The organism is Methanoculleus methanifontis (genome assembly GCF_030464365.1).
Taxonomy (GTDB): Archaea; Halobacteriota; Methanomicrobia; order Methanomicrobiales; family Methanoculleaceae; genus Methanoculleus; species Methanoculleus methanifontis.
This window is the reverse complement of the sequence record NZ_VCYI01000003.1, coordinates 110,158-165,603: the sequence shown is the minus strand read 5'-3', so window position 1 is coordinate 165,603 and position 55,446 is coordinate 110,158. Positions and strand designations below refer to the sequence as shown.

The 55,446-nt window shown below is 63.4% G+C and carries 56 protein-coding genes and 2 pseudogenes (1 of these 58 only partly in view); 23 read left to right on the top strand and 35 right to left on the bottom strand.

All coding sequences use genetic code 11. From position 1 onward, the window contains the following. Positions 1-6 precede the first annotated feature (6 nt). A pseudogene (locus tag FGW20_RS03535) lies at positions 7-417 on the top strand (C-GCAxxG-C-C family protein); the annotation flags it as partial. Here the strand turns inward: FGW20_RS03535 and FGW20_RS03530 are convergent. Further along, positions 389-1,495, bottom strand: a complete 1,107-nt coding sequence (locus tag FGW20_RS03530; RefSeq protein ID WP_301676708.1) for an acyltransferase family protein — start codon at positions 1,493-1,495, stop codon at positions 389-391. The pseudogene FGW20_RS03535 and the gene FGW20_RS03530 overlap by 29 nt on opposite strands. Positions 1,496-1,564: 69 nt before the next feature. Between FGW20_RS03530 and FGW20_RS03525 the strand changes: the two genes are divergently transcribed. Beyond that, the gene (locus FGW20_RS03525; RefSeq protein WP_301676707.1) at positions 1,565-2,350 is read left to right on the top strand and encodes a YhfC family intramembrane metalloprotease; all 786 of its coding nucleotides are present in this window, start codon (positions 1,565-1,567) and stop codon (positions 2,348-2,350) included. Here FGW20_RS03525 and thiL read toward each other — a convergent pair. From thiL to FGW20_RS03510, 3 genes are read right to left on the bottom strand one after another with little or no spacing between them, the layout of a single operon-like run. Further along, a complete protein-coding gene (gene thiL, locus FGW20_RS03520; RefSeq protein ID WP_301676706.1) occupies positions 2,347-3,213 on the bottom strand; it encodes a thiamine-phosphate kinase in 867 nt (288 codons plus the stop codon). The two genes, FGW20_RS03525 and thiL, sit on opposite strands and share 4 nt — an antisense overlap. Further along, a complete protein-coding gene (locus tag FGW20_RS03515; RefSeq protein WP_301676705.1) occupies positions 3,206-5,158 on the bottom strand; it encodes a DUF460 domain-containing protein in 1,953 nt (650 codons plus the stop codon). Before FGW20_RS03515 ends, thiL begins: the two co-directional genes overlap by 8 nt. Continuing rightward, positions 5,155-6,012 (bottom strand): RIO1 family regulatory kinase/ATPase domain-containing protein, encoded by an 858-nt coding sequence (locus FGW20_RS03510; protein WP_301676704.1) that lies wholly within the window; start codon positions 6,010-6,012, stop codon positions 5,155-5,157. Before FGW20_RS03510 ends, FGW20_RS03515 begins: the two co-directional genes overlap by 4 nt. Positions 6,013-6,061: 49 nt before the next feature. Here FGW20_RS03510 and FGW20_RS03505 point away from each other — a divergent pair, with 49 nt between their 5' ends. Beyond that, positions 6,062-6,952 carry a TIGR00269 family protein gene (locus tag FGW20_RS03505; RefSeq protein ID WP_301676703.1) on the top strand — a complete coding sequence of 297 codons (891 nt, stop codon included), beginning with the start codon at positions 6,062-6,064 and terminating at the stop codon, positions 6,950-6,952. A gap of 444 nt (positions 6,953-7,396) precedes the next feature. Here the strand turns inward: FGW20_RS03505 and FGW20_RS03500 are convergent, their stop codons facing one another. Beyond that, a complete protein-coding gene (locus FGW20_RS03500) occupies positions 7,397-8,119 on the bottom strand; it encodes a glucose-6-phosphate isomerase family protein (RefSeq protein ID WP_301676702.1) in 723 nt (240 codons plus the stop codon). Further along, the gene (locus FGW20_RS03495) at positions 8,116-9,375 is read right to left on the bottom strand and encodes a COG1361 S-layer family protein (protein ID WP_301676701.1); all 1,260 of its coding nucleotides are present in this window, start codon (positions 9,373-9,375) and stop codon (positions 8,116-8,118) included. Before FGW20_RS03495 ends, FGW20_RS03500 begins: the two co-directional genes overlap by 4 nt. 91 nt (positions 9,376-9,466) lie before the next feature. Between FGW20_RS03495 and FGW20_RS03490 the strand changes: the two genes are divergently transcribed. Further along, positions 9,467-10,258 (top strand): TrmB family transcriptional regulator, encoded by a 792-nt coding sequence (locus FGW20_RS03490; RefSeq protein WP_301676700.1) that lies wholly within the window; start codon positions 9,467-9,469, stop codon positions 10,256-10,258. On the opposite strand, the gene FGW20_RS03485 is transcribed toward FGW20_RS03490, so the two are convergent. The 3 genes from FGW20_RS03485 to FGW20_RS03475 form a co-directional block, all read right to left on the bottom strand. Next, positions 10,252-10,998: a DUF128 domain-containing protein gene (locus FGW20_RS03485; RefSeq protein WP_301676699.1), complete on the bottom strand. Its 747-nt coding sequence runs from the start codon at positions 10,996-10,998 to the stop codon at positions 10,252-10,254. The two genes, FGW20_RS03490 and FGW20_RS03485, sit on opposite strands and share 7 nt — an antisense overlap. Before the next feature lie 251 nt (positions 10,999-11,249). Further along, complete coding sequence (nrdD, locus tag FGW20_RS03480; RefSeq protein WP_437178570.1) at positions 11,250-14,618, bottom strand: anaerobic ribonucleoside-triphosphate reductase; 3,369 nt, start codon at positions 14,616-14,618, stop codon at positions 11,250-11,252. A gap of 221 nt (positions 14,619-14,839) precedes the next feature. Beyond that, positions 14,840-15,001 carry a hypothetical protein gene (locus FGW20_RS03475; protein ID WP_496197193.1) on the bottom strand — a complete coding sequence of 54 codons (162 nt, stop codon included), beginning with the start codon at positions 14,999-15,001 and terminating at the stop codon, positions 14,840-14,842. A 343-nt stretch (positions 15,002-15,344) separates the two neighbouring features. Here FGW20_RS03475 and thpR point away from each other — a divergent pair, with 343 nt between their 5' ends. The 4 genes from thpR to FGW20_RS03455 all read left to right on the top strand — a co-directional run bounded on the left by thpR (position 15,345) and on the right by FGW20_RS03455 (position 17,844). Beyond that, positions 15,345-15,884, top strand: coding sequence for an RNA 2',3'-cyclic phosphodiesterase (thpR, locus tag FGW20_RS03470; protein WP_301676697.1), 540 nt, complete (start codon positions 15,345-15,347; stop codon positions 15,882-15,884). Then, positions 15,881-17,254 carry a CCA tRNA nucleotidyltransferase gene (gene cca, locus FGW20_RS03465; protein ID WP_301676696.1) on the top strand — a complete coding sequence of 458 codons (1,374 nt, stop codon included), beginning with the start codon at positions 15,881-15,883 and terminating at the stop codon, positions 17,252-17,254. The genes thpR and cca overlap by 4 nt, the downstream gene beginning before the upstream one ends. 186 nt (positions 17,255-17,440) lie before the next feature. Then, positions 17,441-17,683, top strand: a complete 243-nt coding sequence (locus FGW20_RS03460; RefSeq protein ID WP_301676695.1) for a hypothetical protein — start codon at positions 17,441-17,443, stop codon at positions 17,681-17,683. Next, on the top strand, positions 17,629-17,844 hold the full coding sequence (locus tag FGW20_RS03455; RefSeq protein WP_301676694.1) for a hypothetical protein: 216 nt from the start codon (positions 17,629-17,631) through the stop codon (positions 17,842-17,844). The genes FGW20_RS03460 and FGW20_RS03455 overlap by 55 nt, the downstream gene beginning before the upstream one ends. 57 nt (positions 17,845-17,901) lie before the next feature. On the opposite strand, the gene FGW20_RS03450 is transcribed toward FGW20_RS03455, so the two are convergent. From FGW20_RS03450 to FGW20_RS03415, 8 genes are all read right to left on the bottom strand, one after another. After that, positions 17,902-18,651, bottom strand: coding sequence for an ABC transporter permease (locus FGW20_RS03450; RefSeq protein ID WP_301676693.1), 750 nt, complete (start codon positions 18,649-18,651; stop codon positions 17,902-17,904). A gap of 2 nt (positions 18,652-18,653) precedes the next feature. After that, the gene (locus tag FGW20_RS03445; protein WP_301676692.1) at positions 18,654-19,637 is read right to left on the bottom strand and encodes an ATP-binding cassette domain-containing protein; all 984 of its coding nucleotides are present in this window, start codon (positions 19,635-19,637) and stop codon (positions 18,654-18,656) included. A gap of 37 nt (positions 19,638-19,674) precedes the next feature. Continuing rightward, on the bottom strand, positions 19,675-19,935 hold the full coding sequence (locus FGW20_RS03440; RefSeq protein WP_301676691.1) for an AbrB/MazE/SpoVT family DNA-binding domain-containing protein: 261 nt from the start codon (positions 19,933-19,935) through the stop codon (positions 19,675-19,677). An 8-nt stretch (positions 19,936-19,943) separates the two neighbouring features. Then, the gene (locus FGW20_RS03435) at positions 19,944-20,525 is read right to left on the bottom strand and encodes a class I SAM-dependent methyltransferase (RefSeq protein ID WP_301676690.1); all 582 of its coding nucleotides are present in this window, start codon (positions 20,523-20,525) and stop codon (positions 19,944-19,946) included. 269 nt (positions 20,526-20,794) lie between these two features. Further along, positions 20,795-21,814: a Coenzyme F420 hydrogenase/dehydrogenase, beta subunit C-terminal domain gene (locus FGW20_RS03430; protein WP_301676688.1), complete on the bottom strand. Its 1,020-nt coding sequence runs from the start codon at positions 21,812-21,814 to the stop codon at positions 20,795-20,797. Positions 21,815-21,819: 5 nt separating this feature from the next. Further along, on the bottom strand, positions 21,820-22,557 hold the full coding sequence (locus FGW20_RS03425; protein WP_301676687.1) for a GltB/FmdC/FwdC-like GXGXG domain-containing protein: 738 nt from the start codon (positions 22,555-22,557) through the stop codon (positions 21,820-21,822). Between the two features lie 5 nt (positions 22,558-22,562). Continuing rightward, positions 22,563-24,080 (bottom strand): glutamate synthase-related protein, encoded by a 1,518-nt coding sequence (locus tag FGW20_RS03420; RefSeq protein ID WP_301676686.1) that lies wholly within the window; start codon positions 24,078-24,080, stop codon positions 22,563-22,565. After that, positions 24,077-25,129: a class II glutamine amidotransferase gene (locus FGW20_RS03415; protein ID WP_301676685.1), complete on the bottom strand. Its 1,053-nt coding sequence runs from the start codon at positions 25,127-25,129 to the stop codon at positions 24,077-24,079. The genes FGW20_RS03420 and FGW20_RS03415 overlap by 4 nt, the downstream gene beginning before the upstream one ends. 102 nt (positions 25,130-25,231) lie before the next feature. On the opposite strand from FGW20_RS03415, the gene glnA reads away from it, so the two are divergent. Next, complete coding sequence (glnA, locus tag FGW20_RS03410; RefSeq protein WP_301676684.1) at positions 25,232-26,560, top strand: type I glutamate--ammonia ligase; 1,329 nt, start codon at positions 25,232-25,234, stop codon at positions 26,558-26,560. Between the two features lie 83 nt (positions 26,561-26,643). On the opposite strand, the gene FGW20_RS03405 is transcribed toward glnA, so the two are convergent. The 4 genes from FGW20_RS03405 to FGW20_RS03390 form a co-directional block, all read right to left on the bottom strand. Further along, a complete protein-coding gene (locus FGW20_RS03405) occupies positions 26,644-26,961 on the bottom strand; it encodes a hypothetical protein (RefSeq protein WP_301676683.1) in 318 nt (105 codons plus the stop codon). Position 26,962: 1 nt separating this feature from the next. Continuing rightward, positions 26,963-27,865: an Mrp/NBP35 family ATP-binding protein gene (locus tag FGW20_RS03400; protein WP_301676682.1), complete on the bottom strand. Its 903-nt coding sequence runs from the start codon at positions 27,863-27,865 to the stop codon at positions 26,963-26,965. A 375-nt stretch (positions 27,866-28,240) separates the two neighbouring features. Beyond that, positions 28,241-28,678: a tRNA (N6-threonylcarbamoyladenosine(37)-N6)-methyltransferase TrmO gene (tsaA, locus tag FGW20_RS03395; protein WP_301676681.1), complete on the bottom strand. Its 438-nt coding sequence runs from the start codon at positions 28,676-28,678 to the stop codon at positions 28,241-28,243. Between the two features lie 4 nt (positions 28,679-28,682). Then, a complete protein-coding gene (locus FGW20_RS03390; RefSeq protein WP_301676680.1) occupies positions 28,683-29,111 on the bottom strand; it encodes a ribonuclease HI family protein in 429 nt (142 codons plus the stop codon). A gap of 141 nt (positions 29,112-29,252) precedes the next feature. Here FGW20_RS03390 and FGW20_RS03385 point away from each other — a divergent pair, with 141 nt between their 5' ends. From FGW20_RS03385 to FGW20_RS03365, 5 genes are all read left to right on the top strand, one after another. After that, positions 29,253-29,957: a phosphoribosyltransferase gene (locus tag FGW20_RS03385; RefSeq protein ID WP_301676679.1), complete on the top strand. Its 705-nt coding sequence runs from the start codon at positions 29,253-29,255 to the stop codon at positions 29,955-29,957. Between the two features lie 18 nt (positions 29,958-29,975). Continuing rightward, the gene (locus FGW20_RS03380; RefSeq protein WP_301676678.1) at positions 29,976-30,452 is read left to right on the top strand and encodes a YbhB/YbcL family Raf kinase inhibitor-like protein; all 477 of its coding nucleotides are present in this window, start codon (positions 29,976-29,978) and stop codon (positions 30,450-30,452) included. 76 nt (positions 30,453-30,528) lie between these two features. Next, positions 30,529-31,020 carry a YbhB/YbcL family Raf kinase inhibitor-like protein gene (locus tag FGW20_RS03375; protein WP_301676677.1) on the top strand — a complete coding sequence of 164 codons (492 nt, stop codon included), beginning with the start codon at positions 30,529-30,531 and terminating at the stop codon, positions 31,018-31,020. 50 nt (positions 31,021-31,070) lie between these two features. Beyond that, entirely contained in the window at positions 31,071-31,538 is a 468-nt protein-coding gene (locus tag FGW20_RS03370) for a YbhB/YbcL family Raf kinase inhibitor-like protein (RefSeq protein WP_301676676.1), read from the top strand. A 57-nt stretch (positions 31,539-31,595) separates the two neighbouring features. Then, complete coding sequence (locus tag FGW20_RS03365; RefSeq protein ID WP_301676675.1) at positions 31,596-32,054, top strand: YbhB/YbcL family Raf kinase inhibitor-like protein; 459 nt, start codon at positions 31,596-31,598, stop codon at positions 32,052-32,054. A 49-nt stretch (positions 32,055-32,103) separates the two neighbouring features. Here FGW20_RS03365 and FGW20_RS03360 read toward each other — a convergent pair whose 3' ends face one another. After that, on the bottom strand, positions 32,104-32,556 hold the full coding sequence (locus tag FGW20_RS03360; RefSeq protein WP_301676674.1) for a CBS domain-containing protein: 453 nt from the start codon (positions 32,554-32,556) through the stop codon (positions 32,104-32,106). Positions 32,557-32,674: 118 nt separating this feature from the next. Here FGW20_RS03360 and FGW20_RS03355 point away from each other — a divergent pair. Beyond that, a pseudogene (locus FGW20_RS03355) lies at positions 32,675-32,895 on the top strand (DUF475 domain-containing protein); the annotation flags it as partial. Positions 32,896-32,934: 39 nt separating this feature from the next. Then, positions 32,935-33,531, top strand: coding sequence for a flavin reductase family protein (locus tag FGW20_RS03350; protein ID WP_301676770.1), 597 nt, complete (start codon positions 32,935-32,937; stop codon positions 33,529-33,531). Positions 33,532-33,551: 20 nt separating this feature from the next. Here FGW20_RS03350 and FGW20_RS03345 read toward each other — a convergent pair whose 3' ends face one another. The 4 genes from FGW20_RS03345 to FGW20_RS03330 form a co-directional block, all read right to left on the bottom strand. Then, a complete protein-coding gene (locus FGW20_RS03345) occupies positions 33,552-33,716 on the bottom strand; it encodes a hypothetical protein (RefSeq protein WP_301676673.1) in 165 nt (54 codons plus the stop codon). 67 nt (positions 33,717-33,783) lie between these two features. Continuing rightward, positions 33,784-34,902: a TIGR04084 family radical SAM/SPASM domain-containing protein gene (locus FGW20_RS03340; protein WP_301676672.1), complete on the bottom strand. Its 1,119-nt coding sequence runs from the start codon at positions 34,900-34,902 to the stop codon at positions 33,784-33,786. Between the two features lie 93 nt (positions 34,903-34,995). Further along, on the bottom strand, positions 34,996-35,229 hold the full coding sequence (locus FGW20_RS03335; RefSeq protein WP_301676671.1) for a type II toxin-antitoxin system HicA family toxin: 234 nt from the start codon (positions 35,227-35,229) through the stop codon (positions 34,996-34,998). Further along, positions 35,226-35,453 (bottom strand): type II toxin-antitoxin system HicB family antitoxin, encoded by a 228-nt coding sequence (locus FGW20_RS03330; RefSeq protein WP_231476498.1) that lies wholly within the window; start codon positions 35,451-35,453, stop codon positions 35,226-35,228. The genes FGW20_RS03335 and FGW20_RS03330 overlap by 4 nt, the downstream gene beginning before the upstream one ends. 194 nt (positions 35,454-35,647) lie before the next feature. Between FGW20_RS03330 and FGW20_RS03325 the strand changes: the two genes are divergently transcribed. From FGW20_RS03325 to FGW20_RS03315, 3 genes are all read left to right on the top strand, one after another. Continuing rightward, positions 35,648-35,983: a cupin domain-containing protein gene (locus FGW20_RS03325; RefSeq protein ID WP_301676670.1), complete on the top strand. Its 336-nt coding sequence runs from the start codon at positions 35,648-35,650 to the stop codon at positions 35,981-35,983. A 59-nt stretch (positions 35,984-36,042) separates the two neighbouring features. Further along, the gene (locus FGW20_RS03320; protein ID WP_301676669.1) at positions 36,043-37,959 is read left to right on the top strand and encodes a glycoside hydrolase family 15 protein; all 1,917 of its coding nucleotides are present in this window, start codon (positions 36,043-36,045) and stop codon (positions 37,957-37,959) included. A gap of 164 nt (positions 37,960-38,123) precedes the next feature. Then, positions 38,124-40,868 (top strand): cation-translocating P-type ATPase, encoded by a 2,745-nt coding sequence (locus FGW20_RS03315; RefSeq protein WP_301676668.1) that lies wholly within the window; start codon positions 38,124-38,126, stop codon positions 40,866-40,868. On the opposite strand, the gene FGW20_RS03310 is transcribed toward FGW20_RS03315, so the two are convergent. Both FGW20_RS03310 and FGW20_RS03305 read right to left on the bottom strand, forming a co-directional pair. Continuing rightward, entirely contained in the window at positions 40,841-42,742 is a 1,902-nt protein-coding gene (locus FGW20_RS03310; protein WP_301676667.1) for a beta-propeller domain-containing protein, read from the bottom strand. The genes FGW20_RS03315 and FGW20_RS03310 overlap by 28 nt on opposite strands. A 469-nt stretch (positions 42,743-43,211) precedes the next feature. Next, positions 43,212-44,141 (bottom strand): calcium/sodium antiporter, encoded by a 930-nt coding sequence (locus tag FGW20_RS03305; protein ID WP_301676666.1) that lies wholly within the window; start codon positions 44,139-44,141, stop codon positions 43,212-43,214. A gap of 118 nt (positions 44,142-44,259) precedes the next feature. Here FGW20_RS03305 and FGW20_RS03300 point away from each other — a divergent pair, with 118 nt between their 5' ends. The 4 genes from FGW20_RS03300 (at position 44,260) to FGW20_RS03285 (ending at position 49,107) form a co-directional block, all read left to right on the top strand. Further along, the gene (locus FGW20_RS03300) at positions 44,260-45,021 is read left to right on the top strand and encodes a SagB/ThcOx family dehydrogenase (protein ID WP_301676665.1); all 762 of its coding nucleotides are present in this window, start codon (positions 44,260-44,262) and stop codon (positions 45,019-45,021) included. A gap of 86 nt (positions 45,022-45,107) precedes the next feature. Next, on the top strand, positions 45,108-45,821 hold the full coding sequence (locus tag FGW20_RS03295; RefSeq protein WP_301676664.1) for a YkgJ family cysteine cluster protein: 714 nt from the start codon (positions 45,108-45,110) through the stop codon (positions 45,819-45,821). A gap of 67 nt (positions 45,822-45,888) precedes the next feature. Further along, on the top strand, positions 45,889-47,676 hold the full coding sequence (locus FGW20_RS03290) for an SLC13 family permease (protein WP_301676663.1): 1,788 nt from the start codon (positions 45,889-45,891) through the stop codon (positions 47,674-47,676). Positions 47,677-47,736: 60 nt separating this feature from the next. Beyond that, the gene (locus FGW20_RS03285) at positions 47,737-49,107 is read left to right on the top strand and encodes a dihydrolipoyl dehydrogenase family protein (RefSeq protein ID WP_301676662.1); all 1,371 of its coding nucleotides are present in this window, start codon (positions 47,737-47,739) and stop codon (positions 49,105-49,107) included. 551 nt (positions 49,108-49,658) lie between these two features. Here the strand turns inward: FGW20_RS03285 and FGW20_RS03280 are convergent. The 7 genes from FGW20_RS03280 to FGW20_RS03250 form a co-directional block, all read right to left on the bottom strand. Further along, on the bottom strand, positions 49,659-50,057 hold the full coding sequence (locus FGW20_RS03280) for a 4Fe-4S binding protein (protein ID WP_367617920.1): 399 nt from the start codon (positions 50,055-50,057) through the stop codon (positions 49,659-49,661). A 22-nt stretch (positions 50,058-50,079) separates the two neighbouring features. Beyond that, a complete protein-coding gene (locus FGW20_RS03275; protein WP_301676660.1) occupies positions 50,080-51,159 on the bottom strand; it encodes a hydrogenase large subunit in 1,080 nt (359 codons plus the stop codon). Next, entirely contained in the window at positions 51,144-51,524 is a 381-nt protein-coding gene (locus FGW20_RS03270; RefSeq protein ID WP_301676659.1) for an NADH-quinone oxidoreductase subunit C, read from the bottom strand. Before FGW20_RS03270 ends, FGW20_RS03275 begins: the two co-directional genes overlap by 16 nt. Further along, positions 51,521-52,003: an NADH-quinone oxidoreductase subunit B family protein gene (locus FGW20_RS03265; protein ID WP_301676658.1), complete on the bottom strand. Its 483-nt coding sequence runs from the start codon at positions 52,001-52,003 to the stop codon at positions 51,521-51,523. The genes FGW20_RS03270 and FGW20_RS03265 overlap by 4 nt, the downstream gene beginning before the upstream one ends. Positions 52,004-52,008: 5 nt before the next feature. Beyond that, on the bottom strand, positions 52,009-52,887 hold the full coding sequence (locus FGW20_RS03260; RefSeq protein ID WP_301676657.1) for a respiratory chain complex I subunit 1 family protein: 879 nt from the start codon (positions 52,885-52,887) through the stop codon (positions 52,009-52,011). Beyond that, positions 52,884-54,788, bottom strand: coding sequence for an NADH-quinone oxidoreductase subunit 5 family protein (locus tag FGW20_RS03255; protein ID WP_301676656.1), 1,905 nt, complete (start codon positions 54,786-54,788; stop codon positions 52,884-52,886). Before FGW20_RS03255 ends, FGW20_RS03260 begins: the two co-directional genes overlap by 4 nt. A gap of 340 nt (positions 54,789-55,128) precedes the next feature. Then, on the bottom strand, positions 55,129-55,446 hold the 3' portion of the coding sequence (locus FGW20_RS03250) for an HIT family protein (RefSeq protein WP_301676655.1). Its footprint extends 51 nt past the window's final position; 318 of the gene's 369 nt are visible here — the last part of the coding sequence; the start codon falls outside the window, past its right edge; its stop codon occupies positions 55,129-55,131.

The following is a 55,446-nucleotide window of genomic DNA, read 5'->3' as shown; positions in this document are numbered from 1 at the left end:
GCACAGCCAGTCGGCTCGGTTTTTGCGGGCGACGCCGGGGTTCCCAAAGAGGTCATCCTCCGTGCGGCCACGGGGTTCGGCGCCGGGGTGGCGAATACCAACGGCATGTGCGGAGCGGTCTCGGGGGTGATCCTCGTCATCGGGCTCCTGTTCGGGAGCACCGGCCCCGAAGAGAAAGAGGCGAAAGACCTGACCTATGACATCACCCGGGAGTTCGTCACCCGTTTTGTCGAGAAGAACGGCACCATCTCCTGCACCGGACTCCTCGGGTGCGATCTCTCGACCGGCGAAGGGCTTGCCCGGGCACGCGAACAGAACCTCACCCGGACGATCTGCCCCCGCTGCGTCAGAGATGTGGTCGAGATCCTCGAAGAGGTTTTCGCGTCCGTCACTTTCGGGCAATCCACCAGGCAGTGAGGAACGCCGGAAGGGACGGAACCCTGAGTCTCCGCCGCAGGTCGTCGGCGCCGAGGTTCTTTGCCGCGAGAGCCGGCTTCTCGATGACGTGCCAGGAGAGGAACGCGAGAGCAAACGTCACCGCAAACGAGAGCCCGAAGAGCGCCGGGAGGAGGAGCGCGTTTGCCGTGACCTGGATCAGCGCCTGCTGAACCGGGTAGTGGTAGATGTAGATGCCGTAGGAGAAGTCGCCCGGTCTCCCGAAGGTGCTCAGGAACGGGATCGGGATGTGTGCGGCGTAGATGGTGAGGTACGGGATGGCAATCATCCCGGCGACGGTCACATAGGGGGTCAGCACCGAGAACCCGAGCAGCAGGAGCAGCGCCCCGGCGACGACCGGCTGGTAGGCGATGCGGTGGCGGTGAAGGTAGAGGAAGGCCCCGGCGAGGAAGTAGAGGGTGAACCGGACCTTCGCCATCCGGGGATCGTCGAACCAGTACATCCAGACCAGGATGTTTACTGCGGCAAGGGCAGCGAAGGCGCCCCACCGGCGCAGGAGCCCGGCGATCCCGAGTGCCGCGACGACCCCGTACATCAGAACCTCGACGGGTATCGTCCAGAGCGACCCGTTGACGTAAGTCCACGGGTTGTCCTGGAAGAGGCCTATCGCCGATCCGTCTTCGAAGAACGGCGCGGTAGCGAGGCCCGCCGGAGAGAAGAGGGCGGCGAAGTATTCTCCCGGGGGAAGGGACGTCATCAGCGGGCCGATGACGAAGAGCGTGATGAAGATCGCGATGGCGAGACCCGGAACCACCCGGAGAAACCGTTTCCAGGCGAACCGGAGCGGCGATGCGGTCGACTCCCAGCTCATCGCGATCAGGTAGCCGCTGGTGACGAGGAGGGCGGCGAGCCCTGCCTGCGCCACGAGTGTGACCGGGTCATACATCCCCATCCCGACATAACCGAGCCTGAGAGAGTAGGCGTGCGCAAAGACGATCATCGCCGCCGCCGCGAACCGCAGGAAATCGAAGTTGTTGGAGAACCGGCCTCCCGGAACGCTCCCGCCTTCGGTGACCGCCCCCGGGCGCTCTGTTTTCATGGCTATCGGGATCCTTTCCTCACTATACAGTGACAATCGTTAAATATTTAGTCAAAATATTCTGCCCCTATGGATCCGCTCGTTGTCGCCACGTTCGCCGGCGTCGCCCTGCTTGAGATCGCCGTCCCGCTCGCGCTCGGATACTGGATTGCCAGGAGGTTCGGCGCCCCATGGCGGATTTTCGTGCTCGGCGCCCTCTTCTTCATCGCCGTACAGATCGTCCACGCGCCGCTCGTCCTCGTTACACAGAATCCGCTCTATTTCGCACTGCTGCCGTCCGGGATAACAGTGGCCCTTGCCGGCCTCGCTGTCTACCTCGGCCTCATGGCCGGGCTTTTCGAGGAGATCGGGCGCTATCTCGTCTACCGCTACTACTTCGGGCGACGTGAGATCGCGCTCACCCGGGAGAATGCCCTCCAATTCGGGGCCGGGTGGGGCGGCATCGAGAGCATCTTCGTCGCGCTCCTGGTGCTCACGAGCATGGTCTCCTACATCCTTCTCACAGGCGACGGGGGAGCGATCCCCCTGCCCGACGATCCTGCCATCCAGGCAGAGATCGAGGCCGTCCAGGCCCTCACGCCGCTCGACATCCTGCCCGGTCTCGCCGAGCGGATGATGACGATCACGTTGCATATCGCCTGGTCGCTTATGGTGCTTGCCGCCGTTGTCTACGGCAGAAAGGCCCTCCTCGCGCTTGCCGTCCTCTGGCACGCCGCCGTGGACGCCGCCGCCGTTTATCTCGCGCAGACGCAGGGGATCCTGGTGACCGAGGCGGTGATCTTCGTCTTTGCGGTGCTCGCCCTCGCGTATATCCTCTGGGAGTGGCGGCGGATGGGGGTAAGGGCGGCGACCTAGCCCTTCCACTCGTGCAGGTAGCCCCGGCGTTCGAGCGGCTCTCCGTCCGCGAGGACCGTCCGCTCCGGTATGACCTCGCCGATGACGTGCGCCTCGACCCCCGGAACCGGAAGGATGTCGGGAGGAGCGGTAAAGAGGAGTTCGAAGTCCCCCCCGCCGTAGAGGGCAAGCTCCCGCCCCTCGTCCTCCGGGACGCCTGCCGGGAGCGGGAGGCGGGCGGTATCGACGGCAAACCCGCAGTCGTTCACCGCCAGGAGATCGTGGAGGGAGAGCGCAAGGCCGTCGGAGATGTCCATCATCCCCGAGACCCCAGCACGGCCGAGCGCCTGCCCCTCTCGAACCCGGGGCTGCGGTTCGAGGAGTTCCTTTACGTGCCGGTCGTAGCCGGCGAGAGCGGCCTCGGCCTCCCCGAGCGGGCCGGTGACCGCGATGACGTCGCCCGGCCGCGCCCCCCGCCTCCGGACGAGATGTTCCGGGGCGACGAGCCCGAGCCCCGTGCTCACGATCGTCAGTTCCTGGTGAGCGTCGAGGTCGCCGCCCACGAGTTCGGCGCCGAACCTCGTACAGCAGTCCCGGGCGCCCTCCATGATCCCGCGGAGCCGTTCCGGCGTATCAAGGCCGACCGCGAGGAGCACCTCGCCCGGCGCCGCGCCCATGCTCGCGACGTCCGAGAGCGTGACCGCCGTCGCCATCCAGCCCATCTGCCACCCGGTCATCCCGATGGGGAAATCGGTCGTCTCATGGAGCATATCAGTGCTCGCGACCATCAGACGGTCACCACAGGGGATGACGGCGCAGTCGTCCTCGAGTCGCTCCGGGTCGATGATCGTCCCGATCAGTTGGTGCAGGCCTCGTTCATCCACCGCGGCGCACCTCCTTCTCCCGCTCGCTCCGGTACTCCTTGAAGAGATACTCGACCCGCTCGGCTTCCTGCTCGCGCCGGAATTCCTTTTGCTCCTCCTCCCATTCCGCGATCGCCTCATCGAGGGCACCGGTCAGTGCCGCCCCGGTCCTGCCGCGGATCTCCGGCCTGACGGTCTCCGCGGGGAGGAGGGGCAGATCGGACTCCCGGGCGGCCCGGATCAGGTGCGGGTCGGGCGGTTCCCCGCCGACGACCAGCGCCCGCACGCCCGTTCCCGCGAGGTCCTTCACCACGCCGCGGCCCCAGCCGTGAGTCCGGGGGACGTAGAGGACGTCTTCTCCGGCGATGCCAATCTCCTCCTGGAGGGCCCGCACCGCTTCGCGGGTGAGGGAGTCGAGCACCTTGAGCGGGGTGTAATCTTCCGAGACCTCGAGTTTCGCGACCTTCTGCATCCGCTCCAGGCGTTTCTTCAGCCGCCGGGATCGCCGCCGCTCGCCCCGGAGCTGTTCGCGCAGGCTCTCGATGGCCGCGTCCTTCGCCGCCAGTTCCGCGTCCCGACGGATCTTTCGCTCGGCCGCGGAACGGGCCCGGCGCACGTCCTGCCGCAGTTGCTCCGCCTCCCGGTCGCGTTCGCGGAGGTCGTCCTGCAGTTCCTGCACGTAACTGCGCAGCCTTTTCACCATCCCGTCGAGCGCCATCACCCGCTCGTCCTCGACCGGCCGCTCCGGCTCGGTCTCCGCCGCCGGTTTCGCCTCCTTCTTCGCCGCCGGAACCCCCTGCAGGTCTGCAAGAACGGTGTCGAGCGGCTGGCCGCGGAGCACCCGCGCCCGCACCTCGTCGAGATCGTAGCCCGCCCCCACTCTCTTCGCGATGTTCCTGAACTTGTTCTGGAGGCTCCGGTAGGCGTCCAGCGCCGCCGAGAGGGCGTCGCGCTCGTGGTCGTTCGTGTAAGAGAACGGGGCGGTCAGGTCGTACTTCGCCTCCACCGAGAGCGACTGCTTCGGGGTGTAGGGGATGGCGTTGAACGCCCGCCGGATCTTCTCGACCGAGTAGGGCATCTGCTGGACATCGGAGGCAACGATGAGCGGTTTTCCCGCACGATAGAGTTCCTCGACGATATCGGACATCGTCATCTGCCGGGAACTCGTGAGGAGGACCAGGTTCCCGTCAAGGTCCACGGCAGCGATGCCGGTGGTCGTCCCCGGGTCGAGCCCGACGATCAGGTAGCGGGGGCGGCCGGAGAGGGGTTCGAACCGTATCCGGTCGAGCTGCCTTCCTGCCACCCGCACCTGGACGTCGGCGCCGCGGGAGGAGTGGACTGGAACCATCTCCCGGGGAGCCTTGACCCGGAAGGCGACCCTTGAGAACCCGCCGAAGGCCTTCGTCTCCTTCTTCTCGTAGTCGAGCCCGGCACCGCGGAGCCGCCCCTCGATCTCCCGGGCCTTCTGCAGCACAGCGCCGTGGATCTTCCGGACATAGCGGTTCTGGCTCCACCCGCCCCGGCCGGGCGAGCGGTGCCTGCTCACCACGATGTCGGTGGTGTTCTCAAACGCGATCACCTCGACGCCGGCCCCGAGCGCGGCCACCCGGGCGGTGGTCCGGGCCTCGGCGTAGGGGTCGAACTTGTTGAAACTGATGTTGTAGCGGGCGGCGACCTTCCCGAGACTCTCCTTCTTCTCGCCGCCGGTCACCTGGACGAGTTTTGTTGCGGGCGGGAGCGACTGGAGGAATACGTGGAGTTCGCGCTGGTCGGCGGCGACCTCCTGGAGGCTGTCCACCGCGAGGATGTCGGGCTCTTCGGTGGCGAGGAGGCGCTGGAGCCGGAACCCGGTCACCTCCTCGACACCCTGGACCTCGCCGTCCTCCACCCGGGCGAGCGCGTAGACAGGCCGCCGGGTACGGGAACGAACCGAACCTTTGATGATGTCGATCCCGAAGACCTTCACTCCACCACCCTTGCCAGTGCTTCGTCGAACGCGTACTCGAGGCCGTATTTCCGTTTGAAGTACTGGAGGATGTTCTCGATGTCCCGGTTGAGGATCTCGCCGGCGTTCGGGTGGGCGGTCTCCACCCACTGCGGCCAGTCGATCAGCCAGCACTGCCCTTCGTCGACCATGACGTTGAACTCGCTCAAATCACCGTGGACGATCCCGAGGCGGTAGGCCTCCCGCACGTTGTCGAGGATCTCGTCGAGAACCGATTCGGGCTCTTCGAGGGTCGCCCGCGAGAGGTTGACGCCCGGCACGAACGACATCGCCACGATATGCCGGTTCAGGTCGATCGGGAGCGGCACCGAGACGGCGGGATGGAGGGTCTTTAGAGCGTCGTACTCCATCTTCGCCGAGTTGCTGGAGGCGAATATCCAGGGGCAGTGCCCGGCCTCCGGCATGTAGCCGCGCTTTACGCGGGCGGACTGAAACGACCGCTGCCCGACCCGGTGGAACTTCAGCACCACGACTCCAAGGCCCATCGCCTCGTAGACCTCCGACTCCTTCCCGACCCCGATCAGCGTCCCGAGCGCCTGGACGGTGCCCCGGCGGGTGAGGGTGTGGAGGGCCAGAGTGTCGTAGCCGTTGAAGACGAGCGCGTAACTCTCGTAGGGGGTCTTCTCGTACCGGACCATATCCATGGCCATCAGCCTGCCCAGGCGGTAGGAGAGCTCGGACTCCGAGAACCTGGTGGCCGACTTGAGCACCTCGAGCGGCACCCACCGGTACCGGCGCATGAGGCGTTCGAGAGCGAGCAGGATCCGGAGTTCGTAGGTATGCAGGGATCGCACGTATTCTGCAGGAACAGGCATCTTCTACACCATTTATGTGGCGCGGCGATAAAAGGATGATCGAGAACGCATGCAGTGCAGCAAGTGCCGCCGCGACGCGGTCATTTTCCAGCGATACTCGGGGCTGCACCTCTGCGAGCATCACTTCAACCGGGATTTCGAGGCGAAGGCGAAGCGGGCGATCCGGGAGCACCGCTGGATCGAGTCGGGGGACACGGTGGCGGTGGCGCTCTCGGGGGGCAAGGACTCGAGCGCTGTCCTCTTCTTCCTCCGCCGGCTCCTCGGTGAGCGCCGGGACGTGCGGCTGATGGCGATCACGGTGGACGAGGGGATCTCCGGCTACCGCGACCCGAACCAGGCCAGGAAGATTGCCGAGAGCATGGGCGTCCCCTGGGTGACGGCAACGTTTGCCGACGAATACAGGATCACGCTCGACGAGATCGTGGCGCGGAAAGGGACGGGGCTCTCCTGCTCCTACTGCGGTGTGCTCCGGCGGGCGCTGATGAACCGGATTGCCCGCGAACACGACGTCACGAAGTTCGCTTATGGGTTCAACCTGGACGACGAAGCCCAGTCGGTGCTGATGAACGCCCTCCGGGGGGATGCGGAACGGCTCACCCGTCCTATGCGGGAGGCGGAGGGGATGGTTCCCCGGATCAAGCCGTTCATGTACATCCCGGAGCGCGAGGTGGCGCTTTACGCCTTCCTCCACGTCGAGGGCTTCGACCTCGCGGGCTGCCCCTACGCGGGCGACGCTCTCCGGGGCGACGTCCGCGGCATCCTCGACGACTACACCTACCGTCACCCGGCGACGAAGTACTCGCTCGTGAACCTCGGCGAGGCCCTCCGGGGGGCGGAGAGACCCGAGGGGGAGGGGCTTCGGATCTGCGAGCGGTGCGGGGAGCCGTGCGGGAAGATCTGCCGGACGTGCCAGGTGCTTGATGAGGTTCGGCGATCCTGAGTAGGAGGAGCCTGATAGCGGATAGGTGTGTCTACCAACTGCGAGGGTGAAGCGTCAGAAAGGACGTTTTCGGAAGTAATCTGTTTTTAGAGTGAATTCCGAGGGAATTCTGTTCTACTTGCGTAACCCCGTCAACCGATATGTCCTGGATATCGCCACGTGGGGAGGGGCTGACGGGGAGGGGGGTTCGCCCCCCTCCCCTGTCTCTGTAACATAAGGTGACACTGTAACCCCCACCCCACCCGGCCTTCGGCCTCCTCATTCGCACCTGCGGTGCTCATGCTCCGCTCCTTCGGAGCATCGCACCCCGCCCCAAGGGGCAGGGGCAGTGCGTGGCGATATCCACTGAAAATCCGTTTACAGGATGTGCGATGTTCTAAAGAATGGCTGGTGGTAGAGGTGAACGGCGCTTGACCCTCTCTGCAACGCCGCCCCCTTCTCTCTTCACCGCATCACGAGACATCCACCCGTAACGTCGGTGAAGATCTCCATAAACTGCTCGGGGTGGTTCAGGAACGCGACCGATCGCGGCCGCCCGACGAGATCGTAGAGCCCGACCTCTTTCTCGATCCCGAGTTCCGGAACCTCCACCGGGTTGCAGTAGCGCACCGGCGGGGCGTCGGGGTAGCGCGGGTTCTTCACGAGCGCCCCGCCCTCCATCTCGTAGTAGGCGGCTCCCTTCAGGTCTGTGTAGGGGCCGTAGTTGCTCGAGAACTCCGACGAGACGAGGTTCGCCATCACGAGATCCTCCCTTCCGGGGTTGATCGTCACGTGACCGTATCCCGGCGGGATCAGGATCTTGTCGCCGGCGGTTCCCTCGATCATCACCACGTCGTCGGCATTGCGGGTCTGGAGAAGGTAGTGCCCCGTCCCCTCAAGCACCTCGTAGATCTCCGGGTAGAGTTCTCCTGCCGGGTTCTCGGTGTGGTAATGCCCCTTCGTCTTGACGTACTCCCCGCAGAGCGTCCGGGCAGGAATGACGGTGATATCGTAGCGGATGCGGTGCTCCCGGAGCCACTCCCGGTCGCTCTCGCTCTTCGCGAGATCCCGGTACATAAAATAGAGAGGCTGGTCGGAGGTGCAGCCGGGATCTGCGAGAACCTCCCGCATCTCCTCGATTGTCCTTACCTGCGGCTCCGGTTTGGGTCCGTCCCAGTACCCGTTCATCTCTGTTTCTTACGGTACACGAATATATAATACCCTGCACCGATGATGACGGCCAGAACAGCGATGAGGAAGACCGGATTGGTGAAGAGCGTGCCCTGCCTCTGCTCAAGTGCGACCCGCACCTTCATGCTGTCCGATATCTTGCTGTTGTCGAGGTCGTCGCGGTAGCGGATCTCAGAGTCGATCCCGTATTCTTTTTCGGTTCCATCGTTGTCGACGTTCACCTCGAACCGTGCTGTCGCGGTCTGGCCCGGGGCGAGGTCGCCGAGGAAGGCAGTGTCGTCGCTGCTGGTGAAGGGGTCGACGGCACTGATCCGGGCCTGGGCATTGTAGACCGTCGCCGCCCCGGAGTTCTTGTACACGACTTCAAGGATGCTCTTCTGCCCCAGGTAGAGTGTCGACGGAGGCGAGACGACCTCGAAGGCGATCTTGCCACCTATGGGAAGGCCGATCGTCACCGGCCGGGAGGTCACCGTCTTCCCTTCGTAGTCCTCGTAGGTGACCGCGACGTCCAGCGGGTACGACTGCGGCTCGGCGGTATCGGCGACCGAGACCTTGAACTTCACGTCAACCGTCTCTCCCGGCTGGAACGATCCGACGTAGGCGTTCCCGTCGGTGGGGATGAGCGGGCTCGCGCCGCTTCTCGTGACCATCGCGACCGCCTTGTTCGCCGTGTCGTGTCCGGCGTTCTTCAAGGTCATGTAGACGTAGCCTTCCGTACCGACGTTCAGTGACTCAGAGCGAACATCAAGAACCTCGACCTGGAGGTCGGGCGTGACCTGCACTTCGAGCGGCAGGGTCTCGGTCTTCTGCTGGTAGTTGTAGCGGAGGAGATCGCTCCCGTACTCTTCCGCATCCGCGAGGTAGGTATAGGTCACCTCGAGCGGCAGCACGTAGGTGCCCGGTTCCGCGGAATCCGCGATCTTCACATCGAACGTGGCGGTCGCGGAGGCCCCGCCCATGATGTCGCTCAGGAACTGGGGATCCGTCTTGACGGTGAACGGTGTATCGGTGCCTTTGAGCCCCACACTGACCAGTTTTGCGGTGTTCGGCTGGTCTTCGGGGGTGAGAAGCGTCGAGCCGACGATCTTGTGGGTATTCAGGCCGCTGTTGGATATGATAACCGCAAGCGGGGTCTCAGCACCCGGTGCGAACTGATTGGTGCCGGAAATCGTTGCCGACAGCTCAGGACTTCCATAAAGGTACTTGACGCCCTGCGCCGCTCCCGGGACAACCAGGAGTGCCAGCAGGAGCATTAGTACGGGTAGGTATTGCCAACGCATCTCTTCACCTTGTTGTTATATTAGCAACAACATTTATTGCTAAACAGTATATATACATGATGGTATGAAGGCTCCCCGGGACGTTCCGAACGCTCTCCTCGAATCTCTTAAATCGCTGGGACTTACGAAGTACGAAGCCCTCGTGTATATCGGGCTTCTCAGAACAGCGGGCGCGACTGCAACGGAAGTTCACGAGATCTCCGGCGTGCCGCGCGCATCCGTCTACCCGGTTCTCGATCGGCTCGTCCAGAAGGAACTGGTCAGCGTCTCGCACACGACGCCCAAACGCTTCGACGCGGTTCCCCCCGACCAGGGCGTCGAGAACCTGATGCGCCGGATCGAGAGCGATGCCCGGAGCGCCCGGGAGGCCCTCGACGTCTTTTACCGCGAGAAGGAACTGGAAGGCCGGGGCGACCGGGAACTGGTCTGGACGATCTACGGCGAAGAGAACATCAGAACCCGCCTCGCCGGCATGTTCGGGAGCGCGGAGCGGAGCGTGGAGGTGCTGGCGACGTGGGATATTCTCAAGGGGAGCGTGCTCCCGCTGCTTGAATCCGCTCCCGACCCCGTGCCGGTCGATATCGTCACCGAGCGCTGGGAAGGCGAGCAGCCTTCCCGGTTCCGGCTCCACATCCTTCCCCTTGCCGGGCTGCGCGAGACCCGTCTCCCGACGGAGAACCTGTTGCCGTATGAGCAGTCGGGCGTCTTTCTGGTGGACAACTCCCGGGCGCTGCTCTGGATGGGCGCGGTCGACGGGCAGCCGTCCGCCCTCTACTCGGAGTCCGAGGGGCTCGTCCTGTTTGTGCGACGGCATATCACCACCGTCACGGAGTGGGCGAAGGCTGCGGTTCAGTAATCGTCCAGGTAGCCCATCTCCCGGATATCGATCAATCCTTTGAGCGCCCGGGTCACGACCGGCTTTCCCGCCTCCCTGACGGCCGCCATCGCGTTCGTGCCCCCGACCATCGCCACGCCCACGTACTGCGGGCTAACCGGGACACCCAGGAGGGGAACATTCGGGGCGCCGACATCGAGGATGCCGGAGAACCCTATGGCCGCAAGTTCGTCGAGCACCACACCCAGGAGTTGTTCGGCCTCCATGTGGCACTCTCTGATGTTTGCAAGGATGTTGCCCTTTCCGTGGTTCATGACGTCAAGGATCGACGTGGCCTCCTGTGAGATGAGAACCTCAAGCGGATCGAGCGTGGTGTCGCGGTAGAGGATCATGCTTGTGAACCGTTGCGCAACCCTCCCGTCGACCTCGACGATCCCGCCCCCGATCGGGCTTTCCGGGATGCCGCGCTGGAGAAGAAGAGCGTCGAGCGTGATGCTGCACATCGTGCAGACGGCGTGCCGGCCGTCCGGGACGGTGTAGCCGCCGACCTGCCCCCCGGGCCCGGTGACCAGGAGGCGGTCGCTGATGGTGATGCCCCGTTTGTGCGCCTCTTTCATGACGGAGAGCGCGAACTCAAGGTCGCGGCTCTCGATGAGCGAGAGGTTGTAGATGATCTTCCCCGTGTCGTCCTCCGGGCGGTAGGTCACCTTGAGCGCGTACTCCTCGATGCGGTGGTTGGTGAACTTCAGGGGAGCGTGCATTATCAGATCTCTTTGCCCTGCAGAGGATAAAGTGTTACCTTCCAACTGCTCCCGCGGATCCGGGTTGGTGCCGGACAGGGCAAAGCAGAGTGATGGCCGTACCCCTGCCAACCCCTGCACTGACACACATACCCATCCACCGGGAAACGAATGGGGCAGATACTACGATGATGGGGTTGCATACGGCCTCACGCAGGGAACGCGAAAACCATCCCGCCACAGAGACTGTTAAAAAAATGGTATGACCCCGGTCAGGCGTCCGCCTGGTCAACCGCGGGGGAAAGGCCGACCGTCGTGGCCTTATCTGACCGCGCCGGCTTGAACTCCCGATACTCTTTCAGGGAGACCGTCAGATCCCGGGTGAAGGCGAAGTAACCGATCTGGGTCGTCCGGCAGAGGTTCATCGCCATCTCCATCAACCCCCGGGGGTCCGGGCGCGCTTCCCCGAGCCATACGTGGAAGATGTTCCCGCCGTCCACGATGGGGAAGAAGATGTGCTCGATCTCGATCCGTTTCGTGAGCGCCACCGGGGCTCCCGGGGCGACATGGGTCCCGTTGGTGTAGTAAATGGGGAGGTCGAGCGTCGTGCCGAGCATATCGAGCGCCGCATCGGCGTCGCCCTTGACGACCCGGATGGCGTGGTCGCGGAACCGCTCATCGAGGAGGTCCGCGACCGCGAACCGCTGCCCGGTCGTCTCCGCCGGGGTGCGGGCGAGGGCGATCGTCATGTTGTGCTTCTTCGAGAGTTCGCGAGCATACATCTCGAGTTCGGTCATTGCCCGGACGGCGAGACGGAACGCCTCCTTCGACTCGTGGAGTTGGTGGCCGGTGAAGTGCTGCACCATCTCGTTGACCCCGACCACGCCGATGGTGTAGACGAGCCCTTCGAGATCCACGGCAACCGCGCCGCGCTCGCCGGTGTTCGGGTCCTTCGGGCGCTGCATCGCAAACGGCATCCGGCCGTTCGTCCGGATGAGAGACATCCAGCGGCGCTTGATCCGGTAGAGGTCGACGGCGATGTCCATGAACGACTTCAGTTCGGCAAAGAGCCGTTCCTGGTCCCCCTCCGCCTTATACGCCGCCCGCGGACAGTTGATGGACATCACCTGCCAGGATCCCATCGAGAAGTGTTTCCCCTCCCGGAAGTAGAGTTTGTCCTCGAACTCGTCGTCCTCATCGGCGAGAGATGAGAACTGGTAGGCACAGCAGTTCCCGGTCACGATCCCGAGCGCGTTTGTGAACGTGTGGGTGCCGGCGACGTCAACGAGGTCGTAGACGTAGCCGTCGTACTCCACCGGCTCGATTGAGCGGATACGGAGCGGGTGCACGTCTCCACGGGCAATTCGCCCGATCTCCTCCTCCCGTACGAGGGGTGGAATGACGAGCGTAACCTGGATCTTCTCTATCCCGGTATCGTTGTCCCTGCTTGCACAGGCAACACCGGTGCATCCGGCTGCGACCGCGTTCGCCGGGATGGATGTGAAAGGTCCGCCGCTCTCTCTTCCTGCGGGCACCTCAGCACTGTAGCCGGTCTCTGCGTGGAACCACTCTATCTGGTTGTGATCTGTTATTCTGCAGGTGTAGGTCTTTTGCGGGGCTTCTTCGCCCGGAGGCGGCAAAACCGTCCTTTCCCGTTCAGCGTAGCTCATCTGGACGCCGATCCGACCGGTCAGCCAGATCAACTTCTGGGCCGCTTCCCGGGAGGCCGCGTTCAGCCTGATGCTTCTGGCACGGCGTGCGGAATGGCTCCCTCTGGTTGTGCTGAAGGCCGCACCAAGGAAATCGGCCACCAGGGAGCGGTCGAGGTTGAAGAGGAGATCGGGTACCGACTTGTCGTCATCGGAGGAACCGCACCCGAGGGCGTTGATGAGGAGGTGAATGAGTTTGCTGTTGACGACGATCTCGCTCCCCGCCGTTGTCTCGCGGATCTGGGGTTCATGTCCGAGGACGGCGCGGATGCATGCAGCGGTGTCCACCGCAAGGTTGGAATGGCATTCCTCAAACGAGAACCTGACCGTGTAATGCCGTCCGGACCGCTCGGTGCACCCCGCTGCAAGGTAGTAGCCGAGTAACTTCGAGAGGTCCGGGCCGGCCGGGAGGGTACCGGGGAGGACGTGCCGCCCGGAGGTCCGGAGTTTTACACCGTCCCCGGTGACGCGGATCGCGTCGCCGTGGCCCGCCTTCTTGAGCGTCTCTGCGACATCGATCTCCGTGACCAATCTTTCGCAGAATCCGCCGGTCTTCAGCACCGGCAGGTGGTCGCCGACGCTGAGGTTTCCTGCCGTTTCCCTGGCGAACCTGCCGCCATCAAGGACATAGACGGGGTGGTCGGGGGTGACGGTGATCTGCCGTCCCGACTCCAGGGTGATCCGGAGGAGGTCGCCGGTGTACCGCTGGCGCATCACGCCGCGGAACGGGCGAAGTGACGACTTCAGGGTATCGAAGTCGACGCTCGGAGCCAGTCCGTCATAGTAGGCGAGCTCCGTGCCGAAAGAGTCGATCCGTCTCCCGTTCTTTGCTGCAACATCAAAGAGATCGCTGATCGCCCTGACGGCAATCTTCCCGTCTCCATCCGCCACCGGGACGAGCTCGTCGGCCGCCAGACACTGGTAGCACGAGATCCCCTCCCCGGCCCCCCGGTAGGGGGGGATCTGGTTGTCGTAGTAGGGGGTGCCGTACTTGGACGCGAGTTCGAACGTCATCAGGTAGAGATCCTGGTACGTGGGAAGATCCGGGTGCTCGCGGTTGAACTCCTCGTCCTCGTTAAGGAAGTCGGGCTCGATGCTGATCTCGGGTTTCGGGAAGGAGAAGGGCTTGCCCCAGTAGTCGCCCTCGAGCATCACCTCCATCAGCGCCTTGAAGAGGAGCCGGACCTCGCGCTCGAATTCACCGTAGGTCCGGAGCGGCGCCTGTTCTCCGTTCCAGACTTTGCCGCGGTAGACACAGGGTTTGTCCTTCCAGAGGGTCGGGACGCCCGGGGAGAGCTGGACCGACGAGAAGACCACCTGGCCGCCGCGTGCGACCATCATCTGGGTCATCTCATAGACGAACATCTGCATCAACTGCCTGATCTCCTCGTAGCCCATCCCCTCGAAGAAGGGCGCCATGAACGTGAGGAAGTTGTAGTAGCCCTGCCCACCGGCGAAGTTCGTCTGGGCGGACCCGAGTGCCTTGACCGCGTGGAGAACCGCCACCTCGGCCCGCTTCGCGGGGCCGGCGACCGAGGCCTTCGTCCCGTTCCCGTCAGGCATCAGGCCGTAGTAGAAGAAGTAACGCAGGTCCCAATCCTGGCAAAACGGGCGGGATCCAAAGTATTCCAGGTCATGGATGTGGAGATCGCCGCGAAGGTGGTGGTCTGCGAGTTCTGGAGGGAGCTGCAGGAGGTACTGCTCCTTGCTGATCTTGTCCGCTTTCTTCTTGTGCGAGGTCTCGGCGTTCTCCTGGAGATTGGCGTTGTCGTGCGCCTCGAATCCCCGCCCGACATCGATGAGGTGCGCGTCGAAGACCGGCGTGCCCACCCGGGTGCACACGTTGCGGTAGGGGACGAGGCCGCGCTCAAGGAGCGTCATGTTTACGATCTCCCGGATAAGGGGGCCTGAGAGTGATTGGAGACCCAGCATCTGGATCTTCTTCTCGACCCGCCGGGCGATATCCCTCGCCGTCTCCTCGTCGGCCCCCTCGTAGCCGTAGAAGGTCTCCACAAGCCGGCTCTCCTCCAGGATCTGCTTGACGATCCGGTTCCGATTCCAGTCAAGGAGGTAGCCCCGCGAGGTCCGGACCTTCGGGAACGTCGGAACGAACTCCCCGAATAGAGTTGCCTGTGTCGACTTGCGGGTCAACCTTATGCCCCCGCGATCAGATCGCCAACAAGATCTTCCTGGAATGTGCCGCCGCTAAAGAGATCGGCGGACGTGTAGAATGCGTCACCCTTCTGCAGAACCGGCGCCTCCTGAACAAATATGCCGTTCATACGGAGTTCGGTCAGCGCTTCGGCCGACGCCATGTCGCACTCGACGAAAGGAACTCCCCTGGAGGCCAGGAACTCTTTGAGTATTTCGCAATTCGGGCAAAATTCCAGTGTGTATACGATGAATTGCGTTGTATCGGAAATGATAATACCCCCGGATTATTCGGTCACTATGTTTTCGTTTTGCACGGTTATAACAGATACTCATTGAGCCCAGGACGCTACTTCTCATCACAAAGCATATTCCCGAACCCCCGATGTGGATACCCCAAAACCTCCCACCAGCCGGACTCCTCGGCCGCCTTGCACTGCGTTCCGATGCTCAAGTCTCCGCAGGACAATCACCATTTTGTAGGGTGAAGCATGATAGTATGGTAATATGGTCAGGACGTTCGTTGCAATCGATCTGCCGGAGGAGATCCGTGAACGCGCCCGTGAGTCCCAGGAGATCCTGAGACGGTCATCCGGGCGGCTTGCCATCGTCGACCCTGCAAACCTCCATCTCACGGTGAAGTTTCTCGGGGAGGTCGAACCGGCGCAGATCGAGCCGATCGTCGATGCGCTCCGGGCTGTCCGGGCCGACCCCTTCAGCCTGACGGTCGGGTATCCGGTCTGCAACCCGCCGCGGAAGCCGCGGGTGATCTGGTGCGACGTCACGGACGGCGGGGAGAGCGCTGCTCTCGCCCAACAGGTGGACGACCTCCTTGCACCGCTTGGTTTCCGCCGGGAGACCCGTCCATTCCGCCCCCATATGACCCTTGCCCGGGTAAAAGAGTTCCACCCCTCGCAGTGTACGCAGGCGGCGTCCACCCCGCGCGAACCGCTCGGGACCTGCCGGGTGACAGGTATCAAACTCAAGAAAAGCACGCTGACACCCCGCGGTTCGATCTATGAAGATCTTGCGGAGGTCGCGTTTTGACCAGGTGCCCCTGCGAGGAGGAGGTGCTCAAAAAGATCCGCCCCACGCCCGAGGAGCGGACCTACGTCCGTGCGATCGGGCAGCAGTTGATCGAGGCGGTGGAGCGTTCGGGAAAGGCGAAAGCGATGATGGTGGGCTCGGTCGCCCGCGACACATTCGTCCGCGGCGACCGGGATCTCGATGTATTCATGCTCTTCGACCCAGCTCTCTCCCGGGAGGAACTGCAGGAGGAAGGTCTGGCCCTCGCGCACCGGATAGCGGAGGAGTTCGGCGCGACCTGGCGCGAGAAGTACGCGGAGCACCCCTACGTCAACGCGACGATCAACTCGCTGGACATCGACCTCGTCCCCTGCTACGCTGTCGCGAGCGCCACCGAGATCAAGAGCGCCGTGGACCGGACGCCGTTTCACACCCGCTACATCCTCGGCCACATCGGCAGCTACGCCGACGACGTCCTCCTCTTCAAGCAGTTCGCGAAGTCGGGCGGGGTCTACGGCTCGGATCACATGACAGAGGGGTTTTCCGGCTACCTCTGCGAGATCCTGACGATCCACTACGGTGGATTCCACCCGCTTCTTCGCGCCGCCGCCTGCTGGAAGCCCGGGGAAGTGATCGACATCGAAGAGCACGGGACGAAGGAGTTCGAGGACCCGCTCGTCGTCATCGATCCGGTCGACCCGGAGAGGAACGTGGCGGCGGCGCTCTCGCTCTCGCGGATGTTCGAGTTCGTGGAACTCGCCCGCGGCTACCTTGCCGCGCCGTCGGAGGCGTTCTTCTGCCGCCCTCCCTCGCCCCCGCTCACCCATGAGGTCTTCGCCCGCCTTCTCGCCGCGCGGGGGACGCATCTCTTCTCCATCACGTTTGGGACGCCGGACTACACACCCGATACGGTGGTTCCCCAGCTCAGGAAGTCCGCCGATTCAATCCGGGAACTCCTGGAACGGAGCGGGTTTCCGGCGAGCCGCATCGATGTCTGCATGGGAAAAGAGCGGTGCATGCTCCTCTTCGAGTTGATGGCCGAGACCGTCCCGGTGATGCGCCGGCATATCGGCCCGCCGCTCTCGACACGGGAGAACGCCGAGAAGTTCCTCGCGAAGTACGTCCAGGAAGAGGTCTTCGCCGGCCCCTACGTGGAGGACGGCCGCTACGTGGTCGAACTCCCGCGCCGGTACACCCGGGCCGTCGACCTGCTGCGGTCGAAGACGCTCTTTGACGTCGCGCTCGGCAAGCACGTCCGCCGCTCGATGAAGCAGGGCTGGACGGTGAAGGCCGGTGCGGAGTGCTGGGACGAGGAGTTTGCCGTCTTCATCTCCAGGTTCCTCGACCGGGCATCGCCGCTTGCGAGGATCAAGAGGCTGACGGGGAAGTAGGGGCCTGCCGGGCCGCTCCGGCGTCTCTCAACCGATCAGGGGAACCCTGCACCCCTGCACGTCGCCATCGGCCGGAGCCCCCGGTTCGTCCCGGACAGCTTTTTGCAGCGTGAACCGAAACGCTGCCCTCGCCCGGTGCCCGTGCATCTCCGATCCGTATATTACGTTGCAGTCCAATCTTTCAGCATGGTCGCGGCAAAATATGGTAAACTCGTCAGTCTCGGCCTCCTCACCTGGCTCCTCCCCTTCCTCATCTCGGCCCCTCTTTATTCACCAGAGGGCGAGCCGCTCTATGACATCTTCATGATCAAGTCGATCCTGATCGTCTTCTCGGCCGCGCTCGGGACCATCTCATCCTGGTCTACTTCGGGGGCGTGCGGAACCATTTCGTTCGGGAAGGCGCCCTGCTCGGCGGGGTATGGCTCCTGATCAACTGGGCGCTCGACGCCGCCGTCCTCCTGCCCCTCTCGGGGATGGACGCCGGCACCTACATGGGAGAGATCGGGCTTTGTTACCTCATGATCCCGATCATCGCCCTCGGGATCGGGTATGCGGCCGAGCAGGCTGTGCGGGATGCGACGATCCGTTAGGACCGGAGCTTGAGCACCAAAGGTGTGGGTTGCGAGTGCCGTCCCGGCAGGAGCACTTCACGTCTGGATCTTCCGGAAGAGGTACGCCCCGGCGACGGTCATGAGCACGGCGCAGGCGGCCATGACGGCGAGGCTCGCGAGCGGGTGAACCTGGGCGGTGCCCGAAAGGCCGTAGCGGATGCCCTCGACGCCGTAGGTCAGGGGGTCGGCGAGCGTCAGCGGCCGGAGCCAGCCGGGCAGGCTGTTGATGGGGAAGAGTGCCCCGGAAAGCCCGAAGATCGGGAAGATCACGAAGTTCATGATGAGCTGGAAGCCGTGCATGTCCTCCATCCTCGATGCAATCGCGATCCCGAACGCGGTGAAGGTCACGCCGATCAGCGCCATGAACCCGACGGCGACCAGGAACCCGGTGATGCCGGCGGGTTGGAGCCCGATGAAGAGCGCGAACACCATCAGGATCAGCCCCTGGATGACCGCCGTCGTCGCTCCCCCGAGCGTCTGGCCGATCATGATCTCGAGCCGCGAGACCGGGGCGACGAGCGTCTCTTTCAGAAACCCGAACTGTTTGTCCCAGATGATCTGGATCCCTGAAAAGACCGAGGTGAAGAGGACGCTCATCGCGACGATGCCGGGGATGATGAACTCGAGGTAACCTTCCTCCATGCCGGGAATCCGGACGATCGAGTTCAGCCCGAACCCGAGCACCAGCATGAAGAAGAGGGGCATTCCGAGGCTGCCGACGATCCTGCTCTTTGAGCGCAGGTAGCGCTTGACGTTGCGCAGCCAGATGGTATAGACGATATCCATGCTTACCGCCTCCTTGCCCGCTGGAACATGCGTATCGTCTCTTTGCCGTCCGCCTCCTCGTCCCTGATCGTCTTTCCCGTATAGTGCAGGAAGACGTCCTCGAGCGTCGGTTTCCTCACCGAGAGGGAGTTGATGCCGATGCCGCTCTGGTGGATGGCGGTCACGATCCCGGGGATGTGCCGGTCGGCTTCCTGCAGGCGGACCGTCACCGAGCCGTCGTGCCGCTCGATCCCGGAGACCCATGGGGCGGTCAGGAGATCGGCGATTTTATCGGGGTCGGGGGAGGTTATGGTGACGACGTCGCCGCCGATGGAATGTTTCAGGTTCTCCGCGGTGTCGAGCGCGACGATCGTCCCGCGGTCGACGATCGCTATGCGGTCGCAGAGCCGGTCGGCTTCCTCCATGTAGTGTGTGGTGAGGATGATGGTGATGCCCTTCTCGTTGTTTAACCGCGCGATATACTCCCAGAGATGGTTTCGCGTCTGGGGATCGAGGCCGAGGGTGGGCTCGTCCAGGAAGAGCACTTTCGGCTCGTGGAGCAGTCCCCGGGCGATCTCGAGCCGTCGGCGCATGCCGCCCGAGTAGGTCTTGACGAGGTCGTCTTTCCGGTCGGCAAGCCCGACGAGAGCCAGGAGTTCGCCGATACGCCGGCGCCGCTCCTCCCCGCCGATCCGGTAGAGGCGGCCGTGGAAGTCCATGTTCTCGTACGCCGTCAGTTCTTCGTCCAGGCTCTGGTCCTGAAAGACGATCCCGATGGACTTGCGGACGTCGTCTTCCCGCGTCACGACATCGTGGCCGTTGACCGTCGCCGTGCCCGAGGTGGGTTTCTGCATCGTCGAGAGCATGGAGATGGTCGTGGTTTTTCCCGCTCCGTTCGGGCCGAGGAGCCCGAAGATCTCGCCGCTCGCGATGGAGAACGAGATGCCGTCGACGGCGACGAGATCGCCGAAGGATTTCGTCAGGTTGCGTGCGTCTATGGCCTGCATGGGGTTCTCCGAGATGGTGCGTTTGAACCGCTCATCTTCACTCCTCCGGCGGCTCCTCCGGCTCGACTTCGAAGATCCGGAGCATCTCCTCTGCGATCCGGCGGAACTTATCCGCTTTGACGACGGCAAGCCCGCGCCCTTCGTCGCCGAGGATCATCAGCGTGTCGCCGGGCTTGATATCGAAGATCTCGCGCGCTTCTTTCGGGATGACGATCTGGCCGCGTTCGCCGACCTTGACCGTCCCGAAGATGTGTTTTCTGCCGCCGTGGTCGTGGCAGCGGTGGTGGTCGTGGAACATAGGTTCTGTCACTCCGTTGGTGTGTTTCCCGACAGCGGACGGCATCGCAGGTATTCTCCGGTCTCCGCTTCGATAGTCCATAATCCCGAGTCCAGGAGTGCCCTGCGCGTTTTCTCCCGCGGCTGGTGCCCGTCGTCCAGGATCAGGATGCCGTCCGGTTTCGTGATCCGGTGGAGTTCTGCGAGGAACGCCTTCTGGTTTTCGACCATGTGGAACATGTCGAGGGCGTAGGCGAGGTCCGCGACCGCATCGGGGAGACCGGAGTCGTAGCCCTTCGCACGGACAGGGACGACGTTTGCGAGCCCTTCCTTGCGGGCCCGGCGGGAGACGGCCTCGACGGCAAGCTCGTGGACGTCCACCGCGTAGACGGTGCCGGCCGCACCGACGAGCCCGGATGCCTCTTTGACGTAGCTCCCCGGGCCGCACCCGTAATCCACGACGGTCATGCCTTCCCGGATCCTGATCTCCACAAGCAGTCTCCCCGGAGGGCGAATGCGATCCCTGACGCGGAACGCAAGCGACATCAGCCTGAAGTGGAGATCCGGCATGCGGTCTGCCTGTTCTGCAGTGTTATGCGTGTATGCGGCCATACAGCACCTCCCTTATCGGTACAGGCCCCGGTACGCCTCTGCGAAGCCGGTGCACCGTGCCCACCTCACACAATTCATGCATTTCATACTAATATGAATTGTCATACCAGATGAACCTCCCGACCCCGGGGTGCGGTGAGGGCGAGTGTACATAAATCGTCGCTTTTGCGGGTCAGGGTTGCCTGAAGGGGGCGTTGCCCGGCGATACGTCCGACCGGCTCAATACGGAATCCCGGAGGGCTGGGAACCGTAAAGGGATAAAAAAAGTATTATTCCTGCCGGCGCTGCGCTTTCCGCGCGGCCAGCTGCTCGATGATGTGGAGATCGACGGCGCTGCCGGTCGCGAGTTTCCCCTGCCAGACCGCACGGTCGACGAACCCTCTCCCGATGTCGTTACGGATAACGAGCGTCGTGTACCCGTCCGGCGACCCGACGGCACCCGCGGAGACGTCCGCGTTCACCGCCGTAAAGTCGTTGCAGACCCCGCACCCGGGGCGGACGGACTCCTCCAGCTCGGCGAGCGGGATGGAGATGTGCCGCTCGTCCTGCAGGTAGACGTCCAGTTTGCCCTTGATGTCCAGGTGGCGGATCTCCCAGGGCTCGATCTTGCGCTCGGACTGCAGTTTCCCCTCGACCAGTTTCGCGTAGTCGAAGGTCTCCGTGCAGAAGAGGCCGATCACGAGCCGGATCGCCTTCGCGTAGGGCCGGAGGAGTTCGTGGTCGCTCGCCCGGATCGCCTGGGTCGCCCGCGCCACACAGGGCACGCCCACGACCGCGATGTGCCGGTACTTCCGGGTGACCACGGCTTCCTTGAGGGACGCAAGGAGCGGCACCCACCAGGAGTAGCGGCTCCCGGCGTGCTGGACGAGTTCCTCTGAGGAGGTGATCACCGCAGACGACGGTTTCATCGTCCAGGGGTCTCTCGTCACGGTGACAACCGCATCGATAAGCCCTTCATCGAGCGCGTTGACGAGGATCGCCGTCACCGCGCCGCCGCTCTGCTTGCGCTCAACGGTGAATACCGAACGGGCCGCAACGATATCCTGGTACTCCCCGAGCATCTTCCCCTGCGCCGCGAGGTCGACCCGCGGGCAGGCTGCGTAGCACGCCCCGCAGGGCACGCCGTCGTTATCGGCCTTGCAGTAGCCGATGTTCACCGGCGTATCGGTGTTCCCCGGCTCGAACCGGAGGGCATCCGCCGGGCAGACCGCCACGCACGCCCCACACCCGGAGCAGAGTTCCGTATCCCAGACCTCCGACTTCAGGTCTTTGAATGTCTTCATCTCCATGCCTATCACTCCCACGTGTACTTCCCGGCAAAGGGTCTTGCGCTCGCAGGGACGATCCGGGTGTAGTCCGCCTTTACGAGCGGCTCCGCATCGAGCCCGAAATCGGCTGCAAACTCCTGGATGACCGGGGCGATCCGTGCCCTGTCCTCGTCAGTGAGCGGCAGTTTCTTTGCCCCTGCAGCGAGGCAGGCTTCGTCCACGTCTCCGCGGATGACGATCTCGCCGCCATGGATTCCGCTCCCGATCTCCCGGGCTTTCATGGCTCCGTCGAGACCGAGAACGAGCAAGAGGCCGCCCGCCATGTACTCGCCGAGGAACGTCTGTGCCGACCCGCCGACGACCAGTATGGGCCGCTGCGTCTCGTACTGCTTCATGTGGATCCCGCCCCGGTAACCGATATCTCCGCGGACGAAGACCTTGCCGCCCCGCATGCTGTGCGCCACCGCATCGCCGGCGCTCCCGTGGATCACCACCTTCCCGGAATCCATTGTGTTACCGGGCGCGTGCTCCGCGTTGCCGCTGACGATGACGGTCGGACCGCTCATGAACATGGCGAGATCCCCGCCTGCAACGCCGTTAACCCGGATGGTGGCGTTCCCGCGAAGACCGTTGCCGATGAACCGCTGCCCGAGGACGTTGTCGACGACGATCTCGTCGACCCCGTCCTCGACAGCCTTCCTGATCTGCTGGTTTAAGGGGGTGTAATGCACTCCCTTCGCATCGATCGTGACCTGTTTTGCCATTGTTCTCACGCTCCCACCGACTTGACGTCGAGAATTTCGAGGAGCCCTTCGTCAAGCATGTAGCCCCGGAGCCGGTCGCGGTTGCCGCGCAGGCTCTCGATGCTGTTGATACCCGCCGCACCCATCAGTTCGGTGATCTCGAGCGTCCAGGCACGGATCAGGTTTGCCACCTGGTTCGATGCCACGTCGGGGTCAAGGCGCGCCACGAGATCTGGACGCTGGGTGGCGATTCCCCAGGAGCAGAGGCCCTGGTAGCAGTTTCCGCAGACCCGGCAGCCCATCGCCACGAGCGCCGCGGTGCCGATGTAGACCGCATCGGCGCCGAGGGCGATCGCCTTGATGACATCGGCGCTCTCCCGGATGCTGCCGCAGGCGATGAGAGAGACCTCGTTCCTGAGCCCCTGGTTGCGGAGTTCCCTGTCGGCGGTCGCGATGGCGACCTCGATCGGGATACCGACGTGGTCGCGGAAGACCCGCGGTGCCGCGCCGGTACCGCCGCGGAACCCGTCGATGGCGATGGCGTCCACCCCGGACCGGGCGACGGCCGCAACGTTCTCGGCGTTGTTGTTGACGGCGGCGATCTTCGCGAAGATTGGCTTCTTCCGCTCCGTCGCTTCCTTGACGGAGTTGACGAGTTGGGGAAGATCCTCGATGCCGTAGATATCGTGGTGCGGCGCAGGGCTGATCGCGTCGCTACCCTGCGGGATCATCCTTGTCTTGGAGACGTCCGCACTCACCTTCTCTCCCGGGAGGTGCCCGCCGATGCCCGGTTTTGCGCCCTGGCCGAGTTTGAGTTCGATCGCGGCGCCGCGCTCCAGGTAGTCGACGTTCACGCCGAACCGTCCGGAGGCGATCTGGACGATCATCCGGTCCTGGTAGGGGTAGAGACCGGGATGGAGTCCACCCTCGCCGGTGCCCATGAACGTCCCGGTCTCTTTTGCCGCCCGGGCCATCGCCACGTGGGCGTTGAGGCTGAGCGCACCGTAACTCATGTGGCCGAGCATGATCGGCGTCTCGAGCATGAGGTTCGGGGTGAGTTCCGTGGAGAGTTCGACGTCGCCGTTCGGTTTCTGCGTGAACTCCAGTTTCGACGGCTTCTTCCCGAGGTAGGTCCGGAGCTCGACGGGCTCACGGAGCGGGTCGGTCGGAGGCGTGGTGACCTGGCAGGCGTCCAGCATCAGGTGGTCGAAGATGATCGGAAGGTTCGCGACGCTGCCCATCCCGGCGAGGATGATCTTACCCGTCCTGGCCTGGTTGTAGATCGATTCCCTGACCCCCCTGGTCCAGACCGGGTGGCTCCGGTAATCGCAGGGATGCTCCTGGAGCATGATGGCGTCCCGGGGGCAGTAGGTGAGGCACCGGTGGCAGGCGGTGCAGTTCCGTGAGTTGATGAGGATCCTCTCACCATCCCACCGGAAGACACCGTAGGGGCAGTTCTCGACACAGCGTCCGCACTCCATGCACTGCTCCCGGTCGATGCTGATCCGGTAGCGGAGCGGCATGCTCCCGAAGTTGCTGTTCATGGGGCAACCCTCCCGATCACCGGCTCTCCTGCAGCCGGTCGCGTTATCGACTCGACCTTCGGTTCCATAGCGCGGATCGCTGTCTCTTCGCTTGCGATGTAGAGCCGATCGCCGCACTCGCCGACGACCATCGGCCGGAGTTTGCCCCGGTCGGTGAACCCGACCATCATATCGGGGTTCGCGGCCACGACGGTGAACGGCCCGTTCATTGTCGCGGAGCCGTAGGCAAACCGGAGGGCCCGGTTCAGGTTTTGCTCGGCTTCAGGCATCCGGTCGATCTCGTCCCAGTAGGGCGGGGCGAGCGCGCGGATGGCGAGGTTGATGTCAAGGCCGTGCTTGCGCGTCAGAAGATCGATTAAGTAGGCGATGACCTCGCTGTCGGTGCCGGTCGAGCAGTTGTAGCCGAAACTTTCGACGTAGCGCCGGTTGGCCCCGTAGGTGGTGGTCTTTCCGTTCTCCACGACACTCCAGTCGTGCAGGTTGAACGGGTCGGGCCGTTCCCACAACTCAGGGTTGCTCGTCGCGTAGCGGTTGTGCGCGAGCCAGATGTAGCCCTCGTAGTCCTGAATACGGTAGTAGTCCGCCACATCCTCCGGCCAGCCGCTGGCTTTGAAAAGGCCGACGTTCTTGCCGGAAGAGACGATTTCAGCACCGTTCGCACAAGCGTTGATCTGCATCACGAGATTCGTGACGACGTCCTTCTCCGGTGACGCGCTTCCCGGAGCAAGGGATGCGTCGGGCTTGAAGAAGTAACGCCAGGGGGTACAGTTTACCTTGAGATTCAGCTGGTCGCAGGTAGGGATCGCTTCGTCGCATTCGATTGATCCCCACTGCTCCAGTGTTGCGTCGACAATCGCTTTGTTCTCGCATGCGTTGTCGAAGAAGACATGGAGCGCGTAGCAGTCCCGGTAGTCGGGGTAGATGCCATAGGCGACGTACCCCGCCCCCTCGCCGCTGCCGCGCTCGTTCATCATGGAGAGGGCTTCGCGGATGCCGGAACCATCCATCATCTGGCGCCTCTTATCCATTACACCAAAAATGCCGCACATGGTTACCTCGGTGAGTATGTTCAGTTGCCGTTTTCTGGAACTCTGCCCGGGAATATTTGTGTCAATAGGTATTTATTTCATCGGATAGAAGAAGACTTCCACATGTCCCGTGACGCCACTTCTGCAATGCTCGAGCGCATCGAACAGGATAACGTCCGATTCCTCCGTCTTCAATTTACCGACCTCCTCGGTATGCCCAAAAATGTCGCGATCCCGGTGAAGCAGGCCGAGAAGGCACTGACCACCGGCATCGGGTTCGACGGATCGTCGATAGAAGGGTTTGTCCGGATTGAGGAGTCCGATATGGTGCTCAAACCCGACCTCTCGACCTACACCCTCCTGCCCTGGCGGTCAGGGGAGTATGCGGAGGCGCGTTTCGTGTGCGATGTCTACAAGGCCAGCGGCAAACCGTTCGAAGGTGACCCGCGCTACGTGCTCCGGCGGGCGATGGAGGACGCCGCGAAGGACGGCTACGTCTTCAACACCGGCCCGGAACTGGAGTTCTTCCTCTTCAAGATGCTCGAGGGGCGGCCGACCACACAGTTCCAGGACGTAGGGGGCTACTTCGACCTCGCGCCGACCGATCTTGCTGAAGACGTCCGGCGCGAGATCATCCTCGCGCTCACGGAGATGGGGTTCGAGATCGAGGCGTCGCACCACGAGGTCGCCGAGAGCCAGCACGAGATCGACTTCAAGTACAGCGACGCACTCCATACGGCCGACAATGTCATCTCCTTCAAGTTCGCCGCGAAGACGATTGCGCTGATGCGCGGCCTGCACGCATCCTTCATGGCAAAGCCCATCTACGGCATCTGCGGGAGCGGGATGCATACCAACTGTTCGCTGGCAAAGAACGATAAGAACGCCTTCTACGACCCGGACGCACCGCTGCAGCTCTCAAAGACCTGCATGCACTTCATCGGCGGGCTGCTCAAACATGCAAAAGCCATCACCCGGCTCGCGAATCCGACGGTCAACTCCTACAAACGGCTCGTCCCGGGCTATGAAGCGCCCTGCTACGTCAGCTGGAGCGCCGGCAACCGGTCGGCCCTGGTGCGGGTCCCGTCGCCCCGTGGCAACAGCACCCGGGTCGAGTTCCGCAGCCCCGATCCGACCTGCAACCCCTACCTCGCCTTCGCCGCGATGCTCACCGCCGGGATGGAAGGCGTCCGTAACGAGATAGAGCCGCCGGTAGGCGTCGATACAAATATCTACCATATGTCGATCGAGGAGCGGAAAGGCGCCGGGATCGAGACGCTGCCCGGAGACCTTCACGAGGCGAACCAGGCCCTGCTCGCCGACGATCTCATCTGCAGGGCGTTCGGCCCCCACGTCGTCGAGGCGCTCACGAGCGTTGCCGAAGCCGAGTGGGACGCCTACCGGACGGCCGTCCACCCCTGGGAGCTCGACCGGTATCTCGCGACCTACTAAACTCTTTTTTTTTGGCGGATTGCTGCCGCCTCTTTGTGGTGTAAAATAACAGGGCTTCTATGATCTTTTCGGGCCGGCCGGCCTCAGCAGCACTGCTGTTTGCCGTCTTCCTCCCCTTCGAGGAGGAGTTTGCCGAAGAGCACTCGTTCGACCGTCGCGCCCACGTACTTCATCCGCTGCGCTGCCTCCATGTCCTCGTAGCGGTGGATGTCGGCGTAGACCTGCAGGCGGACGAGGCCGAACCGGAGGCGGTCGAGATCGTCGTCCCCGAGTTCCGAGGCCTCACGGTAGATGGGCTCAAGCAGGAAGGGGAACTCCTCGAACTCCTCGAGCGCCTCGACGACCCGGGCGAAGACCGGGAGGCCCTCCCCCCGGCCGGCAAGAATCCTCGAGAAATCCATATTACTCCTCTACCTGATCTACCAGGGCCTGCATGATGGCGTCGAAACTCTTCCAGGTTGGGCTCTCCTCGGCTTTGGCCTGGCGGATGATGAACGGCCTTCCTTCGTCCGCTGCCTTGCGCATCTCCGGATCGAGCGGAATGGAGCCGAGGAAGGGCACCCCGAGTTGCTCCGCCTCTTTCTTGCCACCGCCCTTGCCGAAGATGTCGACCTCTTCCTTGCAGTGGGGGCAGACAAAGCCGCTCATGTTCTCGACGATCCCGAGCACCCGGAGTTCGAGTTTCTTGATGAACTCGGCCGCTTTGCTCGAGTCGAGAACCGCGACGTCCTGCGGGGTGGTGACGATGACCGCGCCGGCGATGTTCGGGGCGAGCTGTGCGACGGTAAGGGCCTCGTCGCCGGTGCCGGGCGGGAGGTCGACGATCAGGTAGTCGAGATCGCCCCAGTTGACATCTTCCAGGAACTGCCGGATGACCGTCATCTTCATCGGGCCGCGCCAGATCACGGGGGTGCTGCGCTCCGGGAGCAGGAACGCCATGGAGATGACCGCGAGGTTGCCGGTGACCTTGACCGGTTCGATGATCTTCCCGTCGTAGGACTGGAGACGGGCTTCCTCGATCCCGAGCATCTTCGGTATGTCCGGGCCGTGGATATCGAGGTCGATGAGGCCCGTATTAAAGCCGCGGTTGGCGAGGGCGTAGGCGAGGTTCGTCGAAACCGTGCTTTTCCCGACGCCGCCTTTCCCGGAGAGGACGAGGACGACGTGCTTGACGCTGACATCGGCCTTCGGTGGGAGGCCCTTCGGGGCATCCGCATTTCTCGGGTCATCGCACTTGGTCGCGGACGGGCAGCTTGAGCAGTTCCCGGTGCAGGTTTCCTTATCGGGTTCGTTTGTCTGAGTCATGAGAAGTATCCTCTACAAATATGGTATCCTTCTAGAGAAGGATCTAAAGCTACTATATATTAACGACAATTGTAACAAAAAGGTATAGGTGATGGCAAACAATCCAGTTCTGCCCGGGACTGTCGTTTCGGGTACGGGCTGATTTCCGGGAGAGGGGATTTCGTTAGATGAGATGCTGCACATAACGACTAATCTGCGCATATCCTTGCTTACGACCCGCGGGGGCTGCAGGAAGGCCATCTTGCCTGCGTCATCCAGGTCCAGGGCACCGTCCATCTCTACGCCTACCTGTTCGGCCCCGAAGCCCCCGGGTCGCCGGAAAAACTCCGCGACCTCGGTGTCGGGCAGGAAGCGTTCTTCACCCCCTGACCCTGCTTACCTTTTGATGTGCCACCCGCCCGTCGCTTCGGGGATACAGTCGATCTCCGGGGAGTAGGGTTTGATGTCCAGCACCGGGGTCCCGTCCAGGGCGTCGAGACCCCTGACCACCAGGACGTTGCCCTCCCGCCCGACAAGATCGACGATCCCGAGGCCGATCGGGTTCGGCCGGGCAGGCGAGCGGGTGGAAAAGACCCCCCTCTCCCGGGTTTCGCCCGGCGGTTTCGCGAAGAGCAGCCCGCGTTCCGCCCGGTCGAGCCAGTAGAGGATGATGAGGTGGCTGCTCCGCTCCAGGCCTTCGAGCCCCGGGACGTAGGCGTCGAGGACGTGGATCTCCGCGACGGCCTCCGTGAGGCGGCCCTGCCGGGGAGCGTCGCCCCGCTCCCGGTAGGGTGACCGGACGACACCGATGGGGATGCACTCGATCGCACCCATGCCGCTATCGCCTCCCCCGTCTCTCTGCATCGAGCGTCTCATTGCAGAGACGATCCGCGACCTTGATGCAGGGGTGCTCCCGCGGAACGCTCTCGAACCTGACCTCCGCGAAATGGCGCATCCGCCGCCGCACCTCCTCGGCGAGATCAGCGAGGTGCTCTTTGGTGATGCGGTACCGTCCAGTGAGCTGGCGCACGACCAGTTCCGAGTCCGACCTGACCTCGAGCCTGCCGCTCGTGAACTCCCGTGCGGCTTCAAGGCCGTTGATAACGGCATGGTACTCGGCCACGTTGTTGGTCGCGGTTCCGATGTAGCCGGAACGGCCGGCCACGACGGACCCGTCACGCACGATCACGTATGCCCAGGCAGCGTCTCCGGGATTACCCCGTGAAGCGCCGTCGGTGTACAGCATCACCGCATCGGTTTTTGTCACCGGTGTCCCCTCCGGTCTGTCTCTTTCCACATCATCTTCCGGGTGATCATCGATCTTTTGGGTGTTATTGGTATCGCTCCCCGGAGCAGGCAGCCCGCCCACCGCAACATGTTAATATCCCGGCACGGTAAGGGCGGACACATGCTGGATTCGGGCCGGATCATTGAGGAGAGATCGATGCGCGACAGGCTGAGCGTTTTTGAGGACCGGACCGACGCCGGGAGGCGACTCGCGGCGACCCTCTCGCAGCTGGAGATGGCCGCTGAACCGGTGATCTGTGCCATCCCCGCCGGGGGGATTCCTCCGGGGCTTGAGGTGGCGCGGGCGCTGAAGGCCCCGCTCCGGATGGCGGTGGTGCGGAAGGTGCAGGTCCCCTGGAACCCGGAGGCCGGGTTCGGTGCCGTGACCTGGAACGGGCGAGTCTTCTTGAATCATCCCCTTATGAACGCTCTCAGCCTCTCGGAAACCGAAGTGAACGCCGCCGTCGCGAAGGCTAAGAAGAACGTGAAAGAGCGGGTAGCGAAGTTCGCCGGCGGTCGTGAAGAGCCGGGGATCGAGAATCGGATGGTAGTCCTGATCGACGACGGTCTCGCAACCGGGTATACGATGCTCGCCGCAATCGAGGCGGTCCAGGCTGAGTCTGCCCGCGAGGTCATCGTGGCGGTTCCCACCGGCTCCCTCCACGCCGTCAACTTCATAGCCCGGAAGGCTGACCTCGTCGTCTGCTTAAACGTCAGAACCAGTCCCACCTTCGCCGTGGCGCAGGCGTACGAGCACTGGCATGACCTCACCGACCAGGAGGTACAGGAACTGTTGATCCAGGCCCGGGACATGGGGCTCTTCTGATCTCACAGGAGCAAAACGATGGAACCGTTAACTGTGATACCGGGTTTCGCCGTCTTCCCACAGGAGCACACCTGTTACGGCGCTGATCGCTCGCCGGCAATCACCATCTTCGGCGCGAGGGCGCCGTACCTCGCGATCATCATGGAGGACATCGATGCCCCGGGAGGCATCTTCACCCACTGGACGCTCTGGAACGTTCCCGGTGCGGAGAAGATCCCGGGAGGCCTGCCGGCCGAGGGAACCCTTACGGAACCGGCCGGGGCGGTACAAGGGACGAATGACTTCGGCACAATCGGATACCGGGGCCCCTGCCCAGTGCGAGGTGAGTCCCACCGGTTCCTCTTTCGGGTCTACGGGCTTGCCGAACGACTCGAGCTCGCGGCGGGGGCCGATCGGGTCGATCTCGGGCGTGCCATGGGAGACGCCATCCTGGAGTATGGCGAGGCGATGGCGGCATACGGAAGAGCGGCCGAAGTGGGGCCGTCCCGGTGCTAGACCCGACCTGCCTGTCACCCGGTCGCAACGGGTATATACGGCAACCCCCATGGATGGTGCCGGAGGAGGAACACGTATGCAGAACCTGACCATCGAGGTCGATTTTGACCGGTTTCCCCTGGAGCATACCTGCGATGGGGACGACCTCTCCCCGCGGATCGCGGTCCGGGGATCGGATGCGCCCTACCTCGCGGTCATCGTGGACGACCCGGATGCCCCACGGGGCACGTTCACTCACTGGATCGCCTGGAACATCCCGTCGACCCGGGAGATCCCCGAAGGCATCCCGCCGGAGCCCCGGATCTCCCACCCGGTTGCAGCCGTCCAGGGGATGAACGACTTCCGGATGACCGGCTACGCTGGCCCCTGCCCCCCGAGAAGAGCATCGCACCGCTTCTTTATACGGGTCTGGAGCGTGGGGCGGGAACTCGATATCCCACCGGGTTCGGGACGTGCCGCGCTTGAGAACGCGCTCGCGGCCGCCGCAACCGGCTACGGGGAGACGATGGCGACTTACGAGCGCAGGAGGGTTCCCGCATCCCCGCCCGGAGCAGGGACCCGAACCTGAGGGATCTCCGGCCCCGCAACCTTTTTGCTATCCCTCACCCATGCCCCTGCATGGGTTCGAACGTCATCAACCTGTCCGTCTCCCTCCGTTCGGCGGAACTCCCCGTCTGGAACACCTGCGACGGCCCCGACCTTTCCCCGGAACTGAGGATCCGCGGCCTCTCGGAGGAGGTGCAATCGATAGCGGTCTTCGCATTGAACCCCTTCGAACCCGGGTGCTCCTTTACGACCTGGATCGCCTGGAACCTCTCGCCGTCACCCCTGATCCCGGAGGGCATCCCGCCGCAGGGTGTCGTGACGGCTCCGGTGAATGCCGTCCAGGGGACAAACGACTACGGGAGCATCGGGTGGCGCGGCCCCTGTCCCCCCGGGGGCGAGACGCACCGCTGTATCTTCAAGGTCTACGGGCTCGATGCCATGCTCGATCTCGCGCCCGGTGCAGGCAAGCACGATCTCATCGGTGCGATGCGGGGTCACGTCCTCGGGTTTGGTGATACCGCCGCCACATACTCCCGGTGACCGCACGCACCATTTTTATATCATGGTTTTCGAAGGTGGGTATCGACGGTGCCTGATATGACGCAAAAATTGGTAGTAAACCTGGATTTCGAAGAGTTTCCGCCCGAGTACACCTGCAGGGGAGCGAATCGGTCGCCCGCTATCCGGATCGAAGGAATTCTCCCGAACATCAAGTCGCTCGCGATCCTCGCGACGACGAGCCCCGAGGAGGGGGCGTCGAGGGTGGCGTGGGTTCTCTGGAACCTCCCCGCGGTTGCGCTGATCCCTGAAGGGTTCCCGGAAGGAGGAACAGTGGAGTCGCCGCTCCATGCGGTACAGGGGACAAACGATTTCGGTACCCTCGGTTACCGGGGACCCTGCCCGGAAGCCGGAGCGGCCGAAGCATACCTCTTCCGGGTTTACACGCTCGATATCGATATTGCGCTCGCGCCCGGGGCGACCTGGGAAGAGATGGTGCGGGCGATGGATGGATCGATGAACCAGTCCGGAGAGGCTGTAGTCTTCGCCACGGGTTAGGGAACCGAACTTGCGGCCGGCACCTAAAAAAAGGGAGGGTGCCGGCTCCCTACATGGGTATGGGAGCGCCTGCTTCCTGCATGGGGGGGCTTTGTTTCTCGATGTTCTTTGCGATAGCGGCCATCTCCTCCCCGAGCATCCGGACGATATCGTCCATCGTGACGATCCCGATCAGTCTTCCGCCGTCGTCGACGATCGGCATCCTCCGGATACCCTCGGCGGTCATCTTCTGGATGGCCTCATAGATCCCCATGCTGTCCTGGAACGTGATCACGTCCCGGGTCAGGACATCACCCGCCCGCACCTCGCCCGGGTTCTTCTCCTGCGCCATGACCCTGACCGCGAGGTCGCGATCGGTAAGTATGCCTGTAGGCCGGTTGTCGCCGGTTACGACAACGACGCTTCCGACGTTCTTCTCCCCCATGATCTTCGCCACCTCCACCGCCGGCGTGTCCGGCGAGACGGCGATCACCTGCTCACGGCAGCACTTCACAAGTCCCATATGCGTTTCCTCCGTTGCGACGACCGATTCATGCCGGTATGATATATGAACGTAACCCAGATCCGGGCCCGCCTCTTCTCCTTATATGTGATCGGTGACGGAGCGTAAACCACCTGAAATGGACTGGTTATTGATCGTCTCAAGCATCGATAGCGCCATCATCAACGCCGACGTTCTCGCGACGTGGGGGAGAAAATCCGGAGGTAGTTCCTCCTCTGGGGCCTGATTGTTGCAGTCTTCGTCGTCCGCGGGCTCCTGGCGCAGCTGATCGTATGGGCGACGACCCCGTCGCTCGGGCCTGTCGGTGCGCTGCTCGCGACGTTCTCAAGCGAACCCGCCGCTGCACCACACCAGGGGATCGAAAAGGTTTATCGGGGTATGAAGACGAAACATAAGGCCATGACGAAACGTTCCATCGGTCCGCGAACCCTCCTCTACCCCCATCCGGACCTGATCATCGGAACCTACGACGCCTCTGGCCGTCCGGACGCCATGACCGCAGCGTGGGGCGGCATCTGCTCGTCCCGTCCGCCGTCGGTGGCGGTCTCGGTGCAGAAGGCCCGGCAGACCTACGCGAACCTGCTCAAACAGCGCGAGTTCACGATCAGCATCCCCTCGACGGACTACGTCCGGGAGGCCGACTACTTCGGCATCGTCTCCGGCCGGGACGAGGATAAATTCGCCGCAACCAACCTGACGCCGGTAAAGAGCGATCTCGTGAACGCTCCGTACGTCGGGGAGTTTCCGGTCGTCCTCGAGTGCCGTCTCCTTCAGACGGTCGAGATCGGCGTGCACACCCAGTTCATTGGGGAGATCCTGGACGTGAAGGTGGAAGAGAGCGTCATCGGGGAGGACGGCAAGCCCGATATCGAGAAGATCCGGCCGTTCGCCTACGACTCGATGCGCCAGGAATACTATGGGTTCGGGAAGGTTCTCGCGAAGGCCTTCTCTGCAGGTAAAGAGTTCAAGAAATAATTTTTCCACGGACAGCCCCATCACCGCCGCCGGTCCCGCTTCGCCTCGACCCACCGCTTTCTCTTACCGCACCGTTCGCACCGCTGCTCCCACTCGATGACGTTGGAGGAGTATTCGTCGTACCCCCGCTTTCTGCCCCACTTGTGGAGTCCGATTCTGCAGAGAATCTGTCCGATGGTCGTCATGGGTCTCTGCAAATAATCTTCCTTCCGGACGGATGAATGTTGGCCCGGGGGAGGGCGCCGAACCGCCTTACGGTATGATCTCGCAGCTGTTGTACTTCCGGTGAGCGAAGTCCTCCATCCGGACGCTCCCGTCGCGGATGAGGGCCCGGATCTCGGGGAGCGCCGCCGAGAGCGCCGAGTGGAGGTTCTCCACCGTCCCGCAGACGATCCGCCGCCCCTCCTCCGGCCAGGGGTTGGTGATGTTCGAGTAGAGGCACCGGCCACCGCAGAAGTCACGAATATCGCACGTCGTGCAGGCTCCCGTGACGGTCATCACCGGGAGGCGGAGGGGGTCGGCAGTGGCGATGTGCCCGGCGTAGTAGTCCTTCATCCCGACCATGATCGGGCAGGGAGCGATGTGGCCGTCGGTCATGATGCTGTAGTTCGCGTGGCCGCACCCGCACCGGAGCATGCTCGGTCGCGATAACAGCATGTCCTCCACCGGGTCGATGAAGGGGTACCACCGGAGCACCCTTCCTTCGTCGCACATCGTCTCGACCCAGAACGCGACAAGCGACCGGATGCCGGGGTTATAACTCTCCTCCGCCCAGGCCGCGTAGTCGCGGAGGCTGTAGTCGTTCCAGAAGTTCGCGTCCATCTGCCAGTGGACGGCCGGAAAGGAGAACTCGTCGTTTGCCGTGAGGTAGCGGACGGCCTCCACGATATCGGTATCCTCGGTCACGGTCATCCGGGCGATCAACTCGCCGGAGAACCCGCCGCCCACGAGACCCCGAAGGTTTCCGATGATCCGGCGGAACGTCCCCTCCCCGCGGTGTGTGTCGGTGAGTTCCTCCGGGCCGTCGATCGAGACCAGGATCGTGTCGATGCGGTTCGCGGTCGCAGGTTCGAGGCGGTCGAGGAGGGTGCCGTTGGTATGCAGGATCAGCGCTGATACCGGGGCGTCGCGGACGAGCTCGCGGACGAGGTCGGCGGCGAGGAGGGGCTCCCCGCCGTAGAAGGTCAGCACGGCGTCGGGGTCCTTTCCGAGGAACCGGTAGAGGTCGGCGAGATCGATATCGAGGTCCACGGGGAGCTCTTCGTCGACAGCGATATCGCATGTCTCCAGGGGGTCGACGGTGAAGGCCTTCCCCCGGCAGTAGGTGCAGCAGAGGTTGCAGTTGTCGGTCAGGATGAGATGGTAGTACACGGAGGGTCTCTTACTATTTTGTGGGCCGGGTGAAAAAAAAGGTGAGGATGTGGGACTTTCAATTGTTCTCCGGGCGACTCCGGTGATAGACCTTTACAGATCAAGGAACTCTTCTTTTGTAAGGCGTGCCTGCTTCAGGATCGAGAGAAGCGCCCCGCGGGGAATTGGATCGCGTCGAGGAACGATGACAAGTAGTTTGCTCCCATCGCCCCCGATTTTATAGAGAGCTACGTGGCTTCCCTTTCCCCGGTGAGGAGCGTAACCGAACCCGATTGCCTTCAACTTCTTTATGACGTCATCGGAAGAGATCTGAGGCAGCTTCGTCATGCCTCGACCTCAATGACCGAGGTGAACTTGTGTCGCGATGTCAGGATAGGTTCAATGTCCTGCAGCATCCCGAGTTCTCTTGCATTCTCCAGGTAGAGCTCGATCGCTTCACGGATATTATCCAGCGCTTCTTCCGGAGTATCGCCGCAACTGGCAACCTCGAGTTCCTGGCACTTTGAAACATAGGTCCCCTCTTCCTCCCATATCAGAATAGTTAGTCGCACCTTTGTCAATGGTATCACCTTCGACCATTAACAGTTCATTCACCCGTTATAATATTCTTCTCACCGGGGATCGGGCGGTGATCGGATTTGAGAGTGGGTCATACCTTCAGACTGTCCATACGGGTTAGGGGCTTGTATGCCTGTTCGTCGCTTCAGGCGCAAGACAGAATACCCTGCAGTGAGAACGGACTCCTATGCCTGAAGCAAAGAAAGAGAACCTCGCCGAGCAGGTCATCGACCCCCGCGACCTCGTCGCCTACCAGCCGGGCTCGATCGTCAGCCGGATGCTCGCCTACACGAAGTCCGGCACCATCACGGTCTTTGCGTTCGACGCGGGCGAAGGCCTCTCGGAGCACACCGCGCCTTACGACGCCGTCCTCCAGGTCATCGACGGGAAGGCCCTCGTCACCATCGCGGGCAAGGAATACTCGGTGGCGGCCGGCAACCTGATCATCATGCCGGCAACGATCCCCCATGCGGTCCACGCAGTCACGCGGTTCAAGATGATGCTGACGATGATCCACGCCTGACCGGGCCGCCGCAGGTCGCCACCTGCAGATTTTTATACATTGGCGTCCGGTCTCCTCCCATGCGCACTCCAGAAGACCCTCGCCCGCCGGGAGATCTGGCCCCTCCCGGCTACCTGCCCATCTCGGACTACGGGATCATCGGCAACCTCCGGACGGCGGCGCTCGTCGGTCGGAATGGCTCGGTCGACTGGTGCTGCTTCCCGTACCTCGAGAGCCCGAGCGTCTTTGCCGCCATCCTCGACGCCGGGCGCGGCGGGCGCTTCTCGGTCTCGGTTGCGGACGGGGGCTTAGGCGTTCAGGACTACATCGAGGATACGAACGTCCTCGTCACCAGGTTCCAGGCGGGCTCCGGAAGACTTGCGGTGACCGACCTGATGCCTCTCACGGGGGAGATCTCCGGCCGCGGGGAGTCGCATGCGCCACCTGTGATCCTCCGTATTCTCGACTGCGAGGAGGGCACCGTGGAGGTGGCGGTCGAGTGGTCGCCGCGGTTCGACTACGCCCAGGCCCGGACCAGCATCGAAGCGGTCCCGGGCGGGTGGCTTGCCACCAGCGGCGGTGAGGCGATCTTCCTCTGCGGACTGGAGGACGCCGGGATTGACTCGAACGGGCAGGGCGCCAACCTCCATGCCCGGTTCATGATGCAGGAGGGTGACCGGAGGGTGCTCCAGACACGCTGGGGCCTCGAGGACATGACCTGTGACCCCACCCGTGCCGAAGCAGCCCTTGCCGAGACGATCAGTGTCTGGCGGACCTGGGCGCACTACGAGGACCTGGCGCAGACGCCCCGGTGGGCCGGTGAGTGGCTCCCTTACGTCACCCGGGCCGAGCTGACCCTGAAACTCCTGACCATGGCCGACTCGGGGGCGATCGCCGCCGCTCCCACGACATCCCTCCCCGAAGAGATCGGGGGGGTCCGGAACTGGGATTACCGCTACGCCTGGGTCCGGGACGCCTCGATGACGGCCCAGGCCCTAATCTCACTCGGTCATCCCCGGGAGGCGATCGAGTTCCTCCAGTGGATGGAGCGGACCGCCGAGGCCCACTCCGGGGCACGGCAGCCACAGGTGCTGTTTGCGTTGCACGACGCAACGGCCGACCTGACGGAGGTCGAACTTACGCACCTGGAAGGCTACCGCGAGTCTCGCCCGGTCCGGATCGGGAACGCCGCCGCAAACCAGCTGCAGCTTGAGATCTTCGGGGAGCTCATCTCCACCGGCTACGAACTCATCCGCCGGGGCGTGAACCTGGGACCCGAGGCCCTCCGGTTCCTCTCCGCCGTCGCGGATTACGCCTGCAGCCGGTGGACGGAGCCCGACCAGGGTATCTGGGAGATCCGGGGCCCGGCGCAGCATTTCGTCTACTCGAAGGTGATGGTCTGGGTCGCTCTCGACCGGGCGATCTATCTCGCGGAGCACCACGGCCTTCCCGGCGACGTCGACCGGTGGCGGCGCACGCGGGAGACCATCCGGGAGCGGGTGCTCGCCGAGGGCTACGATCCCGGGTTAGGCTCGTTCGTGCAGTCGTTCGGGTCGAAGGCGCTCGACGCGGTCAATCTCCGCATCCCCCTCGTCGAGTTCCTCCCCTTCGACGACGAGCGGGTCCAGGGAACGATCGATGCGACGCTCGAACACCTGACGAAGAACGGCCTCGTCTACCGCTACCTCGCTGACGACGGCCTCCCCGGCGGGGAGGGGGCCTTCGGCCTCTGCACCTTCTGGCTGGTGGACGTCCTGGCACTCTCGGGGAGGGTGGAGGAAGCGAGGGAGATCTTTGACGGGATCGTGGCCCGGGCAAACCACCTGGGCCTCCTGCCGGAGGAGTTCGACCCGGATACCGGGGAGTTCCTGGGGAACTTCCCCCAGGCCTTCACCCACATCGGCCTCGTCAACAGTGCCCTGTATCTCGCGCACGCGGAAGGCCGGTGGGTTCCGGAGCATGCGCCGGCGGGCATCCCGCGGGAGGGAGTGCGGTAGCAGCGATACCCTTCAGGCTGGAAGATGGGAGACGGCGGGCTTGGCGTCTCCTGGTTGAGCTCTACGTAACATATATGCTATCTCCCTGGAGATCCACCCGGCGTTCCATTTCACATCCTGCAGTACCGGTGTATGGATGAATAACCCTGCATGACAACGCGGCGATGACAGACTCTTCCCTCTCACCCGAAGAATCCCGGACGACGGCATGGCACGCCCTGCCGGCGGAAGATGCAGCTGAAACGCTCGCCTCGCCGGACGAGGGCCTCACCGACGCCGAGGTCGCCCGGCGGCGCAGGATATTCGGAGAAAACGCCCTCCCGCAGAAGCGGCCTCCGACGGTGCTTGAGGTCTTCCTCCGGCAGTTCACGAGCCCGCTCATCTACGTGCTCCTTGCAGCGGGGATCATCTCCACCCTCTTCGCCGACTTCACCGACGCGGCCTTCATCTTCATCGTCATCCTGATTAACGCCGTCATCGGGACGTTCCAGGAGGTGAAGGCGGAGCGGAGCGCAACGGCGCTGCAGGAGATGCTCAAGATCCATGCCCGGGTGAGGCGGGATGGCCGCGAGGCGACTGTCCCGGCGGAGGATCTTGTCCCCGGTGACCGCCTCATTCTGGAGTCGGGCGATCGGGTTCCTGCCGATGTCCGCAGCGTCAGGGCGCAGTCACTCGCCGTCGACGAGTCCCTCCTGACCGGTGAGTCCCACGCGATTCAAAAGCGCCCGGATGCTCTCGATGCCTCGCTGCCCCTGGCCGACCGTCTGAATATGCTCTATGCCGGCAGCACTATCATGAGCGGCCGGACCACGGGAGTCGTGGTCGCGACCGGCCAGAACACCGAGATCGGGCAGATCGCCGAGACGGTCACGGCGTCCGAGATGGGGAAACCCCCGCTCGTCCTGCGCATGGAAGACTTCTCCAGAAAGATCAGCATCGCCGTCCTTGCCGCCACCGGGGTGCTTGCGATCATCGTCCTCGGCCAGGGGGTGCCCCCGCTTGAGGTCTTCTTCCTCGCCGTCGCGCTCGCGGTCTCGGCGATCCCCGAGGGTCTGCCGGTCGCCCTGACCGTCGCGCTCTCGATCGCGACGTCACGGATGGCCGGACGAAACGTCATCGTCCGGTTCCTCGCGGCCGTGGAGAGTCTCGGGAGCTGCACGCTGATCGCGAGCGACAAGACCGGCACCCTCACCGTGAACCAGCAGACCGCCCGGGTCGTCGCCCTGCCCACAGGCGAAATGTTCTCGGTCACCGGAGCCGGGTACGCCGGCGAGGGAGAGGTGCTCGACGGGAGCGGCGATCTTGTCGCCGGCTCCGCCCGTGACCGGATAGAACACCTGGCCCGGGCGGCGACGATCAGCAACGAGGCCGGCCTGGAGCGGACCGACGAGGGGGACTGGACGCACCGGGGCGATGCGATCGACGTGGCGTTCCTTGCACTCACCTACAAGCTGGGGCTCGACCCCGCCGGTATTCGCGAGAGTGCGCCTGCCGTCGCCGAGATCCCCTTCGAGTCCGAGCGGCGGTATGCCGCCGTCTGGTACCAGGAGGGCGAGGAGACCCTGGTGGCGGTCAAGGGGGCTGCGGAAACGGTCATTCCATCCTGCCGCACCATGGCCGGCGGGCCGGACGGCAGTATGCCGCTCGACCCGGACCGGGTGCAGGGGGACCTCGAGACCCTCACCTCCCGCGGCTACCGGGTGCTCGCCGTGGCCCGGGGTCGTGCGGAGGGAGAGGTCTCCGCGGAGAACCCAAAGCTCCCTCCCCTCGAGCTCCTCGGCCTGGTCGGGTTCATCGACCCGATCCGGCCCGACGTGCCCGACGCCGTGCGGCGGTGCCGCAACGCCGGGGTCGATGTGGTGATGGTGACGGGGGATCACCCCGCAACGGCTCTCGCCATCGCGCGGGAACTCGATATCGCGGACTCCCCCGACAGGGTCGTCACCGGCGCGGAACTGGGTGATGACGAGGTCCCGACGTTCTCGAAGTTCATCGACCGGGTGCAGGGTGCCCGGGTCTTTGCCCGGGTGACGCCGCTGCAGAAACTCCGGATCGTCGAGGCATACCGGGAGAGCGGGGCATTCGTCGCGGTCACCGGGGACGGGGTCAACGACGCGCCGGCGCTCCGGAGCGCGAACATCGGGGTCGCGATGGGTTCCGGGACCGACGTCGCCAAGGATACGGCGTCGCTGATCGTCACCGACGACGACTTCGCCTCGATCGTCGCCGGGATCGAGGAAGGACGGTACGCCTACGACAATGTCCGCAAAGTCGTCTACCTCCTGATATCAACCGGGTTTGCCGAGGTGCTCCTCTTCATGCTCGCCCTCATCATAGGCCTGCCGTTGCCCCTCCTCGCGGTCCAGCTCCTCTGGCTGAACCTGGTGACGAACGGTATCCAGGACGTGGCGCTGGCGTTCGAGCGAGGCGAGCCTGGCGTCATGAACCGGCCGCCGCGAAGGCCGGAGGAGGGGATATTCAACCTGGTGATGATCGAGGAGGTGCTCATCTCCGGGACGGTCATCGCGCTGGTGGCAGTCGGAACCTGGTACTGGCTCCTTTCAAACGGGTGGGACGAGTTCGCGGCCCGGAACCTGATCGTCCTGCTGATGGTGCTCTTCGAGAACTTCCATGTCTTCAACTGCCGGTCGGAGTACCGCTCGACTTTCCGTGTCCCCATCAGTCGCAACTACTTCCTGATTGCAGGCGTTGTTGCCGCGCAGGGTATCCATATCCTCGCGCTCTATATCCCGGTTATCCAGGATATTCTCCAGCTGCAGCCTGTTTCCCCGGTCGAATGGTTCTTGCTGCTCGTTCTCGCCTCCTCGGTCGTGGTCGTGATGGAGATCTTCAAGGCGGTGAGGAAACACCGTCCTCCCGGTCACCAGACCGGGTACGGGGTCGGGTAGGTCTCCCACCGGTAGGGGAGGAGGACCTCGTTGATCCGGCTGCCGTCGTCAAGACCGGTCATGACGACGCTCCGCTTTGAGACGGTGTAGAGGGTGTCGTCCATGAAGAGCGACCGGCGCACGGCGTCGGGCGAGTCCCAGGTGTAAGGGGAACCCTTCTCCGCGTGGGCGACCGTGCCCTGCAGGACGAACCCTTCTGCCGGGTTTACCGAGTAGGCGTAAGCCCCCTGCCAGGTCGTGGTGCCGTAGGAGCCGGGGTACTTCGATTCGCGGTTCTCCACCCGTCTTATCTCGCTCACCGGGATGGCGAGGAGGTTCTTCTCTTTCACGAAGAGGAAGGCCTTGTGGTCGCGGAGGGCTTCCGAGTCGGTTCCGGGCTCCCCGATCACGACGGTATCGATCAGGGTGGGGTTGTTTACGTCCGAGACGTCGAAGAGGGCGATCTTGAGCCCTTCCACCGAGACACCGCCCCAATCGTTCTCGCTGGTCTCTTTCCCGACACCGATGATGTGGTCGGCGTCATAGGGGTGAAGGTAGTCGGAGTAGCCCGGGATCTTGAGTTTTCCGAGGATGCCCGGGTGTTTTGGGTCCGAGAGGTCGATGACGAAGAGGGGATCGATCTGCTTGAACGTCACGAGATACAGCCGGTCGCCGACGAACCGGGCGGCGTAGATCCGCTCGTCCGGCGCGATATGCTCAAGCGTCCCGATGACCTCCATTGCGGGGTCGAGGACGTAGACGTTGTTGTACTGGAAAGACCCCTCCCGCGTCCAGCCCTCGACGGTCGTCGCAACCCGGAGGTTCTCCCCGTACTCGTCGAGCGAGAACTGGTTTAAGAGGTGTCCGGGAACCCTACCCATGGCCTTGTAGTCGATCCTTCCGTCATCGATCGCGAACCGGTGGACGATCGTCTCCTCCCGGCTGCCGGCGTAGTCGGGCATCGTTGCGGCCCCCATGTAGCGGTAACCGATGTAGAGGTTCTTCTGCGACGCAAAGAGGGTGGTGTCGTAGCCGAGGAGGAACGTCTCGGCGTCGGGGGTGGCCCTGTCGTTTCTAACGGAAAAGGCGCTTGCGGTGTAGAAGACGTAGTTCTGCAGCGGAGTCCCCGGGCGGTAGACGTCGGGCAGGATAGGGTCGCCGCCGTCCGTCCGCACCTCGGGGAGGGCGATCTCGTCCCGGATCCAGACGGGTGCTTCCTGCGTGAGGGCGTAGACGTTGTCGCCGATCATCCGGGCGTCGTAGTAACTGCCGGTGAAGGTCTGCGCCCGGACCAGTTCGGGTTCGCTCCGGTCGCCGATATCATAGATGTATGCGTGCGTCACCACCCGCTGGACGGGGATGGGTGTCGCGCTCCCTTTCACGGAGGTCGTGTGATCTTCTGTCCCGGTGGCAAAGACCACCAGGCGGTCGCCTGAAAGGAAGAGCGCCGTCGGGATCCCTTCGATCCGGGTTTCGGATACGATCTTCGCATCCTCTGCCGGGAACGCTTCGAGAATTGTAAGCGAATCGCCCGATATGACGTAGATGTATCTCCCGTCGTTCTTCAGGAAGTCGGCCTCATCGACGCCCTCTACCTGCACGTTCGTGGTTGAGTAGTCGCGGGCCGACGGGGCGGGCGGTGCGCTCGTCGGTGCCGGTGCGTCCATGACGGTCTCCTGCCCGGTGGTCCCTGGCATCCGGGGGTACCCGTTACCGCTCTTCACTCCCTGCGCGTGTTCCTTTAAGAACGCCTCAACCTCGTCCTTCGACGAAAACTTCAGCAAATCTCCCTGGGTCTCGTCCCCGGCGTCCTCCGACGCGAGGGCGGTCCCAATGATCGCGGCGATCACCAGGCTCCCGAGGACGACCACCAGCACCGGACTCCACTTCCTCATATCCGTTCACCTTCCGATAGGGGGAGATGCACCCGCCGATGTATCAGGTTTGCGTAACCTACGAATATTTTCGAAGTCTTGCGGTGGTGCGAAGTGCAACCTCCCCTGCGGGAGGGAGCTTGAGCACCGGTAGGAACGACGTTCCATGGGAATGCGACGGGCCGGAAGGCCAGAGCTTGAGCACCGTCGGGTGCGAACGGAGTTCGAGCACCGTAGGTGCGAGATGCGTGGGCAGGAACGTGAGCACCGCAGGTGCGAAGAACGCGAAATTCGGTAGAAAGGTGAAAAACTCCCCCTCGCGGCTTCGCGTTCTTCGCGTGAAGTTCTGTCGATATCCCCCAATTCACTCACGCGAAGCCGCGAAGGACGCGAAGTTTGACCTAATTATCTGTAACCCCCCCTTCGCACCTTCGGTGCTCACGCTCCCTACGCTCAGCTCACGCAAAGAACGATGGTTCTAAGCATCCCCTCACCCGATCGGCACCGCCCCGAAGCTCCAGGCGATGTAGGTGGCGTAGCCGAGGAGCAAGAGGGCCGACCAGCCCCGGACGACGGAGGGGCGGGCAAAGAGCAGAGGAAGGATCGCGACCGAGAAGAGGACGACGACGGCGATGTCAACAAGCGACCCGACGGTGACCGGGGCGAGGAGGAGGCTTATCCCGAGAACCAGGAGGAGGTTGAATATGTTGCTCCCGAGGATATTGCCGATGGAGATAGAGCCCTCGTCTCTTATGGCGGCCACGACCGAGGTCGCGAGCTCCGGAAGCGACGTGCCGATGGCGACGACCGAGACGCCGATGACGAACGCGGGGATCCCGAACGCCTCCGCGAGCGTGATAGCCCCGTCGACGACCAGCTGCGCCCCGACGATGACGGCGACGAGCCCGAGGCCGATGTAGAGGGCGTCGGCCCACCCGTGGGACTTGATCTCGACCACAGCCTCTTCACGCCCTTCCCGCAGGAGGACGACGAGGATTGCTACGAAGAGGAGGAGGAAGACTGTTCCGGCGACGATGTCGAGCGTGCCTCTTAAGGCAAAGAGAGCGAAGGCTGCCGTTGCGGCGAGCATCAGCATGGTGTGCCGGATGAGCGCGGAGCGTGACGCCCCGGACGCGGCAATCATGGTCGGCTGTATGAAGGTGCAGAGGGCGAGAACGAGAGCAATATTCGCAATGTTGCTCCCGATGACGTTCCCGAGGGCGATTCCCGAGTTTCCCGTGACCGCAGCGTTCGTGCTGACGACGAGTTCCGGAAGTGAGGTGCCGAACGCGATGATCGTCGACCCGATCAGGGCCGGGGAGATGCTGTACCGCAGTGCCAGGCCGCTTCCACCGCCTACAAAGAGGTCGGCCCCTTTGACGAGGAGGGCTATGCCGACGGCGAATACAATAAAGGTCACGATCACGGAAATGCCTCGATAGTGGTGATATACGTTGGATACGGTCGGCTAATACGTTTCCGAATCTGGATGGTGTGCCGGGCAAAGGGTTATCTCTCTCGTGATCCACCGGACCGCCATGTTCAACCCTGGCGCCCGATCCCTGCGCGGGGCAGGGATGGAGTTCATGCGGGGGACGGAGTTAGGAGCCCAGCCCCCGTCGGACCAGATGCTGGGCCGCCCCCCGCCTCCGCTCGAGGTTCCGTATACGAAGGCAAAGACGATCATCCCGCTTCCTGCACCCGAAGAAACCGTCCTCCCTGCCACCGATCTCTTGACCGCGATCGAGGAGCGGGAGAGCATAAGGAAGTACACCTCAGAACCGCTTACGCTCCCGGAGATCGGGTTCCTCCTCTGGTGCACCCAGGGTGTCAGGCGCGTCGTCGACAAGACGTTCACCCTCCGCACCGTCCCGTCCGCAGGCGCGCGACACGCCTTCGAGACCTATCTGCTGGTCAACCGGGTCGAGGGTGTCCCGCCGGGGCTCTACCGCTACCTGGCGCTGGAGCACCGCCTTGCCGAAGAGTCGCGCGACCCCGGCATCGCGCGGCAGGTGGCGGCAGCGTGCCTGGATCAGCCGCATATTCCCGGGAGTGCCGTCACCTTCCTCTGGACCGCCGTCGCGGACCGAATGACGTGGCGCTACGGCGAGCGCGGTTACCGCTACCTGCACCTGGACGCCGGCCACGTCTGCCAGAACCTCTACCTCGCGGCGTTGAGCGTAGGGTGCGGGGTCTGCGCGATCGGCGCTTTCGATGATGCGGCGGTGAACCGGATCCTCGGCATTGACGGCGAACGCCAGTTCCTGATCTACGCTGCAACGGTTGGAAAGAAACCGTGATACGACGGAAGCCGAAGGGCATATCCTCCTCCCCCTCCAACATCTGGAGTAACGGTCCGGCAGGAACGCCGGGCAGACGACGGAGGTTGCCGGTTACGTTCACATTCGACGAACAGATTGCTGCCCTTGAAGCGGAACGGGAGAGACTTCTCCGGTTCCCGGAAGACGAGTTCACCGCGATCATACGGGAGGTGGGGTTCTCCTGCGACTGCTGCGGCCGGTGCTGCACACGGGAGTTCAACGATCATGTCTTTCTGCTGGAAGAGGATACCGACAGCGTCCGCTCGTTTGCGCCCGACGCCGTCGTTCCGGCGCCCGCGTTCGACGCCTGCGATCAAGAGAAGCGGTTCTACGTATCGGGGTATGCCCTCCGGACAAAACCGGACGGCTCCTGCATCTTCCTTGAGGACAGGAGGTGCGGCATCTACGACCGGCGGTTCGCCATCTGCCGGGTCTACCCCTACATGCTCCACCGGGAGGCCGACGAGACGGGTGCCGTCGACTGGCGGCAAATCGGCGGTTTGAACGAACACGGTTGCTACAACAATCCGATTGACGATGCCGAGTGCGCCCGGATTGCCCGGGAGACCCGTGCCTACGAAGCGGCGTTTCTCGACCAGGCGATCCGGTTCCGGCGGGCCCTCCGCGACCTCTTCGACCGGGATGGCCTCCGCTACGTCCGGCGGACATACGACCTCATGATGCGGGACTTCAGGAAGGGCGCCGAGGTCGAGGTCCGGGTCTTCCACCACGGGCGGTTTGAGCCGCACCGGGTCACCTGCGGCGTGTACGGGCAGTAACCCTCCTGCCGGTTTCGAGACCGTCCGCCCATACCTTTTTTCTGCTCCGCTCACCCCCGGGTGCCCGATGGAGACCGAGGTTCTCCTCACCCTGCTGGTGGTGGCCGGCGCCGCCGTCCTCTTCATCTCCGGCGCCGTCAGGGTCGACGTCGCCGCCGTGTTCGTGACCCTCGCGCTTGCGTGGCTCGGGCTCGTCACGCCGGCACAGGCCCTCTCCGGGTTTTCGAGCAGCGCGGTCATCGCGATGCTCTCCGTAATGGTGCTCGGCCGCGGGCTCGACCGAACCGGGGTGACGATCCGCATCGCCCGCGCGATCGTTGGGTTTGCCGGGACCGGCGAGCGCCGGCTGACCGCCGCCGTCTCGCTCGTTGCAGGCGGGCTCTCCGCATTCATGCAGAGCGTCGGGGCGACCGCCGTCTTCCTCCCCTTGCTTCTCCGGGTCTCGTCGCTTACCGGGGTTACGGCATCGCGTCTCCTCCTGCCCGTCGGCTATGCCGCGACCCTCGGGGGTACCGTCAGCATGGTGGGCGCCGGTACGCTCATCATCCTCAACGACCTTCTCCCGCAGGCCGGGTATGCTCCCTTCGGGCTCTTTGCCGTCACGCCCATCGGCGTACCGCTCCTGATTGCCGGGATAGCCTTCTTCTACTTCTTCGGCGACCGGGTTCTGCCCTGGCGTGAGAAGGCGCGGCTGAGCCCGCAGGAAGAATTGATCCGGACCTGGCAACCCCCTTCCCACATCTCCTATCTCAGGGTTCCGGCGGAGAGCCCCCTCGCCGGAAAGACACGGGAGGAGGTGCGGATGATCTCGCGCTACAACCTCCACCTCATCTCCCTTGCCGAGCAGAACGAGATCGTCTATACGCCGTGGCGGCACACCCGATTTGCTGCCGGGCAGGAACTCGGCATCCTGGGGAAGGACGACGACGTCAATCGATTTAAGGTCGATTTCGGGCTCAAATGGGTCCGGCCGGGAAAGAGTTCCGCAAACGTGCGGACCGACCCGAACGTAGGTTTTGCGGAGGTGATCGTCCGGCCCTACGCCCCGGTCATCGGCAAGACACTCCGAGACCTCGAGTTCCGGGTGACCTACGGCGCCGAAGTTCTGATTCTTCTCTCCGGAGCCGAAGAACAGCGAATGAACCTTGCCGACCTGCCCCTGCAGGCGGGGGACGCGATGCTCGTGCTCGGCCGCTGGGAGCGGCTCCGTGCGCTGGCCACAAGCAAGAGTTTCGTCATGATGACCCCGATCGAGGGAGGGGCGGGGGTTCGCGAGCGCGGCGCGAAGACGGCCGCCCTCTGCTTTGTTGCCGCTGTCCTCCTCACTTACACCGGTCTTTCAATCGCGACAAGCCTGCTCTCAGGGGTTGTTGCGATGGTTCTTCTCCGGGTCATCCCGGTCGGCGAGGTCTACCGGGCCATCGATTGGCGGACGCTCGTGCTGATAGCCGGCCTTCTCCCACTCGGCATCGCCATGGATTCGACGGGCACGGCCGCGTTTGTCACTGACGCGATGACCCGCCTGGTCACCGGCTACCCGACGTTCCTCGTCCTCATAGCGATCGGGCTTTTCGCGACCGCTTTCTCGCTCGTGATATCGAATATCGCCGCCACCGTCCTCCTGGTCCCACTGGCGCTGGTTATGGCGGGTTCGCTCGGGCTCGATCCCCGCGGCCTCGCGCTCCTCGTCGGGATATGCACGTCGAATTCCTTCCTCCTCCCGACGCATCCAGTGAACGCCCTTCTGATGGGGCCGGGGAACTACCAGCCCCGGGACTACATCGTCCCCGGGAGCATCATGACGGTCGTCTTCATTCTCATCGCCGTCGGCATCGTCTCTCTCCTCTACTTCTGATCTCCCCCCCTCCGCCCGAGGTAAACCTTTATGGCGCTTTGCGGCGACCGGAGGCTCACCATGGAGCGGGAGTACGACGTCGTCGTCATCGGGACCGGGGTCGCCGGTTCCGACATCGCCTGGCACTGCAGGAAGGCCGGGATGCAGGTAGCTATCGTTGATTCCCGGGAATACGGGGGGACGTGCGCCCTGCGAGGCTGTGTCCCCAAGAGGGTGCTTGCCGGTGCCGCGGAGGCGGTTTCCCGTGTCCATAACCTGCAGGGGAACGGCATCCGGGGCGCGGTCTCGATCGACTGGCCGCAACTGATTGCCTTCGAACGAACCATCACCGGTCCCATTCCCCAACGGAAGGAGGAGGGGTTCCGGGGAGCGGGGATCCATACCTACCACGGGGTTGCCCGCTTTGCCGGGCCGGATAGGGTGATAGTCGGCGGTGATACGCTCACCGCCCGGTACATCGTGGTCGCCGCCGGTGCGCGTGCCCGGCCGCTGAACGTTCCGGGCGAGGACATGATGACATCGAGCGACGACTTCTTCTACCTTGAAGCGCTCCCGGAACGGATCATCTTCGCCGGCGGGGGCTACATCTCGTTTGAATTCGCCCATGTCGCCGCCGCTGCCGGGTCAGCGGTGACCATCCTGCAGCGGAGCGGCCGGCCTCTCTCGCGGTTCGACCCCGATATCGTTGACCGCCTGCTGCTGGCCTCAGATGAGGCAGGGATCGACGTGCAGGTGAATGTGCCGCTCGTTTCGGTCGAGAGGGACGGCGCCGGCCTGCGTGTGCGGGCCGGAAAGGAGGGGGAGGAGAAGACCTTCGGTGCTGATATGGTCGTCCACGGCGCGGGCAGGGTCTCCGCGATCGAGGAGCTCGACCCCGCCGCGGGGAACGTCGAGACCGACCGCCGGGGGATCGTTGTCGACGACCGTCTCCGGAGCGTCTCGAACCCTGCGGTCTACGTTGCCGGGGACGCGAACCCGAGGAGTCCGCAGCTGACGCCGGTGGCGGTGATGGATGCTCACATCGTCGTCGACAACATCCTGGGCGGCGACGCCCGCGTCGCGGACTACACCGTCGTCCCGAGCGCCGTCTTCACGAACCCGCCCATCGCGTCCGTCGGGCTCACGGAAGAGAAAGCGAAGGAGAAGGGGATCCCCTATGTCGCCAATGCCGGCGATCTCTCCAGGCGGTTCACGAACCGGGGCATCGGCCAGAAACACGCCGGTTACAAACTTCTGGTCGACGAGGACTCCCGCCGGATCCTCGGCGCCCATCTCATCGGGCCGCACGTCGAAGAGGTTATCAACATCTTCGCCCTCGCGATCAAACATGGCCTGACGGCGGACGACCTCACGCTGGACGCGATCCCGTGGGCCTACCCGAGCAGCACCTACGATATCATCCACATGGTGCATCCGCTGGTGAGGAAGTGAGTGATGGGGGCAAAGGGGGGGTATGGCTCTTGCATACCGAGGGTCGCACCCCATTCTTTGCGGCCGATGGTGATCGAATTCATATCGATCACGTATGCCCATCCACGGCTTTCCACCGGCTACGCACCTGGCGGTGCTTGTGCTCCGTTCCTATCGGAACGTCGCATATCGCCACGCACTGCCCCCCGCCCCTAAGGGGCGGGGGAGGAGGCCGGAGGCCGGGCGGGGTGGGGTCACAGGTAGAACCTTACGGGGTAGAGACAGGGGAGGGGGCCAGCCCCCTCCCCGTCAGCCCCTCCCCCAGACGCGATATCCACTGGAAAGCCGTGGCCGGGCATATGTGCTGGTGGAGTTCACGAATCCTCAGGTACAAGAAACAGAATGCGACCGTGCATCATCATCCCTTTCGGAGAGCCATAACTCCGAACCGTCCCGTGTATCGATCCTAAACTACTACCTACACCTCAGGCGCTCGAACGGCCACTGAGCGCGAACCAAAAAAGTTCTCAAAAAGGGGCTCCACCGGGGTGCCCCTGCACCCCGCCCCCTTCTCACGCGCTCTCGCCGACGCCTTCTTCCTTTGTGCTCTCTTCGGCCGGTTTCTTCGCGGGCCTCTCGGGCTTCACGTAGGTGATGGTGTAGCGCTCCACCACGTGCTCCGTCACCGGAGGGTGGTAACTCTGCTCCATCGTGAGGCTCCCGAACGGGCAGCCCTCGACGCAGTCGCCGCAGGCGATGCACCGCATGCGGTCGATCTCCCAGACCTTCGCCTCCTTGTCGAGACGGATCGCCTCGCACGGGCACCGTTTCACGCAGAGGCTGCAGGAGCGGCAGGTGGCCGGGTCGAAGACGATGTGCCCCCGGGTGAGGGAGGATGTCCGTGCCGGCACCGCCGGGTACCGCCGGGTGGCGGGGCCACCTGCAAGGTTCCGGAGAACCGTCTTTGTCATCTGAAAAATTCCCATTCTGTCTTCACCTCTCCATGCAGCCGATGCAGGGGTCGATCGAGAGGACGACGACCGGGACATCCGCGAGCTGGATGCCCGGGAGCATCTTCACGAGCGGCGGGATGTTCGCGAGCGTCGGCGTCCTGATACGGGCCCGGGCAAGGTGCTTGCTCCCGTCGCCCTTGAGGTAGTGGATGACCTCGCCCCGAGGCTGCTCCGCGCGGGAGAAGTACTCGCCGTCGGGCGTCCCCTTGACCTTCACGTCGATGGGTCCTTCGGGCATCTCCTCGATCGCCCGCCGGATCAGGTCGATGGAAGCGTAAACCTCCTTGACCCGAACAGCGCACCGGGCGTAGCAGTCGCCGGTGGTCTCGACGACCGGCTTGAAGCCGAGATCCCCATAGGCCGCATAGCCGGTCTCGCGGTGGTCCATCGCGACCCCGCTCCCCCTGGCGGTCGGCCCCGCCGCCCCGAGGTCGTAGGCCTCGTCCTTGGTGATGACCCCGAGTCCCTTGAGACGGTATTTCACCGTATCGTCGTTCAAGAAGACGTCGCCGAGATCCCGGCACTGCTGCTCGAAGGGATCGAGTGTCCGGTGCATCTCGTCGAGTTTCTCCTGCCCGATGTCGCGCCTGACCCCGCCGACCTTGCAGGTACCCTGGATGACCCTTCCGCCGGTGGTGTCCTCGAGCACGTCGAGCACGCTCTCCCGGAGTTGCCAGGATCGCATGAAGAGGTTCTCAAAGCCCATACCGTCGGCAAAGAGCCCGAGCCAGAGGAGGTGCGAGTGGATACGCGAGCACTCCGACCAGATTGTCCGGAGATAGCGTGCCCGGTCCGGAACCTCGACCTTCATGATGTGCTCGACGCCCTGGCTGTAGCAGAGCGCATGGATGAAACTGCAGATCCCGCAGATCCGTTCCGCCACGTAGACGTACTCGGTATACTCACGCTTCTGCACGAGACGTTCGAGTCCCCGGTGGATGTAGCCGATCGAGGGGATCGCTTCCACCACCTTCTCGTCCTCAAGAACGAGGTCGAGGTGGATCGGCTCCGGCAGCACCGGATGCTGGGGTCCGAACGGCACGATTATGCGTTCTGGCATCGGTCGCCTCCCCTTCTCGTGACGCTGAACGGATATTTTTCATCCGTCCTGATGAACGTTCCTTTAAAGTCGATATTAATTCCTTTGACCGGAATCCCGAAGGAGTCGTGCATCTCGTTCTCGTAGACGAACGCCCCCCAGTAGATCCCGGAGATGCTCGGAACCTCCGTCTCCGGCCCGACAGTCAGGCGGAGGTTCCTGAACTGGTAGCCTTTATCGAACGAGTAGTTGAGCTCGTAAGACCCGTCGAGATCCGTGCACCCGATCTGGACGAGGCGGTACCCCCCGGCATGAAGCGCCTCGACCTCTCGCAGGAGATCCTCCAGCGCGATACCGGTGGTAGTCTGCTCTTCGTTAACCGTCATGTGCTCTCACCTGCCTGTTCCGTGTGCTGCTCTTCTTCTCTCGTCTGCGCCGTCCCCGCCATTGCCGCTCGTTTCTTCTCGAGGATCGAGAGCGCTGTTACGACACCGTCGATGATCTGTTCCGGCCTCGCCGCGCATCCCGGAACGTAGACATCCACGGGGATAACCTTGTCGATGCCCCCTACGATATTGTAACACTCCCGGAATATGCCGCCGGTTGCGGCACAAATACCAACTGCAATGACGACTTTCGGCTCCGGCATCTGCTCGTAGATGTTTTCGACCACCTCCCGGTTCTGCGTGTTGATTCCGCCGGTGATCAGCAGAATATCTGCGTGTTTCGGGTTCCCGGTGTTGATCATACCGAACCGCTCCACATCGTAGAGCGGGGTGAGGCACGCGAGCACCTCGATATCGCACCCGTTGCAGCTGGATGCATCGTAGTGAAGGATCCAGGGTGATCGCTTCAGGAATGCCATGGTACTCATACACCTCCAGTCATCATATAGCCGAGGATATAGGCGAGGACCGCCAGGTTCACGATACCGAGTACTGCAGCGAACCACCCGCTCTTCAGCGCCGCCTGCCACCGAACCCGCGCAGTGACGTTGTCGACGAAGATCTCGGCCAGATACGTGACCACGACTGCGATAACCCCGATCACGGGGTTCCAGCTGAAGAAGAGGAAGACGAACCCCAGCAGGAAGACGTTCTCGTACCAGTGAGCAATCTCGACCTGAGCGAGCGTCGATCCCGAGAATTCCGTCGTTATGCCCTTGACGATCTCCTGATGCGCGTGGTGCGACGTCGAGATGTCGAAGGGGGACTTCCGAAGCTTGATCGTGAGAATGGTCACGAAGCCGAGGAAGACGCCGGGGAGGTAGAGGATGGCCGGTATGGTCGAGACGGCGATATCGGCGACGTAGAAGCTGTTCGTGACCATGTAGAGTCCGACAGCCGCAAGGATGATCATCGGTTCGTAGGCCATCAGCTGGATCAGTTCACGTTCGGCCCCGATGTGGCTGTAGGGGGAGTGAACCGCATAGGCCCCGAGCACCAGGAAGACGTGGGCAAGCGTGAAGGCGAAGATGATCAGCAACAGGTCCCCTCCCGCGAAGAAGAGCGCTCCGGAGAGGGCGATGAAGATCAGGTAGGCGAGGACGTAGAAATTCTGCGCCGTCGTGACGACGACGCTCTCCTTCTCGAAGAGTTTGCCGACGTCGTAGAAGGGCTGCAGAAGCGGCGGCCCGACTCTCCCCTGCATCCGTGCGGTGATCTTCCGGTCGATTCCCGCGACGAGGCCGCCGATGACGGGCGCGAGGACGAGGAAGAGAACCGCCCCGATGAGCCAGGTCCAGGTCATAGCGCCACCCCCGCGAGAACCCACGATGCCAGGATCAAGACGGTGCAGACTACTGCTCCCGGAAGGAAGAGTTTGGCCTCGCCGAAATACTCGGTGAGGTAGTAGTTCCGCGTCTGCGCCTCCCGGGTCAGGCCGAGCGATCCGGCGAAGTGGAGATCCGGCGTGGCGGTTCTCCCGCCCATGTAGGCCGGGAGGCTCTTTGCGCTCCTCCTGAAGAGGAGGAACGAGACCGGGAGGATGAGGAGGAGGGTCATCATCAGGAGCATGATGGCGACGTTCGCCTGCGCCATGAGCGCCGTGACGCCGTAGATGGCAAGGACGTAGGGCTCTATCAGTATCGAGGAGATGACCGGGAAGAGGAGGACGGCCGCTATCACGAGGCCGGTGATGATGTAGAGGGGAGCCCAGGGCTCCTCGAAGAACCCTTTCTCGACCTTCTCCTGGTGCCGGGTGACCGCGACGAGTTTGCCCATCCACTTAGCCCAGAAGAAGACCGTGACGGCGCTTCCGTAGGCGAGGATGGCGATGAAGACCAGGCCGAAGGGGACCTGAACGAACGCCTCGATCGCCGCCCACTTGGAGATCAGCATACCGAACGGCGCAAGGAACATGCCGGCGATGCCGATGAACATCATCACAGCCATCCTGGGCATCCTGACGATCAGGCCCTCCATGTCCTCGATGTCGCGGCTCCCGATCCGGTGTTCGATCGCTCCGGTTCCAAGGAAGAGGAGCGCCTTCGCGACGGCGTGGAAGATGATCAGGAGGATCGCGGCCCAGACGAGCATGTAGGTTCCGACACCCGCACAGGCGGCTATCAGGCCGAGGTTTGCGATCGTCGAGTAGGCGAGAACCAGTTTTGCGTTGCTCTGTGATATCGCGATCGCGGATGCGACGACGAAGGTCACGGCGCCGACGAGGCCGATGGAGAACCCGGCAAACGTCCCGGCAAAGACCGGCGAGAACCTGACCAGAATGTAGACACCAGCCTTGACCATGGTGCTCGAGTGGAGCAGGGCCGAGACCGGGGTCGGGGCCACCATCGCCCCGAGGAGCCAGGAGGAGAACGGCATCAATGCGGCCTTCGTTATACCGGCAAATCCGATCAGGACAGCCGGAATCAGGACGATGGCCGTATCGCCGGAGGCGAGCACCTGGGCGAGGTCGATGCCACCGCTCGTCGCCTCGGTTGCGACAAGGATGATGATCGCCACGACGAACGCGACTCCGCCGAGGAGGTTCATCACCAGGGCGCGGAAGGCGTTCCGTGTCGCCTCTTCAGTCTCCGAATAACCGATCAGCAGGAACGAGCTGATGGTGGTGATCTCCCAGAAGAAGAAGAGCCACATGAGGTTGTTCGAGAAGACCAGGCCGAACATCGCAGCGAGGAAGACGAAGATGACGAAGAAGAACATCTTCTGCCGGTCGCGCACCTCCGGGTGGTGGTGGTGATACGTCTCCATGTACCTGACCGCGTATACCGCTATAAGGCTCCCGATGATCCCGATGATCAGGGCCATGATGATGGATAACTGGTCAATGAAGAGGTTGTTGACCGCATGGAGGCTCCCGGAGAACGTTCCCTCCAGATATACCACCAGCGCCGCCTGGATGGCGGCCAGCGCGATTGCCAGGTAGTTCCTGAACTTTGCGCCCATGTACACGATGAAGAGCGCAAGACCCATCTCGATGGCCACCATGACGAGGCTGGCCGCTTCCGAAGGCGCAGCGAAATAAACCGCGCCTTCGAGCGCATACCGCACAAGTAGGTATATCGATCCCCCGCCGATAGCGAGAGCCGAGAGGGCGACCACCGCGTAGCGCACAGTCGTCCGCTTCACGAACAACAAAAGGCACGCAACGAGGATGGGGAATAATATTAGGAAGAGCAGCGTCTGCACTATTGTCCCTCGTAGGGTACCTATGCCCTACTTGCATAATTAATCATTCTAAATGGGCACCCGGGGCATCGGCCGGTGGGTGGTGGTGGCACTGCACACCAGGCTGCAGGGCAGCCGTCGGCCGGGGTCAACGCATAGAAGCCGGGTTTAGCCAGTTGCAAGTCCTGGTTTTCGAGCACAACGACACCTCCCCTCGTAAAAATGTGCAGAGATAAATCGGGCCCGATGATCTGCCGGTTTCACCCCGCGCGGCGCGCGTTCATGCCTGGCGCAACCTGGTGCGTTTCGGGATACCCGAATCTACGCTCATGGAGGCCGGAATACAAGCCAGTGAAGGGTGTCAATCTGATTTACACGGCAAGACCCCCCGCACCCCTCCTTCGTGCTCTCCCGGGGCGTCGCCCCGGTAGCGTGGGATGAAGTGGATATGGACGTGCATGACGTTCTGTCCCGCGGCCTCCCCGACGTTGACACCGATGTTGTAGCCGTCGGGGTGACGGTTGCGGTCGGTGAGCGCCCTGCAGTCGTCGATGAGCCGGGCGATGGCCACCCTCTCTTCATCGGTCGTATCGAAGTAACTCTCAACATGCCGGAACGGGATCACGAGCAGGTGGCCGGGGCTGACCGGGTGGATGTCGTAACGGGCGTAGCAGATGTC

Bases quoted from the DNA above. Each gene is read 5' to 3' on its own strand.
- FGW20_RS03310 (WP_301676667.1), bottom strand. From the start codon at position 42,742: ATGAGGAAGTGGAGTCCGGTGCTGGTGGTCGTCCTCGGGAGCCTGGTG.
- FGW20_RS03505 (WP_301676703.1), top strand. From the start codon at position 6,062: ATGCAGTGCAGCAAGTGCCGCCGCGACGCGGTCATTTTCCAGCGATAC.
- FGW20_RS03500 (WP_301676702.1), bottom strand. From the start codon at position 8,119: ATGAACGGGTACTGGGACGGACCCAAACCGGAGCCGCAGGTAAGGACA.
- thpR (WP_301676697.1), top strand. From the start codon at position 15,345: ATGGTCAGGACGTTCGTTGCAATCGATCTGCCGGAGGAGATCCGTGAA.
- FGW20_RS03270 (WP_301676659.1), bottom strand. From the start codon at position 51,524: ATGACGGTTAACGAAGAGCAGACTACCACCGGTATCGCGCTGGAGGAT.
- FGW20_RS03275 (WP_301676660.1), bottom strand. From the start codon at position 51,159: ATGCCAGAACGCATAATCGTGCCGTTCGGACCCCAGCATCCGGTGCTG.
- FGW20_RS03315 (WP_301676668.1), top strand. From the start codon at position 38,124: ATGACAGACTCTTCCCTCTCACCCGAAGAATCCCGGACGACGGCATGG.
- FGW20_RS03335 (WP_301676671.1), bottom strand. From the start codon at position 35,229: ATGACGAAGCTGCCTCAGATCTCTTCCGATGACGTCATAAAGAAGTTG.
- FGW20_RS03380 (WP_301676678.1), top strand. From the start codon at position 29,976: ATGGAACCGTTAACTGTGATACCGGGTTTCGCCGTCTTCCCACAGGAG.
- FGW20_RS03495 (WP_301676701.1), bottom strand. From the start codon at position 9,375: ATGCTCCTGCTGGCACTCCTGGTTGTCCCGGGAGCGGCGCAGGGCGTC.
- FGW20_RS03360 (WP_301676674.1), bottom strand. From the start codon at position 32,556: ATGGGACTTGTGAAGTGCTGCCGTGAGCAGGTGATCGCCGTCTCGCCG.
- FGW20_RS03435 (WP_301676690.1), bottom strand. From the start codon at position 20,525: ATGGCCGCATACACGCATAACACTGCAGAACAGGCAGACCGCATGCCG.
- FGW20_RS03375 (WP_301676677.1), top strand. From the start codon at position 30,529: ATGCAGAACCTGACCATCGAGGTCGATTTTGACCGGTTTCCCCTGGAG.
- FGW20_RS03265 (WP_301676658.1), bottom strand. From the start codon at position 52,003: ATGGCATTCCTGAAGCGATCACCCTGGATCCTTCACTACGATGCATCC.
- FGW20_RS03290 (WP_301676663.1), top strand. From the start codon at position 45,889: ATGGAGACCGAGGTTCTCCTCACCCTGCTGGTGGTGGCCGGCGCCGCC.
- FGW20_RS03400 (WP_301676682.1), bottom strand. From the start codon at position 27,865: ATGACTCAGACAAACGAACCCGATAAGGAAACCTGCACCGGGAACTGC.
- FGW20_RS03445 (WP_301676692.1), bottom strand. From the start codon at position 19,637: ATGCAGGCCATAGACGCACGCAACCTGACGAAATCCTTCGGCGATCTC.
- FGW20_RS03440 (WP_301676691.1), bottom strand. From the start codon at position 19,935: ATGTTCCACGACCACCACCGCTGCCACGACCACGGCGGCAGAAAACAC.
- FGW20_RS03475 (WP_496197193.1), bottom strand. From the start codon at position 15,001: ATGGCGTCGGCCGAAGCGCTGACCGAACTCCGTATGAACGGCATATTT.
- FGW20_RS03485 (WP_301676699.1), bottom strand. From the start codon at position 10,998: ATGCACGCTCCCCTGAAGTTCACCAACCACCGCATCGAGGAGTACGCG.
- FGW20_RS03530 (WP_301676708.1), bottom strand. From the start codon at position 1,495: ATGAAAACAGAGCGCCCGGGGGCGGTCACCGAAGGCGGGAGCGTTCCG.
- FGW20_RS03285 (WP_301676662.1), top strand. From the start codon at position 47,737: ATGGAGCGGGAGTACGACGTCGTCGTCATCGGGACCGGGGTCGCCGGT.
- FGW20_RS03420 (WP_301676686.1), bottom strand. From the start codon at position 24,080: ATGAACAGCAACTTCGGGAGCATGCCGCTCCGCTACCGGATCAGCATC.
- tsaA (WP_301676681.1), bottom strand. From the start codon at position 28,678: ATGGGTGCGATCGAGTGCATCCCCATCGGTGTCGTCCGGTCACCCTAC.
- FGW20_RS03425 (WP_301676687.1), bottom strand. From the start codon at position 22,557: ATGGCAAAACAGGTCACGATCGATGCGAAGGGAGTGCATTACACCCCC.
- nrdD (WP_437178570.1), bottom strand. From the start codon at position 14,618: ATGCTGGGTCTCCAATCACTCTCAGGCCCCCTTATCCGGGAGATCGTA.
- FGW20_RS03260 (WP_301676657.1), bottom strand. From the start codon at position 52,887: ATGACCTGGACCTGGCTCATCGGGGCGGTTCTCTTCCTCGTCCTCGCG.
- FGW20_RS03365 (WP_301676675.1), top strand. From the start codon at position 31,596: ATGACGCAAAAATTGGTAGTAAACCTGGATTTCGAAGAGTTTCCGCCC.
- FGW20_RS03320 (WP_301676669.1), top strand. From the start codon at position 36,043: ATGCGCACTCCAGAAGACCCTCGCCCGCCGGGAGATCTGGCCCCTCCC.
- FGW20_RS03300 (WP_301676665.1), top strand. From the start codon at position 44,260: ATGTTCAACCCTGGCGCCCGATCCCTGCGCGGGGCAGGGATGGAGTTC.
- FGW20_RS03345 (WP_301676673.1), bottom strand. From the start codon at position 33,716: ATGACGACCATCGGACAGATTCTCTGCAGAATCGGACTCCACAAGTGG.
- FGW20_RS03280 (WP_367617920.1), bottom strand. From the start codon at position 50,057: ATGACAAAGACGGTTCTCCGGAACCTTGCAGGTGGCCCCGCCACCCGG.
- FGW20_RS03450 (WP_301676693.1), bottom strand. From the start codon at position 18,651: ATGGATATCGTCTATACCATCTGGCTGCGCAACGTCAAGCGCTACCTG.
- FGW20_RS03405 (WP_301676683.1), bottom strand. From the start codon at position 26,961: ATGGATTTCTCGAGGATTCTTGCCGGCCGGGGGGAGGGCCTCCCGGTC.
- FGW20_RS03490 (WP_301676700.1), top strand. From the start codon at position 9,467: ATGAAGGCTCCCCGGGACGTTCCGAACGCTCTCCTCGAATCTCTTAAA.
- FGW20_RS03525 (WP_301676707.1), top strand. From the start codon at position 1,565: ATGGATCCGCTCGTTGTCGCCACGTTCGCCGGCGTCGCCCTGCTTGAG.
- FGW20_RS03460 (WP_301676695.1), top strand. From the start codon at position 17,441: ATGGTCGCGGCAAAATATGGTAAACTCGTCAGTCTCGGCCTCCTCACC.
- FGW20_RS03350 (WP_301676770.1), top strand. From the start codon at position 32,935: ATGAAGACGAAACATAAGGCCATGACGAAACGTTCCATCGGTCCGCGA.
- FGW20_RS03430 (WP_301676688.1), bottom strand. From the start codon at position 21,814: ATGGAGATGAAGACATTCAAAGACCTGAAGTCGGAGGTCTGGGATACG.
- FGW20_RS03325 (WP_301676670.1), top strand. From the start codon at position 35,648: ATGCCTGAAGCAAAGAAAGAGAACCTCGCCGAGCAGGTCATCGACCCC.
- glnA (WP_301676684.1), top strand. From the start codon at position 25,232: ATGTCCCGTGACGCCACTTCTGCAATGCTCGAGCGCATCGAACAGGAT.
- FGW20_RS03385 (WP_301676679.1), top strand. From the start codon at position 29,253: ATGCTGGATTCGGGCCGGATCATTGAGGAGAGATCGATGCGCGACAGG.
- FGW20_RS03370 (WP_301676676.1), top strand. From the start codon at position 31,071: ATGGGTTCGAACGTCATCAACCTGTCCGTCTCCCTCCGTTCGGCGGAA.
- FGW20_RS03510 (WP_301676704.1), bottom strand. From the start codon at position 6,012: ATGCCTGTTCCTGCAGAATACGTGCGATCCCTGCATACCTACGAACTC.
- FGW20_RS03415 (WP_301676685.1), bottom strand. From the start codon at position 25,129: ATGTGCGGCATTTTTGGTGTAATGGATAAGAGGCGCCAGATGATGGAT.